Annotated in this window: 37 protein-coding genes (1 of these 37 running past the window's edge); 21 read left to right on the forward strand and 16 right to left on the reverse strand. The window is 35.2% G+C overall.

Annotation, left to right across the window (positions count from 1 at the left end; all coding sequences use genetic code 11):
• The 9 genes from BLT04_RS09300 to BLT04_RS09340 all read right to left on the reverse strand — a co-directional run.
• A protein-coding gene (locus BLT04_RS09300) for a beta-ketoacyl-[acyl-carrier-protein] synthase family protein (RefSeq protein WP_089755494.1) crosses the window boundary here: on the reverse strand, positions 1-834 show its 5' portion. It extends 366 nt beyond the left edge of the window; the window shows 834 of its 1,200 coding nt (coding positions 1-834); its start codon is at positions 832-834; the stop codon falls past the left edge of the window.
• An 83-nt stretch (positions 835-917) separates the two neighbouring features.
• A complete protein-coding gene (locus BLT04_RS09305) occupies positions 918-1,175 on the reverse strand; it encodes a phosphopantetheine-binding protein (protein WP_089755495.1) in 258 nt (85 codons plus the stop codon).
• 95 nt (positions 1,176-1,270) lie between these two features.
• Positions 1,271-1,810 (reverse strand): 3-oxoacyl-ACP synthase, encoded by a 540-nt coding sequence (locus BLT04_RS09310; RefSeq protein ID WP_089755572.1) that lies wholly within the window; start codon positions 1,808-1,810, stop codon positions 1,271-1,273.
• Between the two features lie 10 nt (positions 1,811-1,820).
• The gene (locus tag BLT04_RS09315) at positions 1,821-2,990 is read right to left on the reverse strand and encodes a beta-ketoacyl synthase N-terminal-like domain-containing protein (RefSeq protein ID WP_089755496.1); all 1,170 of its coding nucleotides are present in this window, start codon (positions 2,988-2,990) and stop codon (positions 1,821-1,823) included.
• Positions 2,987-3,412: an acyl-CoA thioesterase gene (locus BLT04_RS09320; protein WP_089755497.1), complete on the reverse strand. Its 426-nt coding sequence runs from the start codon at positions 3,410-3,412 to the stop codon at positions 2,987-2,989. Before BLT04_RS09320 ends, BLT04_RS09315 begins: the two co-directional genes overlap by 4 nt.
• Complete coding sequence (locus tag BLT04_RS09325; protein WP_089755498.1) at positions 3,402-4,673, reverse strand: ABC transporter permease; 1,272 nt, start codon at positions 4,671-4,673, stop codon at positions 3,402-3,404. Before BLT04_RS09325 ends, BLT04_RS09320 begins: the two co-directional genes overlap by 11 nt.
• On the reverse strand, positions 4,660-5,415 hold the full coding sequence (locus tag BLT04_RS09330) for an ABC transporter ATP-binding protein (protein ID WP_089755499.1): 756 nt from the start codon (positions 5,413-5,415) through the stop codon (positions 4,660-4,662). Before BLT04_RS09330 ends, BLT04_RS09325 begins: the two co-directional genes overlap by 14 nt.
• Position 5,416: 1 nt before the next feature.
• Entirely contained in the window at positions 5,417-6,412 is a 996-nt protein-coding gene (locus BLT04_RS09335) for a BtrH-related acyltransferase DarH (RefSeq protein ID WP_089755500.1), read from the reverse strand.
• Positions 6,412-6,816 (reverse strand): flexirubin biosynthesis protein DarG, encoded by a 405-nt coding sequence (locus tag BLT04_RS09340; protein WP_089755501.1) that lies wholly within the window; start codon positions 6,814-6,816, stop codon positions 6,412-6,414. The genes BLT04_RS09335 and BLT04_RS09340 overlap by 1 nt, the downstream gene beginning before the upstream one ends.
• A gap of 256 nt (positions 6,817-7,072) precedes the next feature.
• Here BLT04_RS09340 and BLT04_RS09345 point away from each other — a divergent pair, with 256 nt between their 5' ends.
• A complete protein-coding gene (locus BLT04_RS09345; protein ID WP_089755502.1) occupies positions 7,073-9,985 on the forward strand; it encodes a M16 family metallopeptidase in 2,913 nt (970 codons plus the stop codon).
• A 228-nt stretch (positions 9,986-10,213) separates the two neighbouring features.
• On the opposite strand, the gene BLT04_RS09350 is transcribed toward BLT04_RS09345, so the two are convergent.
• The 5 genes from BLT04_RS09350 to BLT04_RS09370 are packed head-to-tail and all read right to left on the reverse strand — an operon-like array spanning position 10,214 to position 16,845.
• Positions 10,214-10,657 (reverse strand): hotdog family protein, encoded by a 444-nt coding sequence (locus BLT04_RS09350; RefSeq protein WP_089755503.1) that lies wholly within the window; start codon positions 10,655-10,657, stop codon positions 10,214-10,216.
• A 5-nt stretch (positions 10,658-10,662) separates the two neighbouring features.
• The gene (locus BLT04_RS09355) at positions 10,663-11,094 is read right to left on the reverse strand and encodes a hotdog family protein (RefSeq protein ID WP_089755504.1); all 432 of its coding nucleotides are present in this window, start codon (positions 11,092-11,094) and stop codon (positions 10,663-10,665) included.
• Positions 11,094-12,233, reverse strand: coding sequence for a dialkylresorcinol biosynthesis protein DarB (locus BLT04_RS09360; protein ID WP_089755505.1), 1,140 nt, complete (start codon positions 12,231-12,233; stop codon positions 11,094-11,096). Before BLT04_RS09360 ends, BLT04_RS09355 begins: the two co-directional genes overlap by 1 nt.
• Position 12,234: 1 nt before the next feature.
• Positions 12,235-13,149 carry a hypothetical protein gene (locus BLT04_RS09365; protein ID WP_089755506.1) on the reverse strand — a complete coding sequence of 305 codons (915 nt, stop codon included), beginning with the start codon at positions 13,147-13,149 and terminating at the stop codon, positions 12,235-12,237.
• A gap of 39 nt (positions 13,150-13,188) precedes the next feature.
• A complete protein-coding gene (locus BLT04_RS09370; protein ID WP_089755507.1) occupies positions 13,189-16,845 on the reverse strand; it encodes an MMPL family transporter in 3,657 nt (1,218 codons plus the stop codon).
• Between the two features lie 188 nt (positions 16,846-17,033).
• Between BLT04_RS09370 and BLT04_RS09375 the strand changes: the two genes are divergently transcribed.
• The 6 genes from BLT04_RS09375 to topA all read left to right on the forward strand — a co-directional run bounded on the left by BLT04_RS09375 (position 17,034) and on the right by topA (position 32,163).
• Complete coding sequence (locus BLT04_RS09375; RefSeq protein ID WP_089755508.1) at positions 17,034-18,041, forward strand: hypothetical protein; 1,008 nt, start codon at positions 17,034-17,036, stop codon at positions 18,039-18,041.
• A complete protein-coding gene (locus BLT04_RS09380) occupies positions 18,038-19,177 on the forward strand; it encodes an EpsG family protein (protein WP_089755509.1) in 1,140 nt (379 codons plus the stop codon). The genes BLT04_RS09375 and BLT04_RS09380 overlap by 4 nt, the downstream gene beginning before the upstream one ends.
• Positions 19,178-19,405: 228 nt before the next feature.
• Positions 19,406-24,142: a T9SS type A sorting domain-containing protein gene (locus BLT04_RS09385; RefSeq protein ID WP_089755510.1), complete on the forward strand. Its 4,737-nt coding sequence runs from the start codon at positions 19,406-19,408 to the stop codon at positions 24,140-24,142.
• Between the two features lie 139 nt (positions 24,143-24,281).
• Positions 24,282-25,433: a hypothetical protein gene (locus BLT04_RS09390; protein WP_089755511.1), complete on the forward strand. Its 1,152-nt coding sequence runs from the start codon at positions 24,282-24,284 to the stop codon at positions 25,431-25,433.
• A gap of 338 nt (positions 25,434-25,771) precedes the next feature.
• Positions 25,772-29,278 (forward strand): T9SS type A sorting domain-containing protein, encoded by a 3,507-nt coding sequence (locus BLT04_RS09395; protein ID WP_089755512.1) that lies wholly within the window; start codon positions 25,772-25,774, stop codon positions 29,276-29,278.
• Positions 29,279-29,577: 299 nt separating this feature from the next.
• Complete coding sequence (gene topA / locus BLT04_RS09400) at positions 29,578-32,163, forward strand: type I DNA topoisomerase (protein ID WP_089755513.1); 2,586 nt, start codon at positions 29,578-29,580, stop codon at positions 32,161-32,163.
• A 99-nt stretch (positions 32,164-32,262) separates the two neighbouring features.
• Here topA and BLT04_RS09405 read toward each other — a convergent pair whose 3' ends face one another.
• Together BLT04_RS09405 and BLT04_RS09410 are read right to left on the reverse strand one after the other, a co-directional pair.
• Positions 32,263-33,024 carry a hypothetical protein gene (locus tag BLT04_RS09405; RefSeq protein WP_139166231.1) on the reverse strand — a complete coding sequence of 254 codons (762 nt, stop codon included), beginning with the start codon at positions 33,022-33,024 and terminating at the stop codon, positions 32,263-32,265.
• 113 nt (positions 33,025-33,137) lie between these two features.
• Complete coding sequence (locus BLT04_RS09410; RefSeq protein ID WP_228421925.1) at positions 33,138-33,965, reverse strand: alpha/beta hydrolase family protein; 828 nt, start codon at positions 33,963-33,965, stop codon at positions 33,138-33,140.
• A 299-nt stretch (positions 33,966-34,264) separates the two neighbouring features.
• On the opposite strand from BLT04_RS09410, the gene BLT04_RS09415 reads away from it, so the two are divergent.
• The 14 genes from BLT04_RS09415 (at position 34,265) to BLT04_RS09480 (ending at position 49,891) form a co-directional block, all read left to right on the forward strand.
• Positions 34,265-35,359 carry a glycoside hydrolase family protein gene (locus BLT04_RS09415; protein WP_089755515.1) on the forward strand — a complete coding sequence of 365 codons (1,095 nt, stop codon included), beginning with the start codon at positions 34,265-34,267 and terminating at the stop codon, positions 35,357-35,359.
• A 170-nt stretch (positions 35,360-35,529) separates the two neighbouring features.
• Positions 35,530-36,600: a formimidoylglutamase gene (locus tag BLT04_RS09420; RefSeq protein ID WP_089755516.1), complete on the forward strand. Its 1,071-nt coding sequence runs from the start codon at positions 35,530-35,532 to the stop codon at positions 36,598-36,600.
• A 5-nt stretch (positions 36,601-36,605) separates the two neighbouring features.
• Positions 36,606-37,607 (forward strand): glycosyltransferase family 2 protein, encoded by a 1,002-nt coding sequence (locus tag BLT04_RS09425; protein ID WP_089755517.1) that lies wholly within the window; start codon positions 36,606-36,608, stop codon positions 37,605-37,607.
• An 81-nt stretch (positions 37,608-37,688) separates the two neighbouring features.
• Positions 37,689-38,816: a glycosyltransferase family 4 protein gene (locus BLT04_RS09430; RefSeq protein ID WP_089755518.1), complete on the forward strand. Its 1,128-nt coding sequence runs from the start codon at positions 37,689-37,691 to the stop codon at positions 38,814-38,816.
• A gap of 31 nt (positions 38,817-38,847) precedes the next feature.
• Positions 38,848-39,723: a polysaccharide biosynthesis/export family protein gene (locus tag BLT04_RS09435; protein WP_394331114.1), complete on the forward strand. Its 876-nt coding sequence runs from the start codon at positions 38,848-38,850 to the stop codon at positions 39,721-39,723.
• Positions 39,724-39,725: 2 nt separating this feature from the next.
• On the forward strand, positions 39,726-42,224 hold the full coding sequence (locus tag BLT04_RS09440; RefSeq protein ID WP_089755520.1) for an exopolysaccharide transport family protein: 2,499 nt from the start codon (positions 39,726-39,728) through the stop codon (positions 42,222-42,224).
• Between the two features lie 213 nt (positions 42,225-42,437).
• On the forward strand, positions 42,438-43,331 hold the full coding sequence (porG, locus tag BLT04_RS09445) for a type IX secretion system protein PorG (protein WP_089755521.1): 894 nt from the start codon (positions 42,438-42,440) through the stop codon (positions 43,329-43,331).
• A 1-nt stretch (position 43,332) separates the two neighbouring features.
• Positions 43,333-44,082, forward strand: coding sequence for an isoprenyl transferase (locus BLT04_RS09450; RefSeq protein WP_089755522.1), 750 nt, complete (start codon positions 43,333-43,335; stop codon positions 44,080-44,082).
• Between the two features lie 27 nt (positions 44,083-44,109).
• A complete protein-coding gene (bamA, locus tag BLT04_RS09455; RefSeq protein ID WP_089755523.1) occupies positions 44,110-46,650 on the forward strand; it encodes an outer membrane protein assembly factor BamA in 2,541 nt (846 codons plus the stop codon).
• 8 nt (positions 46,651-46,658) lie between these two features.
• The gene (locus BLT04_RS09460; protein ID WP_089755524.1) at positions 46,659-47,207 is read left to right on the forward strand and encodes an OmpH/Skp family outer membrane protein; all 549 of its coding nucleotides are present in this window, start codon (positions 46,659-46,661) and stop codon (positions 47,205-47,207) included.
• 66 nt (positions 47,208-47,273) lie between these two features.
• On the forward strand, positions 47,274-47,777 hold the full coding sequence (locus BLT04_RS09465; protein WP_089755525.1) for an OmpH/Skp family outer membrane protein: 504 nt from the start codon (positions 47,274-47,276) through the stop codon (positions 47,775-47,777).
• Positions 47,778-47,846: 69 nt separating this feature from the next.
• Positions 47,847-48,332 (forward strand): acyl-CoA thioesterase, encoded by a 486-nt coding sequence (locus BLT04_RS09470; protein WP_089755526.1) that lies wholly within the window; start codon positions 47,847-47,849, stop codon positions 48,330-48,332.
• Entirely contained in the window at positions 48,332-49,192 is an 861-nt protein-coding gene (rfbD, locus tag BLT04_RS09475; protein WP_089755527.1) for a dTDP-4-dehydrorhamnose reductase, read from the forward strand. The genes BLT04_RS09470 and rfbD overlap by 1 nt, the downstream gene beginning before the upstream one ends.
• Before the next feature lie 12 nt (positions 49,193-49,204).
• On the forward strand, positions 49,205-49,891 hold the full coding sequence (locus BLT04_RS09480; protein ID WP_089755528.1) for a hypothetical protein: 687 nt from the start codon (positions 49,205-49,207) through the stop codon (positions 49,889-49,891).
• The last annotated feature ends 865 nt before the right edge of the window (positions 49,892-50,756 follow it).

Here is a 50,756-nt window from a genome sequence, read left to right on the forward strand (position 1 = left end):
TTTTAAAGCTTTTTCCATAGCTAAATAAGCACCTTGTCCATTTTCCGAAGAAGCGGTTTGATGGTGCGCATCGTTGGCATTTCCGTAACCGGAAAGGTAGCCTAAGACTTTTTTATTTTCCTTTTTTACGATTTCGTCAGATTCCAAGACCAAAAAAGCGGCTGCTTCACCCAGATTCAGGCCTTTTCTGTCGTTATCGAAAGGGGTATTGTAAGAATCCGTAAGAATCATCAAGGTATTAAATCCATTCAAAGTAAATTTTGAAAGAGAATCTGTTCCGCCAACAATGACACGGTCTAAAACGCCGTTTTTAATCAATTTTGCGCCCATCATAATCGCATTTGCAGCAGACGAACAAGCCGTGCTGATGGTCGAAACCATGCCTTTCAGACCTAAATAATCTGCAATCGCCAATGATGAATTTCCCGCATCATGAGAGTCGATATATTTTTGCTTTTCAGGGAAATCTTCGTAGGTGTAGAAATATTTTTCGGTAATATCCATCCCGCCCACGCTTGTTGAGGAGATTAAACCGGTTTTATATCCGTTAATATCAGAAATTCCGGCGCTTTCTACCGCTTCTTTTGCAGCAACCATACCTAATAAAGCCGTTCTTGTTACATTATTATCTTCATTAAGCTGAAGTTTTTGTGCAAGCTCTTCATTAGATAATTTTATCTCGCCGGTTTTGATATTTCCGGCATGGCGTGTTTCAAACAATTGAATGTCTGAAATTCCGTGTTTCCCGGATTTTAACGAAATAAAATTTTCCTCCACATTGTTTCCAATGGAGGAAATGATGCCCATTCCTGTTATGGCAATTTTTTGACTCATCCTTTTTATAATGTAACAACGTATCAATTTAACAGTGTAACAATCTTGGTAAAATTGTTAAATTGATACATTGTTAGATTGATTTATTTCGTTCTGTTTTCTTCAATGAATTTTGCCATTGTATCGATCGATTGGAAAATTTCCTTTCCTTTTTTAGGATCAGCTAATTTTATTCCATATTCTTTGTCAAGAAGAACGATCAACTCTAAAGCGTCGATAGAATCCAACCCAAGACCTCCTCCAAATAAAGGATCAGTATCTTTGATTTCTTCTATTGCAACATCTTCAAGATTAAGGACTTCAATAATTTTGTGCTTTAATTCTTCTCTTAAGTTTTCCATAAAAATTATTTTAATGTACCAATGTAGCAGTGTACAATTTACTAATGTGATGACTGCAAATTATTGTTACATTGTTATATTATTAAATTGTTATATTAGTTAGTCAGCAAATATACAAAAGCTTTATAACTTTCCTGATAGAGTTCTACCCAGCCGCACAACACTTTATCAGCCTTGCCGGATTGCAATATCTGTTCTGAGTAATCGTTTAAAAATTTTTCATCAAATTCGTCCAAAACAAAAAAAGCATTCTCTGTCTGCATTTTATGTTTAATGCTGATTTCACCCACACAAATATTAGGCAAAGTGTACACAAAAACAGCAGGACTCGGAAAATAATTTTCCTGAGAGTTAATGCTCTCCTGATATTTAAAATCAGTGTCTAAACTTGATGATTTGTTGGCAAAAACCAATGCAGTTCTGCTTTGGTCATTATCTTTTAAAATCATTTCAGAAGCGAGAAAAGCCAGTTTGCTTAAGTTATCCATTTTATGAAATTTCGGATAATTTAGTGCTAAGCTTTTATAAGCTTCTTTCGCAAAATCTGAAAAATTTTCGGTTTGGGTTTCAAAAATAATTTCGTTATTGAGAATGATTTTTGATTGTTCTATGATGCAAATGTCTGTCTTCTTCATCGTTTTCATTTTAACATTTTTCCAAAACAATTGCTGCATTACACCCGCCAAAACCTGACGCCGTTTTCAAAATATATTTGATTTCAGCAGATTCGTTTTCTTTTATAATATTCAAAGGCTGGGAAGTTCCCGTTTCTTCAAAGTTCTTCGATGGAATTAAGATGTTATTCAAGGCACTTTCCATAGAAATAATACTTTCCAATAAACCTGACGCGCCTAAACAGTGTCCGTAATAGCCTTTCATACTATTCAAAGGAACATTTTGCAATTCCATTCTGTTGAAAGCGATGGCTTCCATTTCGTCGTTGTATATTGTCGCCGTTCCGTGTGCAGAAATAAAATCAATCTGTTCCGCTGAAACTTGCGCTTCTGTCATTGCATTACTGATGCTTAAAAATAATCCATCACCGGTTCTTGATGGCCCGGAAATATGATTGGCATCGTTGATGGCCGAGTCACCTAAGACTTTAAAACTAAATCTTTCGTTTGAGAGTGCTTCTTCACTTCGTTCCTCGCAATGACCTGTAATAAAAACTGCTGCCGTTGCTTCACCAATATTGATTCCGTTGCGGTTTTTGTCGTAAGGTTTGCAAGGTTCAGTTCCGATGGCCTGGAAAGAATTAAATCCTGAAATTACAAATTCTGAAATCTCATCTCCGGCAACGACAAAAGCATCTTTGTATTTTCCTGCCTGAATCATATTTTTTGCAATCGCAATCGCCATTACTCCGGAAACGCAGGCGTTGGAAACAACAATAGGTTTTGTTTTAAATCCGAAAAAATCCGCAATTTTCTGCGCCAGATTGGAAAGAAAAACGCTTTCCGGTAAAGCCGTCTGGTTTTTTAATGAACTGATATTTCCTTTTGTTGTTGATAAAATAAAAGCGGTTTCTCCTGAAATTTGATGTTTTTCAACTAAAGGTTTTAAACTGAGCAAAAACATTTTTTCAAGCCTTGTGAAATTCGTATTGTCATTCTGAGCGGAGTCGATGAATCTGTTGAATTCTTCTTCCAGTTTTTCTGAATTAATCATAGAAACGTAAAAAGGCTCCTGATTTTCTATGATTTTATGTAAAGCTACGCCGGATTTTCCTTCCAAAAGGGCATTCCAATTGGAGGAAACATCAAAACCTAAAGGCGTGACGCAGTTGTAATCTGTAATGTAAACCGGCTTTCTCATAATCCCATTTTATCTTTCCAAGCCTGAAAAAACTCGGGATTGTATAAACATAAATTATTCTCAGAATCCAGAAAAACCTGAATGGTTTCTCCGCTGCACACCAATTTATTTTCCTGATTGAAAATTTCGTATTTATAGATCAGTTTTGCAGAAGTTGAATTAACAAAAGTTGTTACGATATTGAAGGTTTCACCATATTTTAAAGGAAGAAAATGTTCGCAGGTGCTTTTCACGATCGGTGTTACAAATCCTGATTTTTGAATGTCGAGATAAGTTAAGCCGTGCTGCCTTCCAAAAGCTTCTCTTCCGTCCTCGAAATAGGTAATGTAATGCCCGTGCCAGACGATTCCCAAAGGGTCTGTCTCATTGAATCTTACACGTACTTCTTCCGTACAACTTAATATGTTTTCCTTAGACTGCATTCTGTTTTCTTTCGTAAAAAATGGAAATGGTTACCATTGCAATATAAAATAAAAATAATAAAACCAACTCTTTGGCTATTCCTGAAATTCCGCTGTTTCTTAAAATAATGTCGTAATAGGCATTTAACCCCCAGTTCATGGGAGAGAACTTGGCAATACTCTGCATAAATTCAGGCATTAAAAATACCGGAACCCAGATTCCTCCGACGGCAGCTAAAACCACAACCGAAGTCGCTCCAAACGGCGCCGACTGTTCCTGGGTATCAGCTAAAGTCCCTAATAGAACACCAAAACCGATCGCTGCCAATCCTGCAAAAATCGTCACAATAATTAAATGAAACATTTTTCCAGTAACATCAAATTGCGGTAAATCCATGTAAGGGAAAAGGTAAATTCCTACCGCAACCATCAGTAAAAACTGAATGATACAAATGATAAGATAAGTGAATGTTTTCCCTAAAATATGAATGTAATAAGGAGTTGGACTCACTCTTACCCTCACGCTTGTTCCCTGACTTTTTTCTTTAACTAAATTAATAGATAAAGGCACAACAATAAAGAAAATCGCAAACAGTGCCCAAGCCGGAACATTGTGCTGAACCGAGTTTGGCATTATGTCTACTTTTCCTTTTTTTGGAGTTATTTCTTTAAAACTGATTAAATTTTTATTTTCTTCAAGATTTTCGGTGGTTCCCAACTGATCCTGGAACGCTTTGTAAATCTTTTTATTTTCGATCTCAAAAACCATTTTATTGACAGAATTCATCACATTATTTTTGAAGCCAATATTGGTGGCAGGATCAAAATACAGATGAATATCTTTGGCCTTTACTTGAGTATTCTTTTTTGCCGAAGCAGAATCTGCCTCAATTCCAAATGAACTGACAATGGCCTGAACTTTAGCATCAATATTTGAATTTAAATCTTTCGTTAAATTTTCAGGAATGACAATTGCCATCTGATAATCTCCGGAAAAAACCGCATCCTGAGCCGATTTTTCAGTATAATTGGTCAACAGCTGGAATGTTTTGCTGTTTTCCAGTTCATGTTTTATATTTTTTGAAACTTCAGATTTATCGTTATCAATAAAAATAATCGGGATTTTTGAACCTTCCAGATTTTTAAACGTAGAATCCTGAATTAATGTAATCGTGATAATTAATAATAAAGGCATCACAAAAATAATGACAATTCCTCCGATATCTCTTTTCAGCAAAAGGATTTCCTTAACGAAACTTCTCCACAATTTATACAACAACATCTCTTAATTCTTTTCCGGTTAATGAAATAAAAACATCTTCTAAATTCTCGGCACTTGAAACTCTGTTCACCAATTCTTCGGGCGTTCCGACCGCATGAATTTTTCCATGATCGATGATGGCAATTTTTGTACAGAATTCTTCTGCTTCAGAAAGGTGGTGCGAAGTATAAATGATGCAGGTTCCTTTTTTATTTAAATCTAAAAGATAATCAATAATTGCTTTTTTAGACTGAACATCAACACCGACTGTCGGTTCGTCCAAAAACAGAACTTTCGGGTTGTGAAGTGTTCCTGCAATAAGATTGCAACGACGTTTCATCCCCCCTGAGAACTGCTCAACTTTTTTATCAGCGAATTTTGACAAACCCATAAGCTCTAAAGATTCGTCAATGGTATTGCGTAATTTTTTATGGCTTAAACCGTACAAACTTCCGAAAAACATTAAGTTTTCTTTAGCTGTTAAGGTTGGGTACAATGCATATTCTTGCGGAACGATCCCGATGATTTGTCTTAATTTGAAACCGTCTTTTTGAGGAGATAAACCATTAATTTTAAAAGTTCCTGAAGTAGGTTTTATCAACCCCGAAAGCATAGAAATCAAAGTCGTTTTTCCTGCTCCGTTGGGTCCTAGGATTCCATAAATCTCATTTTTATCGATATTTAATGAGATATCATTTACAGAAAACTCTTCTGCATGCTTGTACTTTTTATAGAGGTTTTTTATTTCGATGATATTCTCCACGTTAGATCGCTTTTCTCAGTTTTTTATAAAAAGCTTCTTCCAGATCGGCAATATGAAGCATTGATTTTGAAAGCTCGTTATAAATATTACTTTTTGAATTTCTGTTTTTGTAAACTCTTGCAATATCTACGGCGAAATCTCTCCAAAGGTCACCGATGGCAGTGATTTCTTTTGAAAGTTCTTTTAATTCGTCATTTTTAAGAATTACAGCAGCTTCTTGCAAAAAAGCACCGTAAATAAACCTGAACCCGCCACCGCCGGTTCCGATTTCTTCCTGCATCCTGATCAATTGCCCAAGATAATGATTGGTTACTTTTGTGCCTTTTTTCTCGGCCCATTTCGGGATATTTCTTGCTACCCATCTCATGGCTCTTACGCCAATAATAGGAACAGGAGCGAGCATATTTTTACAAGTATCTTTAATGCCTTTTTTGATGGCTTCTTCCAGATTTACATGTTCCGGAATGTAGGTAGGGTAGTACATATGCCCTTTTGGAGGCAGTGCGCCTTTGGCATATCTTACTTTTTCCAATTCTTCTTCGGAAAGGGAGGTAGTGTAATCCATTACGGGATCACTGATCAAGAATTTTCCGTTTTCTTTTCCGTAGACCACCAAATTATGGGCATTGAAATGGAATTTATATTCTTCAGGGAAATAAGTAAGGTTAAAAACCCCAACCTGAAGTCCTGTAGGAATGTTTTTTTCTAAATTTCTCTCTAACGCCAGTTGAGCTTCTTTTGGGTTAGAAAATTTTTCTCTTTTAATTTTAATTCCCAGTCTTTTTGCCGCTTTGCTGAAAATAGCTCCGGGCATTGGTCTGTAACTAAAACCGGGTGCAAAATTTACTTTTAAGAAAGGTAAGTACACGAAAAACAATCCGGAACCTATTCCGAAGATCATGGGTTCGCTGAGTTTTAATCCTTTGTTAAGCAATAAATTAGAGGCAACACCGTTTTCGCAATGTGCTGTTTGGTGATGTTCAAAATTGAGTTCCATTATTTTCCGTTGAAATTTTTTAATTCATCCACTGAAATCCCGAATGCGTCGGCGTATTTTTTCAGTACAGAATCGCTTAGTGTCTTAAAAATTTTTGGTTTTGCGTGTCTTTTCACTCGCCACTGCCACATTCCGACATAGGCTGCAAGAACCTGTACATCCATTTTATTCAGTTCCATGAAATAAATAATAGGGCTTACTGTATTATTGGCAACGTTTTGTTTTGCTTCTTCTATTCTTTCATTAATTAAAGCTAAAGACTCTTCCAAAGCAGCTTTTTTAGCTTCCCAACCGATGCTGTTGGCGGTTGTGTAGTTGTTGTTTTCATCGGTCACGTACAAAACCTCGGTCATATTTGCCGATTTCAGGTTGCTTTCGTCTTGAGGAAGGTCTTGCTTTTTCATCTAAATATTTTTTAAGTTTTAGATCTCAGATGAAAAAAATTCACCTGTTTTATGATTAACGGTATCGATCGGCTAAAATAGTGAAAATAGATTATATGTAAATCATATTATCTTTAGGGATAAAAATGTGCTTTAATTCACTGATAATAAATAAAGACTTTATAAAATATCTCATATTTGTAAAATAGATGATCTGTAACAACTCTATGAGATATTCAGACTAATCTATTTGAAATTTGATTAAATAAATAATACTATGAAGAAATTTTTTATTTCTGTTTCGCTTTTTTGTATGTTGAGTGCAATGGCGCAGAAATTTGAAACACAAAAACTGACGGATAATCAGGGATATACCTATGAAACGGTGAAAAATGATCTGTCGGGTGTGAGAGTTTATACGTTAAAGAACGGATTGAAAGTTTATCTGGCAAAAAATGAGGATGCCCCAAGAATTCAAACGTATATTCCGGTAAGAACGGGATCAAACAATGATCCGAGTGATAATACGGGATTAGCTCATTACTTGGAGCACATGGTTTTCAAGGGAACTTCACATTTGGGAACTCAGGATTGGGCAAAAGAAAAAGTTTTGCTTCAGCAGATTTCTGATCTTTATGAGCAGCATAAAGCAGAAAAAGATCCTGAAAAGAAAAAAGCACTGTACAAAAAAATCGATGAGGTTTCTCAGGAAGCATCGAAATATGCGATCGCTAATGAATATGATAAAGCAATTTCATCTTTGGGAGCAACAGGAACCAACGCCCACACGTGGTTGGATGAAACGGTTTATAAAAACAATATTCCCGCAAATGAGCTTGAAAAATGGCTTAAAGTAGAAAAAGAACGTTTTTCTGAATTGGTTTTAAGGCTTTTCCATACAGAATTGGAAGCGGTTTATGAGGAATACAACAGAGCTCAGGATAACGACGGTCGTTTGGTAAATTATGCTTTAATGGAAGCACTTTTCCCGAAACATCCAAACGGACAGCAAACTACAATTGGAACTTCAGAACATTTGAAAAGCCCTTCAATGGTAGCGATTCATAAATATTTTGACACGTATTATGTTCCTAATAATATGGCGGTTGTTTTAGTTGGAGATCTGGATTATGATAAAACGATAAAATTAGTTGATCAGTATTTCGGTTCTTTCAAATACAAAGAATTGCCAATGAAAAAAATGGTAACGGAAGCTCCAATGACTTCAATTGTTACCAGAACAGTAAAAAGTCCGTCAACACCGAGAATGACAATGGCCTGGAGAACCGATTCTTACGGAACTCAGGAAGCAAGATTGGCTGATGTTGTGGCTGAAATTTTAAGTAACAGAGGTGATGCAGGCTTGATCGATCTTAATATTAATCAAAAACAAAAAACTTTAGGCGCAGGAGCTTACGAATCACCATTTAAAATGTACGGTTCTTTTGCGTTGACGGTAACTCCGAAAGACGGACAAAGTTTTGATGAGGCTAAAAAATTATTGCTCGATCAATTAAATTTGGTTAAAAAAGGTCAATTCCCTGACTGGATGCTGAAAGCGATCGTGAACGATAAGAAAGTTCAGAGAATGAAGACCTGGGAAACGGCAGATGGCTTAGCGACCAATCTTTACGATTCTTATATCAATGGCAGAACCTGGCAGCAGGAATTGGATGAAATTAATGAATATGAAAAAATCTCAAAATCTGATGTTGTAAAATTTGCGAATGAATTTTTCAAGGATAATTATGTAGTTGTTTACAAAGAAAAAGGAGTGAATGATAAGCTGGTTCGTGTACAAAATCCGGGAATTACGCCGATTAAACTGAACAGAGAGGCTCAATCACCTTTCTTAAAAGAAGTTTTAGCGATAAAACCGACAGAAATCAAGCCTGAATTTATCGATTATAAAACAGCGATTCAAACGTCTCAGATTAAAGACAAAAAAATAAGCTTTGTTAAAAATAAATACAACGAAATTGCTCAGGTTAACTATATTTTCCCTTTCGGAACAGATAATGACAAAGAATTGTCCCTTGCAATTACAACTTTAGAATATTTAGGAACAGATAAATATACGCCTGAACAGTTGAAAGAGGAATTCTACAAGCTTGGAATTTCAAACTCTTTCAGAACTTCAAATGACCAGACAGTGATCACGTTGAGCGGACTGGAAAGTAATATGCAAAAAGGTGTTGAGCTGATGAATCATTGGCTGACCAACGTAAAAGCAGACAAAGCAATCTACGATCAAACCGTAAAAACGATCTTAGAATCAAGAGAAGTTGCGAAAAAAGATAAGACAAGAATCATGGCTGCATTGAGCAATTATGCGAAATACGGGAAAGATTCTAGAATGACGGATATTGTTTCCAAGGAGCGTATGCAAAGCATCAATGTTGATGATTTAATGAAAAAAATTAAGACGATCAATCAATATCCTTACGAAGTTTTCTTATACGGAGAAGATCAGAAAGGATTGGAAAAAGCAGTTAAGCCTTACATCGCCAACACGACCTTACAGCCTGCAAAAGCAAAAATATATGCTGAGCCTGCAACAGAAGGAAAGGTATATTTCACCAATTACGACATGGTACAAATGGAAATGTCTAAAATTGCAAAGGGTGACAACGTAAACCTTGGAAACTTCGGAAAAGCCAATGTTTTCAACGAATATTTCGGGCGAGGATTGTCTTCTATCGTTTTCCAGGAGATAAGAGAAAGTAAGTCTCTGGCGTATTCTGCCTATGTTTCTTACGCGACAGCTAACGAAAAAGATCACCCGAATTATGTAACGAATTATATCGGAACTCAGGCAAATAAATTACCTTTGGCTGTAACGGCAATGAATGATTTAATGGCTCAATTGCCACAAATCCCGGCTCAGTTTGAAAATTCTAAAGGTTCTGCACTGAAGCAGATTGCATCCAACAGAATCAACAGAACGAGCATTTTCTTTAATCAGTTAGCACTGAAAAAATTAGGCGTTGATTATGATATCAGAAAAGATATTTATGCTGAAATCCAGGGATTGAGCTTACCTCAGCTGACAAGCTTTTATGACACTGAGATCAAACCATTGAAATACAATACAGCCATCATCGGGAAAAAAGAAAACCTGAATATGGAATCTATTAATAAAATGGGAGAATTTAAAGAGGTGACTCTTGAAGAGATCTTCGGGTATTAATTTTTAAATTAAAATGATATTGAAAGTGAGGTAGAAATGCCTCACTTTTTGTTTTTTGTTTTGACCACAGATTTACACGAATTTGCACAAATGATTGAGAATAATAAAAATGTAAAAAATATTTAAAACATAAACATCTGTGCAAATTCGTGTAAATCTGTGGTTAACATAAAAGGAAACAAAAAGCTGCACAAAACGTACAGCTTTTATATATGTAAAGTAAATTTTCTAAGATTTCACTTCCTGAATAAACAAATTGATTTCCGCTCTGATCAGCAATTCGTCATTATTAAAAGTCTCACAAAAGATATTGCAGATGTTTTCATATTGAGAAATCAACGATGCTTTTGAAATAATCTTATCACCAACTTTTGGAAGTGCAAAAATTTCAATTTTCTTGATATTGGTAATAAAACCGATTACTTTTGTGTCAGCTTCAGGGTTTTCGAAGAAACTTTGCCCTAGAATTGAGGAACAGGTTTGTGCCAAATTTTCAATTAACCCTGCTTCAACAAATTCATTATGATGAACAAAAATATTGTCTTCCAGAATTTCAAAGGAAGTCACAACTTTTTCTTTGGTCAGTTCCAAAATATAATCGGCCATCAGCATTGGCTCGCGATGCGGCAGAAAATTGTGTATGTTGATGATATTATCTTCCTTGATTTCCATTACAATTATTTTACAACAGTTTTCATTTGGGATTTTGCGATAACGGTTTCATTGATCTTAGTGATAATTTCAACCAACGTTACGCCCATCATTTCATTCAGAATCGTAGCTTCCGTTGTGAGCTGATCTCCTACTTTAGGCAAAGCCTCGGCTTCAAAAGATTTGATCGCGCCAATATATCCTGTCGGAGCTTCTTTTCCTAACAAATAAAATTGATACCCCGTGTGTAAAGCCACACTTTGCGCCTGATGCTCGATCAATCCTGAAGCCTGAAAAATCCCGTTCTGAACAAAAATATTATCCTCTTTTATTTCAAATCCTGAAATTAAATGATTTTCAGAATAGGCTGCAATGCTGTTGACCATTACAAAAGGGAATCGTTGCGGAATTAAGCTTTCCACAAAATTTTGATCGGATGTCGGCAATTTGTTTTCCATTAGTAAACGGTTAACAAAGCACAAGAATAGGCAAATCTTCCACTTTCAGGAACACAAAGAAGCACTTTTTCTCCTTTTTTCAATCTTCCCGAATTCATTAATTGCTCTAAAGCGATGAAAATAGAACCTGCGCCGATATTTCCCACTTCAGAAAGGTTATAGAACCATTTTTCCCAAGGGAAATCCAATCCTACATTCGCAAATTCGTTTTTTAAACCTTCTTTAAAATAACCTGAAGAAATATGTGCCAAAACATGGTCAACAGTGTCAGGATCAAGATTATGCTTGTCGAATGAAGATCTCAAACTTTCGGCACCTTTCACTAAAATATATTTATCTAAAATTTTAGTGTCTTGTTTTAATGCAAAAATTGATTGCTTCAGCCATTCGTCAGATGGATAATCTGCCCATGATTTTAAGCTTCCGTCTTCCTGCTTTTCACAACCGGAATACATACAGGCTTCGATCTCGTGTGCGTAAGAATAAAAATCAATGAATTCTATTTTTAAAGAAACTTCATTTTCTCTTGGTTGGTTTTCCAGTAAAAAAGCTCCGGCACCATCAGAAAGCATCCATCTCAGGAATTCTCTTTTGAAAGCAATAATGGGTCTTTCTTCTAATAAAACTAAATTTTCTGCTTCATGGTTGAATTTATCGGCCGTCATCCAGGCAGACATTCTTTCAGAGCCTAAGCAGACTGCATTTTTATGAACTCCTGCTTTTACAGAAAGAAAACCGTAGTTCAGCGCGTTCATCCCGGAATTGCAAAGCCCCGTTGCGGTGTTAATGGCTAAAGGTTTTCCAATGTTAAGCTCACCGTGGATCATGGAAGCATGGGAAGGCTGTATCTGATCGGGAGAAGAGGTTCCTACGGAAAGAAGCTCCATATCTTCTTTTCTGAATTTGTCATCAAAAAGTCCTTCTACAGCGTTGGCTGCGATCTGAGCATTGGTATGGGTGGGATTTCCTTCTTTGTCTAAAGCGTAATACCTTGTCGTAATTTTGTTATTCCTTAAAATAAGAGCTTTTGCCTTAGAGGGAGCGTCATTTATATAACCAAGATACGTTTCCATTTCATCATTTGAAACCGGCTCATTGGGTAGGTATGTTGATGCTTTTGTTATAAATACGTCGTACATTCTATTTTAAATTAATTCCTTGTAAATATTCTCTTTGTTTTTTTCTTTTTAACCAAAAAATTGGTGTTGTCAGCAGGTGCAAAACTAAAACTATCGGCGAAATAATCCAGATAGCGGCCATCAAATATACCTTAAAGAATTTTATCAGCAATGGGCGCTTTTCTTTTTTCTTCATGATAAGGCCAGACCAAATGGTGAAAATTTTATTCCCGACCTTCTCTACTCTTACCAGGAAAGGACGGATCTCGACGGCTCCGTTTTGTACCAGATCAGGTTGTAAATTTGAGAGATCATTGGCTGAAAAATGCTTTTCAATGATCTGGCCATATTTTACAGAGCCTGTAATTTCTTCATCAGAAACTCCTGCGGCAGGAAGTAATCCTGATTTCTCTTTTTGACCTGTTGTCATCCAGCGAAGGATCGTCAAAACACTTGTATAATTGTCGTGTCTGTCTACCAGCGCAATATTTCCTACCAGTTTTGCTTTCAGGTCTTTTAAATATACTTTTAATTTTTCCTGAGAAAGCATCCACATATTTCTTGTTCCTGAAACGGTCACGACAGGTGTTTCTTTTAAAATACCTTCAGCATAGCTGCTCTTCAGGAACGAGATAACCGGAATAGAAGGCGTTAAATACCAAACCTGATATCCAAAAATGATAAGGTCAAACTTTTTATTCAAAACTTCTGCCGGCGGCGGAAGGATCTCACTCGGAATCTGCAGATAAGACTCCGGGAAAGTATTAAAAAACACGTCATTAGACCAGGGAAAAGCAAAATCTTCCTTTAGCTTAATGTTGTAATACGTAACGTCATATTCTTCGTTTTTATTTTCAAACGGCTTAGCGACATTTTTTACGATATCTTCTAATTGCCCGGTTTGGGTATAATATATAACGAGTATATTTTTTTTCATTAAAAATTTTTATCGGTTACAAAAATATGCTTTTCATATTTATTTTACAGACTTATATACTTTTATCGATTCTGAGCTGTATTCCAGCTTATAATCGCTGTTTTCAAACGGAATATTTTTCACATTTACAAAAACGATTGTCTCCGGAAGTTCTGTAATATCTTTTAGATTACATTTTTCGTCAGAAATTAAAAGTACGTCTGCTTTTTTATTCATTTCAGAAATTTCATTGATATAATTAATCTTTCTTCTTCTGACAATATAATTTTGTCGGGCAACATCTCTTTTCTCTTTATCATTAATAAAACTGAATATTTTTCTTCCTGCCTGATACAAGGTCAATAATACATCTTTTTGGCCAAAATCATCTGCAATATGCAAAATAATTCCGTCTTTCGGAAGGTGCTTATTCAATTCAAAATAAACGGATTTGTTGGTTTTAAAATCATCCTTTATTTCCTGTACGACTTCGGTTTCTTTATATAAAAAGCTTAAAAATAATTTGTTTTTAAAATAATTTTCATCTTCAATTTCGTTTCTCAGTATGGCAAACTGCTCCCGGAAATAAGAATTGATCTTTTTAGTTCTTTCAGAATAGTTTGTGCCAAAATTAGTATCATCTTTACCGATTCTGTCGCCGACTTTTACGGTGATGCTTCCATTATAAATAGCAAAATCACCTTTTGGCAGCACTTCAGAATTCCCGTGAATATACACCGGAACAATATCCAGTCCAAATTGTTCTGCGATATAAAAAGCACCTTTATGAAATCTTTTAATATCATTGGTATAAGAACGTTCTGCTTCAGGGAAAACCATTAATGAATAGCCCTGATCTATTTTCTCTTTCAGCTTATCCATCCCGTTTTCGATGCCCTGGGAAACAGGAAAGAAGCCTAAAGCCCGCACTAATTTTCCAAAAACCGGAGAGTCATAGACCCAGTCATTCACCAGATAAATAATCTTATGGGTGGCCATGGCCAGCGCCAAAGTATCTAAAAACGAACTGTGGTTGGCAATAATTACAGAAGGTTTGCTGAAATCTTCATTAGGATTTCTAATAACCGTTTTTTTGACAAATAAAGTAGTATGCAAAACGGATTTTAAGAATAAGGCAACACATTTTTTGACGGTATTCAATGTTTTTCCTTTTGCTTTTCTCACAAAAAAATGTCCGAAGAAAGAAAATATCAATCCGCCAAGTCCATAATATAAAAATGAGAGAACAGAACGTACAAATAATCTGAAAGTAATCGGTGAAAGCCCTTTTTTTGCCCTGTTGGTAATTAATAATCTAAACCAGAAAGGATACAGTGTTGAGGTAATAATAATCACAGAAAACATACCGATTAATGCAACTAAAGCCAAAGAATGCAAGGCCGGATGTTTTGCAAAGATCAAAGATCCAATGGATAAAATGGTTGTAAAAACTGCCAGAATAATTGAAGTTCTATATGTCGGAAGCTCGTTTTTCCCTGTTGTATGCTCTTTTTGCATAGCTTTTGTCAGGAAAATACTGAAATCATCTCCAACTCCGAAAACCAAGGTACAGACAACGGTGCTGAAAATATTTAATTCTAATCCTAAAAAGTATAAGATTCCCGCCGTTACCACTCCCGTTAAAACAATCGGGAACATCGTAAGAACCGTTAATTCAAAGTTTCTGAAGAAGACAATAATTGTAAGAACGATGGCGAGAAGAGAATAATTAATTAAAGTATTAAAATCTCTTTTCAATAAACCTAAAAAGTTTTCATTCATCTGCTGACGGTCGATCGCCAAGGCATCATGCTTCTTTTCTACGTCTTTGATGAAAGCATCTCTTTTCCTCTCATCAATTTTCACAACATTAGAAACCGTGTAGAAATCGTTTTCATGGCTTAAAAATTCAGAAATCTGCAAAGCTTTTACCTTTTCGTAGTCTTTTAAGGTTAAAGTTGAATAATTTTTATTTAAATTTTCATTGAACTGATCAAATGCAGAACTGTTGAAGCCGTATTGAGTTCCATTATTAATTAATTCAGAAATAGTTTGATTCTTTTTAGCTGAATCCCAGAATTTTTCCCAGGCTTCGATTCTTTTTTGTTGATCTTTTTCAGATAAAACAACGTTTCCGAGAGAATTAAAGCTTAAAATTTTTCCATCTTTCTTTTCTTTTTCTAAGAAAGTGCTTAATTGAGAATTCCTTGTCAACGCTTCCTCTTCAGAATTTCCGTAAGAAATCGTGTAAATTGATTTTGAAGTGATGTCCGACAGTTTTTCGAGCTTGGCTTCACTTATTTTTAAATCTTTCGGAATATAATTTAAATCGCCGATATCTTCATTAAAGCCAACATGCCGGAAACCGAATAAACACGCAATAATAATGATCGAACAGCCAATAATCAAAGGCTTATTTTTTTCATACGGATAAGCCCCGATTCTGTCAATGAAATTGGTATTCAGAGTGTGCTCTTTTTGTTTGGGTTTATAAAGCTGAGGTACGATGATCAACGCTGTAACCGATGATAAAATAACGGTGATCGCGGCAAAAAGTCCCAAATCTTTCAACGCTTCAGAACGTACAAAAACCAGGCACAAAAAAGAAACCGCAGTGGTCGCGCTGCTTAATATAATCGGTTGTGTAATTTCTTTATAAAGCTCTTCAATATTGTTATTGTGCTTGTAATGCGTGAGAATATGCAGGGCATAATCGATCGTAATTCCTATCAAAATAGCTCCGACACTCAGTGAAATTGCCGAAATTTTATCTTTAATAAAATACAAAATCATCAATGCCAGTAAAACCGAAAAAACCGTCGGAAGAAAAACTATAATTGGTGTGAAGAAATTCCTGAAATAATAAATCAATAAAATCAAAAGCACCGTCATCGAGATCATGACCGTATTTTGAATGTCTTTTTTGATCTGCTGGGCATTTGCAACGGCAATTACGGGTGAGCCAAAATAGCTTAATTCGGTTTTTCCTTTGAATTGTCTGTTGATGTTTTCTTTAATTGTATTTAATTGATTAACAAAGGCTTCGTTGTTTTTGGTGTCGTTGCTTTTATTTTTCGGCTCAATAAAAAGAAGGAGATTTTTACCGTCTTTTGTGACGATGTAATTGTCTTCAAGCTTAAAATCTTTACTGATATTTAAAGCATTCAGCTTTTTTAAGCCTAAAAAAGTGATTCCCAGCGGATCTTTTTTGATGAATTCTTTTGTCACCAAACTTGTCGGTGAGACCAGAGAAACATAATTGCTCTCAACCTGTTTTGCAATGCTGTCTTTCCGGAGCTTTCTTTCAATTTCCCTGTAATCATTTTCATTTAAGAATAAAGGAAGGTTTTGATTTACAAAATCAAAGGTTTCTGAGATTTCATTATCGTTGATTTTTCCCTGGACAGAGCCGATATATTTTTGTAAAGGCTCGATTTTCTGTAAAAAAGTATCGGCCGTTTCTGAAAGCTGAAAATCATCTTCTTTTGATTTGTTTTCAATAATGACAATGATTTTGTCTGAAAAGTTGAGTTGTTTAAGAACTTTTGCGGTAAGATCCGACTTTTCATTTTTAGGAATTATTTGATTAATATCTTCCTCAAAATTAATTTTGGAAGCAAAAAATCCACATAAAACGGCAATTCCTAATGTAAAAAATACAGAAAGAATCTTGTTTTTGGAAATCAAATAATATAAAAAGATGAAAAAGCGATGCATTGCATTAAAAAATCAAGTTTGCAAATTTAATTTTTTAAGTATTAGTGTAAAAGTTTTAAGTCATAAGTTTTCATTGAAAATCAATAAAATATTATAGGTAAAATGAAAAAAACTTATACTTTTGCAAAAGTTCCCAGCTAAAAATATATTTTAAAACAAAATTATTCTAAATAAAAAGCTGTTTTGATATGTTGAAAATATTTGATGAAAAAATAAACGGATTTTTATTTGTAATAATTTTCCCTTTCCTATTGTTCTTTATGGCCTATTACGGATTCGAAAGTTCGTATGTGGTTGGTATAAAATCAATGGAAAAAGCTCCTGATTTTATGTTTACGTCTGTATATGCTTATCGGGTGATCCCAAATTATCTGAGTGTGCATGTTACCGAAGCTGTTACACATATTGTAAATAGTTATTTTCCTTTTACCAAAAGTTTTCTTTTAAAGCAAGGAACGCTTTTTTATCACAGTACTTTTCTTATTAACTGCACCTTTTTTCTGGGTACGTCGGTTGTTTTAAATTCAATTTTGAAGCTAAATCCTGTAGAATTATTTGTCAACAAAACGATTAGAAGCCTCCTTCATCTGCTGGCTGTCTTTTTTGTGGTGATTATGCAGTATGTTCCTACAAATTGTGATTCTATTGCCTTGTTTTTTTATATTTTGGGTGTATATTTTACATTAAAATATTTGCAGAGCAAAAAATCTACGGATATTATTTATTTAAGTATTGTTATATTTATTTCAACATTTGTCAGGGAAACAGCATGCCTGAATATCGCTTTCTTTGCAGCCGTTTTTATCAATTTTGATGAATTGAAAAAAAGGAATTTTGCTTTTATTAAGGAAGTTGCTTTACTGATTATTGCATTTATTCTACCTTATATTGGGTTGAGGTTAGCGATTAATCAAAAATCTTCTTTTTTTGAAGGAGTTTATTTAATTAAGAATTTTACGAGTCCTTATAACCTTGCTGGATTGTTGTTTGGAGTGCTAAGTATTTTTTTTAGTTATAAATTATGTAATAACGAAGGAAGAGTAATGATTAAGAAATATTTATTTTTTTCATTACCTTATCTTTTAATGATTAGCTTAGTGGGGCTCTTTTGGGAAACCAGATTATTTATGCCTTTGATTCTTACGGGAATTGTAATCGCATCATATCAATTTAAAAATATTCCAGCCAGATTATGAGTTTATTACATCCGTATTTTATAATCGCGATTATATATATGCTGGTTTTCAGCTATCAGGAGGTTTTTCATGGTAAGGTTGAAAAGAAATGGCTTTGGGTTTTAGGAGTATATTTAATGATTGTTGCCGGGCTTCGTGATAATGTAGGTCCCGATTTTGGCAGTTATCGTGCGATGTACACATATTCTGACACGAAAGATTATTTGTCGATCTTCTTGAAGGCACTTACTCTGGATGGGCCACAGCCAATGGAGATTGAATGGCTGTATGTTTTTATTAATAAAATACTTTTAAATATTTTCAATGCACCTTTTTATATATTAACCTTTGTAATTGCTATTCTTGCGATTTATTGTAAAGTAGAATATACGGAAGAAAATACTTTTTATCCTTTTACTTTTATGCTTTTCATCTTTATTCCCGGGTTTTTTATTGGAGAAAGTGGGCAGATCAGACAAAATCTTGGGTCATTTATTGCGTATTTCGGGATAAGATTTATTAAGGAAAGGAAACTTTGGGCTTATCTCCTTTGTATATATTTAGCAGGAGGTATTCATAATGTTTGTTATATATTTTTACCGATGTATTGGTTGGTAAGAATTCCTTTAAATAAAGCGGTGATGCTTATTATGATTCTCGGCTCGGTTATTTTGTCTCCGTTTGAAGTTTATCGATCCTTTGGAAGTCTGATGAATAGTATAGCTGCAGACAATACGCTTACCATTGGATTTAACGGATATGTGGAAGAATCGGTAGAGAGAATCAATGGTGCGATTGGTATTCCGGAAGTGATGATGGCAATTCTGACTTTTTTCCTTTTTACATTTGATACCAAAATGAAAGAGAGATTCCCATATTATGAGTATCACAGGGCTTATGTAGTGATAGGTATTTGTTTTTATTTTATTTTCAGAACAAATCCTATTTTTTCTTCCCGACTGGCAGGTGCATTTATTGGGTTTGCCTACATAATAATACCAAATGCAATGTATGTGGTAAAGCCTGCGACAAAAACAGCAATATATTCTTTTATTATAGCGTTGACGATTTTTAATTTTGTTGTATTCTCAAGTTTTAAAAATATTATTGGAGGTAGATTTACCTTTGATCTTTATAAGAATCATATTCTTCCATAGAAAAATAAAAGTCTCTCATTTTATGAGAGACTAACACAATTAATTATAAAAACACATACAAATATGAAAAATCTCCCTTATCGAGACATGCTTCCTGCATCGTCTATTTCTTTTACTTATAAACTATCTATCCTCGGTTTATTAACAAATCTTTATTTATAAAAATTTTGGTTTATCGTTTTATTGGTTTATATAATTCTAATTAAAAACATTTTAAATTAAACACATATGAGAAAAAAATCTATTTCAAGGATTTTTGTGGCAATACTCTGTATTGCGTCAGCTTATGCTCATGCCAATATTCTGGCATCTCCCGAATATGGGAATAAGGCATTAAGCAAAAAGGTAAAGGGGTTTCTTCCCCCATATACTTACAATCTAGATCCGAATATTGTTATTCAACAAAAGATGAACGAGAAGGGATTGGTTGTAATGCAGGGTAAGCTTACAAAACCTTTCACTACTGATCACGTAAAGCTATCAATCAAATATCAGGATGCTCAAGGAAATTGGGTGACCGGTTGGTGTAAGACATTATATTCTTATAACCAATATAATGAAAATTTAAAAGCTACCTTTGAACTTCCTGCATCTGCAGTAAGCTCTTACAATGTAAAAATTGAGCTAAGCTCTGATACTAATCTTACCAATTTTAACAGCGTTGTTTGGGGAAAGGCTGTCAGCCATTACAGGCTTGGAGATTATGCTGCGACTAATTGTGATTTAGATGAGAACGAATACACCATTCTTCTTACTCCTAAAAAAGATGGAACCTTAGTTACTGACGCTAATGGTAAGGTTACGGGAGTAAAAGATAGAGTAACATCAATGTACGGGTGGAACAAAATTGGAAATGTCTTAATGGATAACAAAAAGGATAATGTTGTCTTTTCTCCGGTAAATCCAAGTACTCTTAATGTAGATCCCAATGGGGCAAAATCTGTTAAGATGACAAATTCAGGAGCTCCTGCAGATATTTTAGGATCAACTCCTGAGCTTATTTATAATGTTGCTTCAGGGCATCCGAGCCCATATTTGTACACTTATAATGATCCTGTATATATGTTCGCGGGAAAATTTTCTATTAGCGGACTAATGATGAAATTCAGTCAATGGCCGGATGATGCAAATGGACCGGGCTATCATGATTTTAGAAATCCCAATCAGCTTCAAAGCAGATACTTTAACGTGTATAATTCTATACAGAAAAAGCTTTCAGAATTTATTACCGATCAGGAGCCTGTTGTATTTGTTTCGAGCCAGGCAACCGGATTACGAGTGTATAAAAGCAATGGTGCATTTATTACGCTGACGGCTAGCAGTAATTATGGAGCGGCATTCTTTGGGTATGGAAATGATCAAGGTGGAGCAAGAAGAGGTCCAGGGTCAGAGAATTTAATTATTTCGAACACCCCTGAAATGACATTGTATGGAATGGGGGCGCTTAGAAACGATGCAACAACAACATCTCAATCCATAAGATCGCTGACGGATATTGAATCTGAAATTGCAAAATTTATCAATTATACAGGTGTTTTTACTGCTGCATTAGGTACAGGAGAGTGTTCTCAGGGATGTTTTGTAGTAAATCCAGGAGCACAACCAGATAATAAGGTTTTAGACTGGACAAAAGCACCAAACAGTTATATTTTTGATCCTAATCAGGCTAATGACGGACTCTATATTCCTATAAAAAAAGCATATACTATGTGGCAGAAAGACAGGTTCATTGGAGGACCTGCAGGTATTCCTGCCGGGCAAGTTACGGCAGATGTTTTGTGGGAAGATGACCATGGATTAATAAAATCAGGCACAAACTATAGCCTGGAAATTATTGGTTCCGGTGAAGACGCAAAAATTAAAGTACCTGTAAACAAAGCGAAAAAAGGGAATGCCGTAATTGCATTTAAAGTTGGCGGAGAGGTTTACTGGTCCTGGCATGTTTGGGTAACTGACAATCCTGAAAATGGATCTAAATACAAAAGCTTTAGTGGTCTTAAGAGGGAAAGAAAAGACGGGACTGTAGAATTAATTCCTGATTCTGATTGGGGATTGATGGACAGAAATCTTGGAGCATTAAGTGGTTCTATGACTTCAGGTGATTGGAACAAAAATGGTGGATTGCTGTATCAATGGGGAAGAAAAGATCCAATTCCTAATCTAACGTATAGAGGAAATGATAATTATGAAGTTTCCGGCAGTATTGGAAGGATAAGACATAGGATTTCTAAAAACATGTTGAATGCTACAAAAATAGATGACCTTACGAAATATGTAAAACTTTCGAACGCGACAGTAACTAATAATATTCGTCTTTCTGTAAATAATCCATTAAGTTTAATCTATATAAATAAAGACGATAATTCTGGTCCTGCTTTTTATTCAAACAATGTAAATTGGCCTGTAAGTTGGTTTGGGCAAAGTTCAGAACTACCTCCTGCGCGATTAAGTGAATTAAACCTTTGGTCAGATAATTCCAGAGGGTTTATCACGGATGGAAATATTAATGATGACTCTAATGCAGCACCATATAGAGATAAATCATCGTATGATCCGTGCCCAAATGGGTGGAGGGTGCCCTCCATGTTAGCTGCTAATCTTGATCTGGATAATATGAGATTAGATTTCAGTCCGTTTGGAGTTAAAACCAGTATGAAAAAAAATCAATTAGATTTCCTTCCTAATTCCCCTAATTCAATTACAGGAACCTATCTGCATATAATTAAACCTAACGATAATAATACACTAAGCCCTTTAAAAGGTTTTAAAGTATATTCTAACATCGGTATTGATATGTCAAATGTTGGAGGTAATAATATGGGAATTTATCCAGGTACTGGTGCTATTCTTAGAGGTTATGAAGAAGGTCAGTTTACCGATCAGCATCATGTTGAATTATGGACGGCAACTATGCTTAAAGACAATGCTTCTGCATCAGTCAGTGCATCGTCTCTTTTTATGGTTGCAGATAAGGACCAGCCGGATATTCCTGATTCAAATTTATCGGGTATTAATGGTAGATTTTATTATAACCCTTCTTCGGTTGCAACAGCTTCGGATGCTATTGGGTGTAGGTGTTCAAAAGATCCATTATATAAAATAAATGATTATGACTTTCCTGCAGAATTCTTTACTAATGGAGATTATATGGAAGGATTAAATAATCCAAATACATATACAATAGTTAAATCTGCTACAGAATCTATTGTTGAAATTCCTGTAAGTAAAGCATTCTCCGTACAAAGCCAATTATTGAATAATAAAGATATTTTAAATCCATCAAATTTCAGTGATTTAAAAACTAATGTGCTTTGGTCAACCAATACTAATCTAGTAAAGCAGATTTATGTTAATCAACCTAACCCAAGTTCAGTGGGTGCAATTAGTAATTCTAAAATTATTGTAAAGATTAACCCTAATCAAAGTGGCAATACTGTAGTTACTTTACATAATGGTAGTATTACAAATCCAATCTATTGGAGCTGGCATATTTGGGTGACCAATTCTCAAATTACTTCAAAAAGGTATATTACAGATCAAGGAAATTGTAGTGCTCCTAATTATGTAAACTATGCTAAAAATAGCGGTGTTCTAGATACAGAATTTATGGATAGAGACCTAGGTGCAGTAGAAGCTTTTCCGACAATCACGGGTAACACCTTAAATGCGGAAGAGCAATCTGGTGCTCAGGAGCAAATAATTCTGTCAGGTGGTCTGCATTATCAATGGGGTAGAAAAGACCCTATTCCGACATATAATCCTGCAGGAGGTGATGGAAGTTATGTGTCAAACGGTGTAACATATGTGTTTAAATATAAGACAAATGCCGTAAAATATTGGACCGGAACTGTTGCTGCAAACGGTTCTATAACGTACGCACCTTTAATTGAAGCAACTTATAATGCTAATTATATAAAGCCATATAATACATATGGAAATTCTGCAAACGCCAATGTTTTAGCTAGTGATAAACCTTCAGAAAAGATTGCAAAAGTATTGTCATATTCAGTGAAAAACCCTTTGGCATTCTTAGTTCCTAGTACATTGGCTCCGTACGATCCTGCGCCAAATGGGACAGGAAGATATTCTAATGGTTCAGACTGGTTGGCTACGGAACCAAACCTAGCAGCTGATCGTTGGGGGAGAGGAGGAAATAAATCTCCATTTGATCCGTGTCCGGAGGGATGGAGGATAGCTGATCTTACTCTTGCGGATAATTCTGCTAATTTTGGTATTTCACCGTGGTTTAAAAAAGGAATAAACACATCGGATACGAAACCTACATATACTGATTATACAGGAACAAGAGTTCGTATTGGGAAGAATTACGATGCAGGAGTTATGTTCCAAAATAGTGTATATAGTATAGGGAATTATTCGGTATTTGCAGGTACCAGAGGAATTAGAAGTGTTGAAGCAAATGAAACACCTAATTATCAATCTGTTTATGGGAAAAATAATTTGATTTCTGTTCATTGGACCGCTGCTTTAAATTCAAATTATAGAGGACGACCGATTGGGTTCTTTTTTCAAGTGCTTAATAATGCGCCCGCGTCAAATTATTTCTCAGCATTTAATGACAATAATGACCCTTACTTCGGAGCTAGCTGTCGTTGTGTAAAAATGAAGGCAGACGGCGCAAATGAAGCCGGACCAATACCAAGAATGCAGGTAACAACTACTTCAACGGCAAAAGCTACAAATGTCTTAGCAAAAGCAGTAATCGAAGAAAAAGTGGCCCAAAACAAACTTGAGCTCTTCCCAAATCCTGTAAAGAGTATTTTGTATATCAAAGGAAATGATAAGGTTAAAGATTATTATTACCAGGTATATAATATGTCCGGGCAATTGGTGAAATCCGGTAAATTTGAAAACGAACAAACCGATCTTTCATCTTTAACAACAGGTGCTTATTTGGTAAGAATAAATAACTCCGAAGCAGTTGTAAAGATTATTAAAGAATAGATTAGATATATTTAATAAATCCCTAAAGGGAAATAAAACAGAATTTAGTTTAAAATCATTATTTTTGAACCATTAAAAATGATGATCACAAGCCAGAAGCTGTTTTGTTTCCCTTTTATTTTTAATCATTAAACACACTATGAGACTAGAAAAATTTGTACAATATTTTAATATCAAGGTTTTCATCTATTTTCTTATTGCGGTTACGGCTGTTTATACCCTCGTATTTACTTACATTTATAACTTCAAAGATGACGGCTATATTTTGGCGGATTGGTTGATTAATTATCAGGATGGCGGCTTCAAAAGAAGAGGTTTGTCAGGAAGCTTCTTTTTTATTTTACAGGATTTTACAGGGTTAAGGCTTAATTATATTGTTTATTTTTTTCAGTTTTTAATTATTTCCGGGTTTTTCTTGCTGTACACCAGGCTGATTCGGTATAAAATTACAGATTTACTGTATCTGTCCCTTTTGCTTTCATCAATAGGGTTTGTAGGTCTCTTAAATACAGTTACTTATGTAGGGAAGAAAGAATTTATTATATTTCTTTTATTTACATGGTTCATATATCTTTTAGACAATGATAAATTATCAAAAAATAAGGAATATATCTTCTGTATTCTGCTTTTTATAACAGCTTTACTTCATGAGGTGGTATTGTTTTATGTTCCCTATTTTGCAATTGCATTATATTTGAAAACAGGAAAAATTGAAATTAAAAGATACATTAAATATTTTCTGGCAGTCATTATTCCATCGATTCTAATTTTAAAATTCGGTAAAAATGTCAACGAAGGAATGTCCTTACAGATTCTTGCGCAAAGGGGCGTTCATCCTACATACGGAATTTTTTACTGGAATATCAATGAGAGAGATTATATTAAACAACATAGCCATGAATATCTTCTTTATTTTATAAGTTTAGCCTTCAGTGTTTTTCACATAGCCTATTATATGAAATGTCTGAAAGGTCAAAAAATAATATTATCCATCTTATTAATTGCAGCATTTTTGTTCTCTTTTCCATTGTTTTATCTGGCAATAGATTGGGGAAGGTGGATGTATATTCATATGATGTTAATTATTGTGCTTTTTGCTCTGTTATTAAAAAAAGGCAGTACGGGATATGCTTTTGAGGCTATTGTAATTAATAAAAAGTTTTATATCACTCTGTTTATTATTGTTTTTTCATTGATTTATAGAGTAGAAATGTCTGGAAAAGGATTTACTTTCGAAGGTATTATTTATAGAGTTTTTGTGGCTCCTCTCGAATTATTGCATAAAATGTAAGACAGTTAACTGCTTCAATACATATTCATATTTTTTTCTAAAGAAATATATCAAAAGACGGTGTTTTACATCGTCTTTTTTGTTGTTATTCATTTTTTTAATGATTTTGTTATTAATATTCATTTAAATTGATTCAAATAATAAAATATTTCTTCATTAATGGTTATTTTTGCTAATCGCAAGTTGGGAAATGTATTTTTGATATTTATAACGGCATAATCTTATTTTTTATTTAACATTATATATTTATGTTATCGTTATTTATAAAATAAATCAACATTTTCTATCACAGGCTTAAAAGTTGTACTTAAAGCGATGGTAACACAAATCTAAAAAAAATGGAAACGTCAGTAAAAAATTTAATGGCATTTTTTTGCCTGGTCTCGATGGGTATTTATTCTAAAAATTTAGAAATAAAAGAAAATTTTAAGTATGAAATAACAGCAAAATCATGCTTAAATATTAAAAAATCACATAACTTCAATAAAAACAACATTATTTATGGTGATAAAAACTCTACAAAATCCGATACAATTAAAGAAAACGGAAATAAAAGAATCATTCCCGGCGTCCCCGACTGGTCAAAAGCCCCAAACAGCTATATTTTTGATCCGGGCCAGACCGCTGAAGGCTTATATATTCCCGTAAAGAAAGCGTATGCGATGTGGGAAAGCGATAAATATATCGGCGGAACAGTCATTCCCACAGGAAAGCTCAGCGCCGTGGTCTTATGGGAAGATACACCCGGGCTGATAAAATCAGGAGCTAATTATGCACTGGAAATCCAGGATACCGGCCAAAATGCCAAAATAAAAGTCCCGATCAATAAATCCAAAGAAGGAAATGCTGTAATAGCATTCAGAGTTGGCGGGGAAATCTACTGGTCATGGCATATTTGGGTAACAGATGATCCTACAAACGGCCCTGCATACAGAAGTTTTGACAATCTTAAAAGAGAAAGGTCCGACGGCGTTGTTGAGACAATTCCAGGTACAGACTGGCGTTGGATGGACAGGAATTTGGGCGCCGTCAGCGCAACAATTACAGGCACAGAATGGAACCGCAATGGCGGCCTTCTTTATCAATGGGGAAGAAAAGACCCGATTCCCCCTTTAGTTCACAGAGGCAATGATTTTTATGAAGTCTCGGGAGCCGTGGGAAGAGTCAGACACAGAGGTGCCAAAAACTTTACAAATGCGATTAGTATTGATAATCTCAGAACATTTGTTTTGCTTTCCAATGCCACTGTTTCTAATAATATTAAGCTGTCTGTACGCAATCCTTTAAGCATGATGTATGTAAATAAGGATGATAATTCAGGAATTGCAACGTATAACAACAATGCTAATTTAATGGTCAATTGGTTCGGAAAAATGCCCGGAATGCCTGATAATCAATTGACGGAGCTTAATTTATGGTCAGATAATTCTCAGGGCAAAATTGATGTAAATTATAATGCCGACAGCAGCGCAAGACCCTACAGGGATAAATCTTCTTTTGATCCATGCCCGAACGGATGGCGGGTGCCCTCTGTTTTAGTGGCAAATTTGGCTTCCCAAAGCTATATCGATGATATCAGAATTGATTTTTCTCCTTTTGGAGTTAAAACAAATTTGGCTAAAAATGTTTTTGAAGCTAATAATTATCATAAAATTAAGCCAACAGACTCAGGAGTTCCTTCTTTTATGACAGGGTTTAAAGTATATCCGAATTTTGGATTTGATATGTCAAACGTTGGCGGCCAGAATATGGGAATGTTTCCCGGAACAGGAGGGATTTCCTATAATGCTCATGCAGGGCAGTTTACAGATCAGCATCAGGTTGCTCTGTGGACGGCAACCATGGCGAGACAATTTGATGCTACGCCTGCCGTTGGAGCAAGAACTTTGTTTATGATCCCAGATAAAATACAGCCTGATATTCCTGATCCCAATCTTCCGAATGTGAAAGGACGATACTGGTATTTTCCTTTAGGCACCGGCCTGACTTCAGATATGAATGGCTGCAGGTGTGTAAAAGACCCTTTATATGTTGTCGATCAATATGATTTTCCGACAGAGTATTTAATGGCAACAGAAGAATACAGAGAAGGGATCAATAATCCAAATACTTATCAGGTGGTAAAAAATCCGGCGTTATTTACTGTTGAGATTCCTGTCAGCAAGGCGTTTTCGGTTCAAAGTCAGCTTTTAAATAATAAAGAAATCTTAAATCCGGTAAATTTCAATAATCTTCAGGCAAATATTCTCTGGACGACTAATGTCAATCTTGTGAATAAAGTTTCAATACAAAACCCCTCTCCAAGCTCATTAGCAGGAATTTCAGCTTCTAAAATTTTAGTTGAGATAAAACCTAATCAAAGCGGTAATGCCGTAATAACTTTACATAACGGAAGTGTCGCAAATCCTGTATACTGGAGCTGGCATATTTGGGTGACAGATACTCCGGTAGGAACATATAAATACACAACTGAGCTTCCTGAAACATCGGCAGCCAATTATGTAAACTACGTAAATAAGGCAGATATTGTTTTTCAGACAGAGTTTATGGACAGGAATTTAGGAGCTACAGACGCTTTTCCGATTGTTGTAAATAATCTTACCCCAACGGCGGCAGAATTAGCTAAAATTAAAGCTTCTACAGGGCTGCATTATCAGTGGGGAAGAAAAGATCCGCTTCCGATTTTCCAATATGCGGATGACAGGGCTTCTTATCCCGTTTATCTTGGGAATGTCACCGCAAGCGGAACAGCAACCTACACCACACTTCCTATAGGAACTTATAATGATTTGGCAGGAAATTATATTATTCCTTATAATACATACTCCAATGCCGCCAATGCCAATGTGCTGACAACGGATAAGGTTCCGGATAAAATTGCAAAAGTATTGTCCTATTCAGTAAGAAACCCTTTGGTGTATATGATTCCGAGTACGTTTGCGCCGTATAACAGTACAAATGCAATTTACACCAACGGGACAGACTGGCTGGCCAATGAACCTAATTTAGCCTATGACAGATGGGGCAGAGGCGGTAAAAAATCGCCATTTGATCCTTGCCCGGAAGGCTGGAGAATCCCTGATGTGACAAATACTACCTATATTACCAATCAGGATTTCGGATTGACCCCGTGGTATAAAAAAGATAAAAATGTAGCGACGGCTTATAGCGTCAGCACAGATTATGATGGAGTAAGAGTAAGAAGAAGCGCAACCTACAGCTATACCATAGGATACATGTTTAATTATCCTTCTTATTATGTAGGGAATTATCCCAATTCGGGATCCCGTGGCTTCAGAAGCGTAACCGCAAATCAAACTGCCACCGGAACCTTTAATTTTATTAATTATCAGTATCCGGGAATCTGGACGGCCGCCTTGAATTCCAATTACATAGGAAGACCTGTTAATTTAATTTTCGATGCTGCTGCAACGGCCAACCGAATGATTGCTTTTCATGATAATAATGATCCGTATTTTGGAATGAGCTGCCGTTGCGTGAAAATAAAAACCGATGCCAACGGAAATGAAGAAGGTCCCGTACCAAGGCTTCAGGTTACTTCTTTGTCAACCACAAAAGCATCAGAAGTTTTTAGTAAAAATGAAATAATAGAAAAAGTCAGAAAAAACAAGATCACACTGTATCCAAATCCCGTGAAGGAGAAGCTTTACATTGATGCAGCTGAAAACGGGAAATATTTCTATCAGATCTATAGTTTGTCCGGCGATCTCGCGCAATCCGGCGAATTTATTAATGATGAAACAGATGTTTCTTCATTGCCTTCAGGGACTTATCTGATAAGAATCAATAATTCTGAAATGGTTGTAAAAATTATCAAAGAATAATATTTTTAAAATATTTAATATAAAAGGGAATAGAAATGTAATGTTTTTATTCCCTTTTTTTGAGTAAAAACAATAAGAAAGGAATTCTTACTATCTATGATTACAGGTAAAAATATCTATATTATTGAGTTTAAATATGAATATTCTTATCATTTTAATGTTAAAAAGCTTTATTCATAAGGTTTTATAAGTGCAAATTGTCTTTAGAAAATCTAAGTTAAAAGTCTCTGATTATTAAATTAAAATCGGATTACAAAACCTATATAATAAAAAAGCTTTACTTTTGCAAAAATTTTAGAATGTCGAAAAATCTAGTAATCGTTGAGTCACCGGCAAAAGCAAAAACTATTCAGAAGTATTTAGGAAAGGATTTTGATGTGAAATCAAGTTTCGGGCATATCCGGGATTTGCCTAAAAAAGGAATGGGGATTGACCTTGCTACATTCAGCCCTGATTACGAAGTTTCTGCCGACAAAAAGAAACTGGTAACAGAATTAAAAGCCGCTGTAAAAAAAGCCGAAATGGTATGGCTCGCTTCCGATGAAGACCGCGAAGGGGAAGCTATCGCATGGCATCTGGCGGATGAATTAAAATTAAAGCCGGAAAACAGAAAAAGAATCGTTTTCCATGAGATTACTAAAAATGCCATTCTAAAAGCTATTGACAACCCTAGAGATATCGACCAGAATCTGGTAAATGCTCAGCAGGCGAGAAGATTGCTGGACAGGATCGTTGGTTTTGAAATGTCTCCGGTTCTCTGGAAAAAAATAAAACCGGGCCTGTCAGCAGGAAGGGTACAATCCGTTGCCGTAAGATTAATTGTTGAAAGAGAAAAAGAAATCCGTGAGTTTACTCCGAAAGCAAGCTTCAAATTAGATGGGATTTTCTTAAATAATGCTGAGCAGGAAATCGCTGCCAAGCTTAAAAAAGACTTCGATAAGGAAGAAGATGCCGAAAAATTCCTGGAAAAGGCAAGAACTACAGAATTCAAAGTCCTAAATGTTGAAACAAAGCCGGGAACACGTACCGCATCCGCACCTTTTACAACTTCTACATTACAGCAGGAAGCTTCATCAAGATTAGGATATAATGTAACAAACACGATGCGTCTTGCACAAAGATTATACGAAGAAGGATACATTACCTACATGAGAACAGACTCGGTAAACCTTTCTCAGGAAGCGATCGAAGGCGCAAAAAAACAGATCACATCAGAATACGGAGCAGAATATTCTTCTCCTAGAAATTATACAACAAAATCAGCGTCTGCACAGGAAGCTCACGAAGCGATCCGTCCGACAGATTTTGGAGTAAAAAGTATCGGTGATGCTCAATTGAACAGATTATACCAATTAATTTACAGAAGAACACTGGCTTCTCAGATGGCGAATGCTAAAATCGAGAAAACAGTGATCGAAATCGGTAATGCAGGTCTTAATCCGCATTTTGAAGCGCAGGGAGAAGTGATCATTTTCGATGGTTTCTTAAAGGCCTACGGAATCGTTAAGACAGAAGATGAAGATGAGGAAAACAACGAGAAATTACTTCCAAAAGTAAAAGTAGGAGAAATTTTAACCTATAAAACAATCACTGCAACAGAAAAATTCACAAGACCAAGTGCAAGATATACGGAAGCAGGATTGGTAAGAAAGCTTGAAGAATTGGGAATCGGCCGTCCATCGACTTACGCGCCGACTATTCAGACCATTCAGAACCGTGAATATGTTGATAAAAGAGAAATTGAGCCGCAGACAAGAGAAGTGGTGAAAATCTCTTTGGCAAAAGATAAAATTAAAAAAGTAGTCCTTGACGAAAAATTCGGAGGGGATAAAAATAAGTTTCTTCCTACCGATATTGGTGAGGTTGTGAATGATTTCCTGACCGATAATTTTAAAGAAATTTTAGATTACGGTTTTACGGCAAGAGTTGAAGAAAGCTTTGACGAAATTGCAAATGGCGACCAGAAATGGAAAGAAATGATGACAGATTTCTACTCAAAATTCCATCCGAGAATTGCAGATGTAGAAGAAAATGCAGACCGTGCCAATGGCGACAGATTATTAGGGGTTGATCCGAAAACAGGTAAAAACGTTCATGCAAGAATCGGAAGATTCGGCGCAATGATCCAGATCGGAGAAACGGAAGATGAGGAAAAACCAACTTTTGCGTCCTTAATGACAGGGCAAAATATCGCAACAATTACTTTGGAAGAAGCTTTGGAACTTTTCAAGCTGCCTTTTGATTTAAATGAATTTGAAGGTCAGACGGTTTCTGTGGGAGTGGGAAGATTCGGGCCTTATGTGAAATGGGGCGAGACTTACATCAGCATTCCAAAAGGTGAAGATCCGCTTTCTGTAGACCAAAAACGGGCAGAAGAAATTATTCATGAAAAGAAAAAAGCCGACGCGCCTATTGCGACTTACAAAGGCGAGCCTGTGACAAAAGGAACGGGAAGATTCGGACCTTTCATCAAATACAAAAGCATTTTCGTGAATGTTCCTAAGAAATATGACTTTGATAATCTTTCTCAAAGTGATATCAACGAATTGATTGATGCTAAATTAGAAAAAGAAGCCAACAGATACATTCAGCAGTGGGAAAAAGAAAAAATTTCTATTGAAAACGGCAGATGGGGCCCTTTCGTTAAATTCGGAAAAGCAATGTTCAAAATTCCGAAGAAAAACGATGACACAAAATATGAAGGTGAGGAATTGAAAGATGTTTCTTTAGATGAGGTTAAAAAATGGATCACCGATCAGGATCCTAAAGCTTTTGCCGAGAAAAAGAAACCGGCGGCGAAGAAAGCTACAACAAAAACTGCAGCTGCGAAAAAAACGACAACAGTGAAGAAAGCGGTTACGAAAAAACCTGCAGCAAAAAAATAATTATTTTTTAAACTTAAATATAAACCCCTTTTGATGATTTCAAAAGGGTTTTTTTTAATGCTGCTTTAATTTACGTTCTCAAAATTATTGTCATTAGAATTATTTCATGGTCACTGATTTCCATTCCTGTACTAATTCTCCGTTTGTTCGTTTATCTGATATTTCTAAAAACTGAAATTTGTTTTTGGAAATTTTCCTATGTAGTTTATGAAAATCTTTAAAAGCTATATATTTCCCATTATTATAATAATATAAAAAATCGGCTATTAATTTCCATTGACCGCTTTTTAACGTCCAGATCTTAAAAGCTTTAAAATTACTTACACAAGACGAATTATACTCGGCAATTTCATTTCCTCCATCTTCATCAATATCTCCAATGCTAAATACACTCTCAGTATGACAACAATTTGATTCAGTTTGTATTCTCGGAATTTTGTTATCGGTAAAATAATAAGATTGTCCTTCTTCACACCATCCTAAACCAGGTAAAATAAAAACATAATCTTTCTTTCCATCGCCATTCAAGTCTCCCAAATCCTTATACTTTTTAGTTGATTTTCTATCGTCATCGAGCGAATATTCATAAAATTCTTCTTTTTTGAGCAAGTTTGGAGAGCATCCTTTCTTCGAATTCTCTAACTCGTATCTTGAAATGTCTAATTTAAATTTTCCATCAAGAATGGAATCGTTTATGAATTGAATGTCATTAGAAAGTATTGATTTTTTAGATTTTGTAATTTTTAGTGTATCGATTTGCTGTTTACTGGAGGGTTCGTTATGAGATGTCGGTTTGGAAACTACTTCTTTTTTACAAGCCAACATGCAAAAGAATACAATTAAAAAAATGCGGTTTCTCATTTAGGTTGTTTTTATTCTGGCTGAGATAGCACAGATTTACAGTCCGTTTTTAATTTATTATTATTAAAAATAATCGGAGCCGTTCAAATCCACTTTTAGCAATTCTTTATCAGTTAATTTTTGTGGCTTTTTGACATTTTTATATTTTTCATCCATGTGATGGCCTCTTTCATAGGCTCTTCATCTTTTGAGAACGCCGTATTATGCCCTAATGCTGGAAATAATTTATATTCATAATGTTTGCCTTTGGATTTTAATGTATTCAGATGTTCAATTGACAGATTCACGGGCACCTGAATGTCCTTACCTCCAAAAATCCATAGCCCCGGAATTGATAATTTGGAAAGAACATCTATTGGATCTGTGTCTATAAATTCGTATTTATCGGGATCAGTCATGGTGTGTTTACGTGCATCTGCTTCTGTATGCGTATCCCAAAAATTTGAATTTCCGTTGGTGTAAAACTGAAACCTAAGTTGTTCTTTCACCGTTATCAATGCCCCGCTAAATATAGTCATAAATTTAACTTTCTTGTTTTTTTCTGCAGCCAGCGGAATGATCCATCCGGCTTGGCTTCCACCAATTAAACCTATTGCTATTTGATTGTTTGATAAATAGGTAGACAATATATTCACGGCAGCACTCGCATCCAGAGATAAAAGATTAAGATTTGAAGCGTCTACATTATTAGTTCCTACCTCAGGTCCGGCATATACACCGGCAGATTCTCCGACACCACGTTTGTCATAAGTTAAAACAGCAATGCCATTTTTAGCTAACATTGTGGCAAATTCTGTCATCCTTTTTTCCTGTCCGGATCCATGAACAATTACAACAGCCGCAGAAATATGATCTGGCTTAAAAATGGTTCCGGCAAGCGAGTCTCCTTCACTTAAAAACTTTATATTCTTAGTTGTAAAGCCTGGAGGAATTGCTGACACATGATTAATACTACAAAAAAGAAATAATACCAAAAGAAAACTCTTGTAAAATTGTTTTGTATTTATGATATTTTTTAAAATCATTAATTTATTTATAGTTTTCATTTAGTTTTATTCGTTTTTATAAGTGTAATAAATCCTGATGGTCGTGACATACAGCTTTTTTATAGTGAAGCTTAATCATCAAATGTAATCATTTTGCCGATTCACTCAAAAAAGATTTTAATCATTAAATTAACCCCAAACTACAGGATACTTCATTACGGTGATTCTTCTAAATTAGCTGAAAATCATATGATATGAGCGCATCAAAAAACTTCACACGCAAAGATTTTTTAAAAACGTCAGCCTTGGGAATCGCGGCTGTAGTTGTGGGGTCATCATTTACAAGCTTATTATCTTCAGACGACCAACCTTATTTTAATTTAAAACCAATCGGGAGACAATTTTCGTTGGAAGGATATTATATCTGGTGCAGTTGTCCGATTTGGGGCGAAGACGGAAAAGTTCACCTTTTTTACTCAAGATGGAAAAAAGAAAAAGGAATGGGCGGCTGGCTCAACGGTTCCGAAATTTGCCGTGCAGAAGCGAATTCTCCTTTTGAAGAATTCCAGCACAAACAGGTTATTCTGAGTCCGAGAGGTGGCGAATTTTGGGATGCAACCACTTGCCATAATCCTTTGATCAAAAAAGTAGACGATCAATATTATTTATTTTTTATGGGAAATTCCAATGGGAAAACAAATACCAAAAGAATCGGATTAGCTACTTCAAAAAACCTTGATGGCGAATGGAAAAGACCGGATCAGCCGTTGCTTCTTCCCGGAAAAGAAGGTTCTTGGGACGACCATTGTACAACAAATCCTGCTTTTGTAAAAGGAAACGACGGAAAATACTGGCTGTTTTATAAATCCTGGAACACGCATGAGTATGAAACTCAAAAAGGACCGATTCGGGGAAACCGAAAATACGGATTGGCAAAGGCAGACTCACCAATGGGACCTTACGAAAAAGTGTCTGAAAATCCTGTAATTGATTTTTCATCACTGCCCAACAATGTTCAGCTGGAAGATGCTTTTGTCTGGAAACAACACGGGAAATACCACATGATAGCACGCGATATGGGATTTTTTAATCATGAATACGGATTGCATTTAACCACAAAAAACGGGCTTCACTGGACAAAACCGGAAATTGCTTATCTTAATATGAAGCATTACATTACAGAACCAACCCCACCAAAAAACTTAAATCGGTTTGGAAGATTAGAACGCCCAATGCTTTTGTTGGACAAAGACGGAAAAACACCCCGATTTTTATTTGGAGCAACACAAGGCGGAGCATTTGAAACGTCAACAACTTTCGTGTTTGAGATTTTAAGTCCTAAGATTTAAGCTGAAAAAATAATAGCTTTCGGAGCCTTGTCAAAGTTTTAAACTTTGACAAGGTTGATAAATAAGATGCCGTTAACAATTTGTTGACGGTTTTTTATTGATAAAAAGCGGGACATGATTTCAATTTGATGAGGTTTTTTGTATGTTTGTCAAAATAATGAAGATTATAAATGAATTTTGAAGATTTTATCATTTCACCAAGAAATTTCAAGACCGAAAGCTGGCAGGTCGGAAGCCGGATCACAAAGGAAATAAAGGAAGACAGCATTGTTCTTCTTTTTGTTTCGGATTATAGAGGTGCAAATGGCGATGCGGAAGTACAGGATTTTACGGGTGTAAGAAAAGAATTTTACAAACTTTCCCAACTTGATTTTGAAATTCCGATTGTGGATCTGGGCGATTTGGTATCAGGAAAATCTGTTCAGGATTCTCACTATATTTTACAGGAAGTCTTGTCGGTTTGCCATTACAAAAGGGCGATTCCGGTGATTATCGGAGGATCTAACGACTTTGCTTTTTCATTATTTTCTGCCTTAAATTTTCATACAAAAAATATTAATTATACCCAGATCAGCAATATTATCTCTCTTAAACAGGGTGAAATGATCAACGAGCATACTTTTTTAAGTAAAATGTTTGCTGCTAAAAACTTTTCAATTAAAAATTATCATCATTTAGGATATCAGAAGCATTTAAATGAAGTTGATTCCGTGAGATTGATTAAAGAAGTTGAGTTTGACATCATACGTTTGGCTGAAATGATGAATTCTACCGAAAAAACAGAGCCTTTTTTCAGAAGAGCAGATTTAGTAACGGTAAATTGTGACGCAATCGAAAGTTTCAGCGAGCCATTTTCCATCAATCCACAAGTGAACGGCCTGAATAAAAGAGAAATCTGCGCCTACATGAAAGAAATCGGCTTAAGCGAGAATTTAAAATCTGTAGGAATTTTTAATTATAATATTTATTCTGAAAATCAATTAAATCACCAGCTTTTAGCACAGATGATCTGGTATCTGATCGAAGGTATCCATATTCAGAAGTCTCATCCTAAAGAACGGCATTACGAAATATTTTATGTTTTGATCGACGACCGGCAATACGCTTTCAAGCGGGATACTTTCAGCAATCTCTGGTATTTCGGGGAAGATGAAAATATAGAAAACTGCATTCCGTGCTCAAGAAAAGATTTTGATGAAGCAAAAAAAGGCTGGCTGAATGCTAGACTGACAAAAATTTAACTACGATGAAAAACGTTCCCTCAAAAGTTTCCATCATCGTTCCTGTTTATAATGTTGAGAATTATCTGGCGAAATGCCTCGATTCTCTTCTCAAACAAACCCATCAGAATATTGAAATTTTGGTGGTAAATGATGGAAGCAAAGATAATTCTGGGCAGATAATTCAAGATTATGCTCAAAAATACCCTGAAAAAATCAAACCTTTTAGTAAGCAAAACGGAGGTTTAAGTGATGCCCGGAATTTTGGAATTGACCGCGCCACCGGGGATTATATCGGCTTTGTAGACAGCGATGACTATGTTACGGAAACCATGTTTGAAGAAATGGCGGGTCTTGCGGAAAAGCATCAGTCTAAAATGGTGATCTGCAATATTCAAAAGGTCGATCAATACGGGAATGTAACTCAAAAGCTGACCCAGATCCCAAATATGCCCGAAAAAATTGATCTTGAAAAAAACTTTTCGATTTTTTCTGACTTAAGTTATTTTGCATGTAATAAATTATTCAAAAAAGAGCTTTTCGATCAGAAAAGATTTAAAAAAGACGCTCATTTTGAGGATATCCAGTTAATTCCCCAGCTTTTACTGGAATGTGAAGTGATTGCACAGACCCAAAATTTCCATTATCAATATCTAGAACGTACAGATTCCATTACCAAAACTCATACAGAAAAAGGGCTTGATATTTTGAAAGCCGTGAAAGATGTCGAGCAGGTTTTTGGAAAATCTAAATACGCTGATAAGATAAAAGAGCTGAAAAATTTTCAGATTTTTGAAGGAGTTTACTCTTTTTTGGCTTATTTGGCATTTGTGAAAGATAAAAGCATTTTTTACGAAATGTCTGGCAAATTAGAGCTTTTCATGAAAGAAAGAGATATAAAAATTAAAGATATATTAAAGTATAGTCGTTTTGATAAAAATTATCTGTTATCTTTGCCACTGAAAAAAAAGATATTTTATCTGTTATTTTTTGCCGGACAAAAGAAATTGATAAGAAAATTAATATAAACACAAATGGCAGTAGTATTGTTTCGGTACAAAGCCTGGGATGGTTTTAATGAAACACATATTACTTGATTAGAAAAAAAAATGAAGAATTTTGAATTGTTCTTAAGCGAAAGTGGGATTCCTATTTTTTATGTGAAAATAGGGATGGGTTTTATGTTTTCTTTTTTAATTACCTTCTTTTCGATTCCCACTATCATTAAAATTTCCCGAAGAAAAAACCTGATGGATGAGCCTGGCATAAGAAGTTCCCATCTCAGAAAAATACCGAATTTAGGAGGTATTGCTATTTTTTATTCCATCGGGATCTGCGCCTCTATTTTTGCGTACGAGCTTTTTGATCTTTATAAATTTTTATTTGCATCGCTGATTATCCTATTATACATCGGTATTATGGATGATATTGTGGTGATGAGAGCGTATAAAAAGCTGGTTGCCCAAATTATTGTTTCTGCGCTTATCGTAATAGGATCAGACATACGGATAAGAAATTTATTTGGCATATTCGGGATCTATGAGCTTGGATATCTGGTAAGTATTTTATTTAGTATAATTACATTTATCATTTTAATCAATGCTTTTAATTTAATTGACGGGATTGATGGCCTGGCGGGTGGCTATTCTGTGATTTGCAGCGCTCTTTTCGGTATAAGCTATTATCGCTTAGGGGAATACAATTATCCTTTGGTGGTTTTATCAATGATTATAATCGGTTCTGTTCTGGCATTTTTGTATTACAATCTTTCGAATTTCAGGACTAGTAAAATATTTATGGGAGACACGGGCTCCATGCTGCTTGGCTTTTTGCTGGCGTTTACATGTATTTGTTTTATTGATATTTTTATTGATAAGGCATTGCCTAATGTGCCGAGATATCATCTTCAGTCAGCTCCGGTTGTGGCGGTTGCGATTTTGATTCTTCCGATCGTTGATACGCTGAATGTAATTGTTATTCGGCTTGCTCATAAAAAATCTCCTTTCGACGCCGATAAAAACCATATCCACCACAAATTATTAAAGCTTAATCTTACGCACAGAAGATCCAGTTTTTATATAATTTTATATTACCTTTTTATTGTAACGGTAGCTTATTATTTTAGACATATAAATGTAAATCTGTTATTAATTCTTGTTTTGGCCTTAGGTTTTCTGGGAGCCTATATTCCTGATATTATATATGTTTTAAAGAATAATAAGAAGACAACCAATTAAAACCCTATTTTTGTAAACAACTTGAAATATGATGAGAAACTACAAGTATTTATTTTTTCTATTGCCCCTTTTTATCACGTCTTGTATTACAACAAAGGATGTACGATATATGCAGCCTAACGAAAGCCTTGTGATAAATGAAGAAGGGCTGGTTCCCTACAACATTCCCGTATACAGAATTACTAAAAACGATATTTTAAATCTAAATATTGTCACTACTCCTAAAGGAGATGCTGCGCAATTTTATTCATCCTTAAATACTTCCGGATCTACGGTAGCGCCTGGTACAAGCGCAGCAACTTCTGCTGGTGCAACTTCCGGCTCTGTGGGAGGTTCAAGCGGCGGTGGATCAGGAGGAAATACTCTTTTCTATTTTAATGGGCTGAAAGTTGATTCCAACGGAGATATCAATGTCTTTGGTATCGGTTATGTGAAAGCTGAAGGAAAAACAATTGATGAAGTAAGTAAAGAGATTCAGGATAAGGTAAACGAAAACTTTCAGGACGGAAAATCCCAGGTAAGATTAAATACCAACGGGATTACTTATTATATTTTAGGCGATGTGGAAACCACAAACATCACAGGTGAGAAGGTTGCCCATAAAAATACGCTGACAATTACAGAAGCTTTAGCAATTAATGGAGGGTTAAACAGAACGATTGACAGAAAAAACATTGTGATTCACAGAAAATTACCTGAAGGAATCAAAATAGCAAAAATAGACCTTACCCGTGAAGATGTGATGAATTCTCCCTACTATTACGTGCAAAACGGTGATGAAATTTATCTGAACACAAGGGCGAAAAGCTTAAACGGTTTCGGAAAAGACCCGATACAGACTTTAACCAGCGGAGTTTCAATCATTACGACAGCGTTATCAATTTATCTACTTCTTAAAAACCTTTAATTATGATTCCCGGAAAAGACGCTACTGTTGAGAAAAAAGATGATCAAAAAGAAAAATACGGATCATTTTCATTATTTGATATTGAACATTTTTTAAGAAGAGTACTGAAAAACTGGTACTGGTTTGTTTTCATGCTTTTTATAGGCTACGGAATATCATGGGTGTATACCAAGTATTATGCGCAGAATATCTATGCTTCTGACCTTTCATTAAGTGTTTCTAATAATACGGCAAGTTATTTTACTCCTACAAATCAGTCTTTTAACTTTATTTGGGGACAAGGCGGAAATCAAGACGGAGTTTATCTGAAAAAACTGCTTTTCTCAAGATCTCACAACGAATATTTAGTGAAAGAATTAGACCTTTTTGTAAATTATTCTACAAAAGGGGTCATAAAATCAACTTTTTTAGATAAAGATGATTCGCCCGTATTTTTACAGATTGATAAGCAGCACAATCAACAGCTGAATTATCCGATTACTTTAGTTCCTAAAGCACACAATACATATGAAGTTGTTTTGCCGGACGAGGGGCATTCTACCAACTTATATAATTATATTTCAGAAGGTTTCCATAATGTAAATGCTTATGAAAGGCCAGCCAATAAAATCATTAAAATAGGCGAGTGGTACACTTCACCGAATTTAAGATTCAAATTAGTCGCAAATCCTGCTGAAACAAAAATTAAGCTTCCCAATATTATTGTAAGCCTTACCTCAGTAAATCAGGCAGTTAATGATATTATATCATCCATCGGGGTTGATTTTGATAAAGAAATCAGTACCATTATGATTATTACCAAAAAAGGATATAATCTAAACAGTACGGTTAACTTTTTAAATACAACAGTGAGTCAGCTTCAAAAAAAGAGACTTGAAGATAAAATGACAATTGATAAAAATACAGAAGCTTATTTAGGCAAAAATCTTGGTACAATCAGAAAAAAATTAGATTCAAGCGCAAATATCTTGAACTATATGAAAACCAATGAAAAGCTGTATGATATCAAAGACAGAGACGAGAAATCATTAACAAGAATAAAAGATTTAGAGGCTAAAAAAGCTGATCTTGAAAGCAAGGTAAGCTCTTTAAATACTATCAGACAATCACTGGAAACTCAGAATTTTGATAAAATGATCAGTACGGATGCTGCTGGTTTTCAGGATGGTATGTTTAGCGCTTCTGTTTCGGAATTAAAGGCTTTATATCTTAAAAGGAGAGAAATGGCCACCATTTATACTCCTAATTCCGAACCGATGAAAGAAATAAGCAGGCTTATTAATGAAGCTAAATTAAGCTCCACTGGTTCTTTAAAAAATTATTATAATAATTTTTATAACGAAATTAACAGGATTAATAAAGAAGTCGGTGATGCCAACAAAGATCTCGCAGGATATCCGGAAAAAGAAAGAAAGTACCTGGATGCCGAAAGAGGCTATAATATGATCGAGGCTACCTATAACAGCTTATTGGGTAGACAAAATGAAACCCAGATGAGAATGGCCACCAATCAGTCTGATATCAGCGTGATTGACCCTGCAAAAAATGTTGGGCAGGCTCCTATTGGCCCTAATGTAAGGGCTGCAAAATTCGGGATCATCGGCGGATTATTGGTTTTACCTTTATTATTTATTTTTATTGGTGAGATATTAGACAATAAAATCAGAAATATTAAAGAGTTATTGGGTGCAACAAGAATCCCTTTACTCGGTGTTATTGGCAACAACAATAATGAAAATATGCTTACCGTGCTTGAGCAGCCTAAATCTTCGGTTTCTGAAGCATTCAGAGGAATCAGGGCTAATGTAAGATTCTTATCGAGCGAAAGCGAAAACAGCAAAGTAATTCTGGTCACTTCCTCTATTGGAGGGGAAGGAAAAACCTATGTTTCTATTAATCTGGCTTCTGTTCTAGGATTAAGCGATAAAAAAACTGTTTTATTAGGAATGGATTTAAGAAAGCCTAAGATTTTTGGTGATTTTAATATCGATAATAAATATGGTATCTCAAATTATCTTACTGGAGAGGTAGACGTTGATCAGATTATCAACCATACGAAAATTCCGAATCTTGATGTAATTACATCAGGGCCGATCCCGCCAAACCCGTCAGAACTTTTAATGAGTGAGAGAAATGTGAAATTTATCCAGGAGCTTAAAAAAATCTATGATTTTATTATTATCGATTCACCTCCTGTAGGTCTTGTTGCCGATTCTTATGAGCTGATGAAATACTCGGATGCCAATATTTATGTTGTCAGACATGAATATACGGAGAAATATATGCTTAAAATGATCACTGAAAAGTATCATAACGGCGAAATCGGCCACCTGGGCTTGGTGTATAATGACTACAATACAAAGCAAGGGTATGGATACGGATATGGCTATGGATACGGTTATGGATACGGGTACGGCTATTTTGATGAGGATAAAAATTATAAAGAACCTTTGTTAATAAGAATAAGAAATAAAGTTCAGTCAATATTTAACAAAAAGTAATATATTTAAACCCTCATTTAATGGGGGTTTGTTCTGTATCAGGCATTTTGAATGTATTAAAAAAAGAATATTTTCGCCACTTTGCCGTTTACTTTATAACAAATTATGTTTTTTTGTTTATTTTTAACTAAACATTAAGATTATCATTAATATAAAAATGTTTTATATTTGCAAAAATTAATTTTTAAAATAACCATAAATCCATATTCTTTTATGAATAAAAAATTATTGTTTAGCTTCCTTGCCGCCCTAGGAACTGTGGTAAGTGTTAAAGCACAAAGAAACGAATTGGGAGTTCGTCTAGGTATGAGTAACCTAGTGGGTGATATAGGAAGAACGAACTATATTTTACAAAAGCCATTGGATTTAGATAAAGCGTCGGATTGGGGGGTTCCTTTTTATGGAGGTTTATTGTATAGATTTAATTTTAACCCTCATCAGACTGTAAGGTTAGACCTTGGATATAATCAGGTCCAGTTTAGCGATAAAGCGGCGAAAGAAGAGTACAGACAAAACAGAAACTCTTTCGGGAAAAACAATATATATGAAGCAAGCTTAATGTTTGAATATAATTTCTTCCCAGTAAACAATGAGCAGAAAGGTATGCTGAGCCCGTATATTTTCGCGGGAGTAGGGGCTTTGATGTATGATGCTCCGAAAGCTACCATGGTCAATGACTTTAGAAGAGATGCTGATGGGGTGGCTCAGGCTCCGGTCAATGAGTTGGACTTTACAAGCACGCCATCTTATTCTACAGGTACAAAAACAACTATGCATATTCCGTTCGGGGTAGGTTTAAAATATAAGTTCAACTACAGTTGGGCAATTTATGCAGAGGCAATGTTCAGATATACGCTGACAGATCAGTTAGATTACAGCAAAATTCTTGACAAAGACGTGGTTTCTACATACAATGGAGATATTTTAAGCCCGTCAACCGGAGGTTCTCTATTACAGACGGGAAATTATTATATCGTTGCTGAAGAGAGAAGGAAAAAATTTATAGGTGATAGAAATATTGGAGATCAGAATTCAAGAGATTGGTTAAACACCGTAAGCTTAGGTGTTACTTACTCTTTCGGAAGACCTCCATGTTATTGTGAGTAATATGTCGTTGATTAAAGATAAAATAAATTCTGAGAATTTACCAAAACATGTTGCCATCATTATGGATGGGAACGGCAGATGGGCAAAATCTCGTGGTGAGGAAAGAACTTTTGGGCACAAAAATGCCATTGATGCAGTAAGAAATGCTATTAACGCTTGTAATGAGGTTAATATCCCATATTTAACGCTCTATACATTTTCTTCCGAAAATTGGAACCGTCCTGCAGAAGAAGTAAATACTTTGATGAATTTACTCGTGGAAACACTTTTGCTCGAAGCAGAAGAAATTTTCAGCAAAGGATTGAGAATGCATGTCATTGGTAATTTGGATAAATTGCCCTCACTCGTGAAAGATCAGCTGCTTCGTGTAGTAGAGCTGACAAAAGAAAACACAAAAGGTAATTTAGTATTGGCAATAAGCTATGGCTCACAATATGAGATACTGAATGCCGTAAAAAATATAAGTGAAGATGTCAAAGAAGGCAAGATAGAGGTAGAAAATATTGATGAAAAACTATTTGAAAGCTACCTTTATACCAAAGATTTTCCTCCTGTAGACTTATTGATAAGAACCAGCGGTGAAATAAGAATAAGTAATTTCCTCCTTTGGCAGATCGCCTATGCAGAACTGCAGTTTTTAAATGTTCTATGGCCAGACTTTACCAAAGATATTTTCTTCCAGTGCATTGTAGATTATCAAAGCAAAGAAAGAAGATACGGTATGACTGGTGAGCAAATAAAAATTCAGTAAAATTAAGAAAAGAAAGACTACGATAAAATGAAGTTTAGACTATTACCCATCATTATGTTTGTTGCTTCTGCACATTTTTATGGACAGGTAACACCACAGGATAGCACAAAAGTGAGCACAAATCCTGTGTATGCAGAGAACCAAGCAGGTACTTACACGCTTAAAGACATTGTTGTTGATGGGGTTAAGAAATATACACCGGCTCAGATCTTACGATTTACAGGTTTATCTAAAGGCGAAAGCGTAGATATTCCCGGTCAGAAAGTTAGTAATGCCATCAAAAAACTTTGGGACACTCAATCTTTTTCGGAAGTAGAGGTGTATGTTCAGAGCATTGAAGGAGAAACTGTAGTTCTTAAATTCTATTTACAGGATTTGAAGGAACTTGGAGAGGTAAAATTTACCGGCAAAGGAATCGGTAAATCTAAAAATGAGAAAATGGCTAAAGACAACAATCTGAAGCCGGGAACAAAGATCACTCAGAACTTAGTTTCAAGCCTTAAAACCAATATTCCTAAAGATTTTATTAAAAAAGGATTTGCTGATGCCAAAATATCCATCCAGGATAAAGTAAATGCAGGAGATCCCAATTTAGTAGACTGGACGATCAATGTTGAAAAGGGCAAAAGAGTAAAAATCGACCACATCGAGTTTGAAGGAAACGAAAATGTAACCGATAAAAAACTTAGAAACAAAGCCTTTAAAGAAACAAAACAAAAAAGATTCGGTATCGGAGGTATTTTAAAATCTTCTAAATTCATTGAAGATAAATACCAGGAAGATAAGCAAAGTCTTGTTAATTATTATAACTCCCTGGGATACAGAGATGCAGCAATCGTTTCTGATTCTGTCTGGAGAAACAAAAAAAATAATTACGAAATCAACGTAAAGCTTAAAGAAGGTAAGCAATATTACATCGGTGATATTACATTTACCGGAAATACAGTATATCCCACAGATTATTTACAAAGACTTCTTGGATACAAGAAGGGAGATATTTACGATGCGGTAGGTTTCAACAAAAAAGTTGGTGAAGACGGAGGTAAGGAAGACGATTCTGATATCAAATCAGTATATATGAATAACGGTTACCTTTTCTCTAACGTTACGCCGGTTGAAAAATCTGTAGATGGAGATAAGATCAATCTTGAAATCCGTATCAACGAAGGTGAAAAAGCAACCTGGAACAGAGTAACCTGGTCAGGAAATACAACTACCCATGACCACGTTATCTTAAGGGCTTTAAGAACCAAACCGGGAAATCTTTTCGCGAAAAGTGATATTAAAAGAACCTATTTCGATCTTGCCGGTATGTCATTCTTTGACCCACAGCAGATCGGCCAGGATATTCAGCCAAACCAACAGGACAATACAGTAGATATTGCATGGAAATTAGTTGAAAAAGGATCTTCACAGGTTCAGTTACAGGCCGGTTACGGCGGTAACAGCTTTATCGGAACTTTAGGATTAACGTTCAACAACTTCTCGTTAAAGAATTTCCTTAGATTTAAAGACTTCAGACCCGTGCCTCAAGGTGATGGACAAACCTTATCAATTCAGGCGCAGGCGGGGCAGTATTTCCAGAATTATGGAGTTTCATTTACAGAGCCTTGGTTATTCGGAACAAGACCTACAGCACTTTCTGTAAGTTTGAATACTTCAAGGGTTAAATATTCTGATGCTACCGGAAATGACCAGAAATTAAATATTTTCTCGGCTTCAGTAGGGTTAAACAGATTATTAAAATGGCCGGATGATTATTTCTCATTATATACAGGTCTTCAGTATCAGAAATATGATTTCAGCAATTATCCGTTCGAATTTGGGGATACAACCGAATATTACGGAACTGCAAATAACTTTAGTTTAAATATAGGTCTGAGCAGAAACTCTGCGGGGATAGATCCGATCTTCCCGACGGTAGGTTCAAATATTGAGCTTTCGGCAAAGCTTACTCCACCTTATTCATTGTTCAGCAATAAAGATTATTCTACCATGTCTCCAACGGATAAGTATAAGTGGATGGAATTCTATAAAATCAAGTTTAAAGCTGATGTTTATAACGAAATCGCTGGTAAATTGGTTTTAAGATCATCTGCCGAAATGGGATTCATGGACGGATATAACAAAGAACTGGGAGCACCGCCTTTCGAAAGATTTTATGTAGGAGGTACCGGTTTATTTGGTGGTAGATATGACGGTAGAGAATTAATTCCGTTAAGAGGATACGAAAATGCTTCTACATACGGAGGTACTACAGACGATATTACTCAAAAAGGAGGAGGTACGATTTATAACAGATTTACGTTAGAATTAAGATATCCGATTTCATTAAACCAGACGGCTAAAATTTATGCATTAACTTTTGCTGAAGGGGGTAACGTTTGGAATTCATGGAGCAGCTATAATCCTTTCCAGTTAAAAAGATCAGTTGGTGTGGGGGTTAGAGTCTACATGGGTGCATTTGGTTTGATCGGGTTCGACTTTGCTTACGGATTTGACAAGCCGATAGGAAGCGCAGATCCTTCTGGCTGGAAGACACACTTCTTAATGAACCAATCATTATAATCATAAATATGAAAAACCTTAAAATACTTTTCACATTTGTATTATTCTTGCTTTTCAGTTTTAGCAGCGCCCAAAAAATCGGTGTTGTTGATACTGAATATATACTGGATAAAATGCCTCAATATAAAGAAGCAGAAGCAAGATTAAATTCACAGATCGATACCTGGCAATCAGAGCTTCAGAATTTACAGTCTGAATACGAGAAAAAAAGATCAGCGTTCGAAAGTGAAAAAGTGCTTTTAATTGGCGATCAATTAAAGCTCAGAGAAAAAGAAGTGCTTGATTTGGAAAAAAATATTAAAACCACAACAAGCTTACGCTTCGGAAGTACAGGCGAGATCACAAAATTAAGATCAAACCTTATCGTTCCTTTTCAGGATCAGATCTGGGGCGCAATTAAGACGATGGCTGAAAAAAATGGGTTGGGTATGGTTCTTGATAAAACAAGTAACAATGTGCTTTTCCTCCAAAAAAGATTTGATTACTCAGATAAGGTATTAGATATTTTATTAAAAGGGTCAACCACTTCAGACAAAAAAGAAAAAAGCAAGAAGTAAAAAAAATTATTAACTTTTGCTTAAATTTAGAATCTAAAAACAAATTAAATTATTTATTTACCAATTATGAAAAAATTAAGTGTATTATTTGCAGCGGCGATGATGGTTGTATCTGTAGGTATGGCAAAGGCTCAAAAAATTGCTACTTTAGATGTAATAGGTGTTCTTAACGCAATGCCTGAAAAGAAAAAAGCAGATGCTGACCTTAAAACTTTCTTAGATACTAAGCAAGGTGAAATCAAGAAAAAAGCTGATGCAGGACAAGCTAAATTAAAGCAATATTCAGAAGAAGCGCCTAAGAAAACGGCTGAAGAAAACAAAGCTAGAGAAGCTGAATTGGCAAAAATGCAGGAAGAAATTCAGCAGATGAACGACAAAGCTCAAAAAGATTTCGTGGCCAAACAAGATGCTGCTTACGAGCCGATCGAGAAAAAATTAAATGATGCCGTATCTAAAGTGGCAAAAGCTAGCGGATACGATTATATTATGGATGCAAACTCTTCTGCTTTTGTTTTCAAAGCAGGTCCGGATGCTACTGCAGCTGTGAAAAAAGAATTAGGAATTCAATAATTTTGTAAATTAACAAACATTTATAAAACTTGCCACCTCTTTTAGGGGTGGTTTTTTTATTTTTGCCAAATGGAAAAAGAAGTATCAACCACCGTAAAAGTCAGGTTTAGCGATTGTGATCCGATCGGGCATTTAAATAATGTCAAATATCTGGATTATATGTTCAATGCCAGGGAAGATCATGTAGAAACATTTTATGGCTTCACTTACGAAGAATATACAAAAAAAACCGGCTGCACCTGGATTGCTATTCAGAACGAAATAGCCTATTTAAAGGAAGTAAGATATAATACGCAGGTTGTTATCAGCAGTAAAACCATTGAAATTCTGGACAGAACAGCCAAGGTTGAGATTTTAATGAAAAGTTTAGACGAAAAAACAATTCATGCCGTTCTTTGGGTTACGGTGATTTATTTTAATGTTAAAACCAGAAAATCAGAAGTTCATCCTGAAGACGTTAAAGAGATCTTTCATAAATTTTATGTAGATTTAGAACAGAAAGATTTCCAGTCTAGAGTTAAATTTTTAAGATCACAAAACGCGAAAAATTCATAATGAAAAAAATAATAGTAATAGGAAGCAACGGTCAGCTTGGAAATTGTATAAGAAAAATTGCTCCCGATTTTGAATTGGATTATGAGTTTATCTTTACAGATTCTCAAACGTTAGATATTACCGATGAAGATCAGGTTAATAAATTCTTTACGGACAACAAACCCGATTTTTGCATCAATGCTTCGGCGTACACGGCGGTGGATCTTGCAGAAAAAGAAAAAGAAAAAGCGTTTGCCGTAAATGCAGATGGTGTCGCGTATTTGGCGCAGGCTTGTAAAAATAATAAAGCAATTTTTATCCACATTTCTACAGATTATGTTTTTGATGGCGAAACTAATTTGTGCTACTCGGAAGATGATTTCACAAACCCAATCGGAGTTTACGGTGAATCAAAATTAAAAGGAGAAGAACTGGCTTTAGAAGCAAACAAGAAGACAATTATTTTAAGAACTTCCTGGTTATATTCAGAATTTAACAAGAATTTTGTTAAAACCATGTTGAACCTTTTCTCTCAAAAAGAAGAATTGGGAATCGTTGCCGATCAATTCGGGCAGCCTACCAATGCAAATGATCTGGCAGAAGCAATCATGAATATTATTGAAGCTCCACAAAAAACTTACGGGATCTTCCATTTTTCAAACTATCCGGAAACAACATGGTTTGAATTTGCAGAAAAGATCGCCGAGCTTTCAAAATCTTCAGTTAAACTAAATGCTTTGACAACCGAACAATATCCGACTCCGGCAAAAAGACCAAAGAGAAGTACAATGTGTTTAGATAAAATTGAAGAAGTCTATAAAATCGAACCCAAACATTGGGAAAACAGTCTGGAAGAATGCATCGAAATTCTTTCAAAATAATACATATATATAATGAAGAACTTAGGAATTGTCATTTTAGCTTTATGTGTTCAGCTTTTCAATGCACAAAATGTGTACATGACCAAAGTTGAAAAAACACATGAGAACACAGATAAATTTTTATATAAAATAAATGAAGAGGCAAAAGATGCAGAATATCTGGGCGAAATAGAAGTTCAGGGTTTCTCAAAAGACGATGCCGAAATTTTTTCTTTAATTTATAAAAAAGCAAAAGAAATTGGAGCAAACACGTTTACCTTAAAACCTTTTGAAAATATAGACGGAAGTCCACAACCGTTCAACGCATCAAATTATAAACTCGGTTTATACTATCTTCCCAAAGAAAAGTTGTTGAATCAAACAGGCAGGATTTATTTATTCGCTTCCTCGGACAAAAATCAAAAAATAGACATTAATAAAAAGAACTATGAATTGGCGCCGCGTTCCTATACTGTCATAAATGTTATTCCGGGAGATGTTTATACGATCTCAACTAAAAAACTTTTGGGCTCTACCATAAAATTGCAGCCAAAATCCGGAGATGGCAATCAGTATTTCCAGATCTCAGCCACAAAAATCAAATCCGATGATTCAGGAGTCGGAGGATTAAATTTAAAAAGTGGCGACATTATCGGTTTAGAAAAATCCTACGCAGAATTTTTAAGCGTAATATATAATAAAGAAAAGCAGAGCAATTAAGCTCTGTTTTTTATTAGAAACCATTTTCAGTTTGTCGATTTGTTATTATATGTAGTTTTAAAAAGCTCTTTTCCTTCTTCCTCTCAACTCTTCACAGTCCACACTCTTCAACACTAAAACCTCCAACTCTTTTTTCTTAGGAGCTTTTTCCCGCTCTCCACTATATCTTTTTTGTACGGCCTCCGCTACGCTCCGGCCGCACAAAAAAGGATGCCGTTTCGATCGGGGCTAGGGTATTTGTCTTTTTTCAATCTGTCACAGCTAATTCAACGCATTATTTGCAAAGCCTTGGGAGGTTTCAAACCTTGACGAGGCTCTCAATCAATCCAATTGCCATTCACTTTGTCATCCTGAAAGGATCTCAACAACAAAAATAAATTATAAAGTATTAGAAATAAAACTCCGCAGGTTCCAATAAGAAACAACAAAACGTCTGCTGCAATAATTCCCCTCCAAAGTAGAGTTTCAAAAATTCAAGGAATTTTTGACGGTGGTTTACACTTTACACTTTATATACAAGAACCTTCTCCATACCATGTCCACATTTTCTTTTGCCGTTCTTTAATTGATAGTAAGCTTTTGCTTCAAGGCAAAAGGACATTTAAACAATACAACTCCATTTAAAATCATTTAAAACACGGGTATAATATACATCTGCTCATTGTGGATAAGTGTTAATCATTATTTAACAGTAAATATATCAGTAGTTTAAAATAAAAGTTTCCCACAATTGATTATTTTAAGTTAAATGTATTTGGAAGATAAGGGATAAAGGGTGTACTTTTGCCGCACTGAAAACGTAAAGAGTTCGGTAGCGCAGGAGAGCTTTTAGATAAGCGTTATTATTAGAAACTACTATAAAGAG

Source organism: Chryseobacterium soldanellicola (assembly GCF_900100115.1).
GTDB classification, from domain to species: Bacteria; Bacteroidota; Bacteroidia; order Flavobacteriales; family Weeksellaceae; genus Chryseobacterium; species Chryseobacterium soldanellicola.

Excerpts from the sequence above, each read along its gene's own strand:
- BLT04_RS09305 (WP_089755495.1), bottom strand. The coding sequence starts at position 1,175 with ATGGAAAACTTAAGAGAAGAATTAAAGCACAAAATTATTGAAGTCCTT.
- BLT04_RS09310 (WP_089755572.1), bottom strand. The coding sequence starts at position 1,810 with ATGAAGAAGACAGACATTTGCATCATAGAACAATCAAAAATCATTCTC.
- BLT04_RS09315 (WP_089755496.1), bottom strand. The coding sequence starts at position 2,990 with ATGAGAAAGCCGGTTTACATTACAGATTACAACTGCGTCACGCCTTTA.
- BLT04_RS09320 (WP_089755497.1), bottom strand. The coding sequence starts at position 3,412 with ATGCAGTCTAAGGAAAACATATTAAGTTGTACGGAAGAAGTACGTGTA.
- BLT04_RS09325 (WP_089755498.1), bottom strand. The coding sequence starts at position 4,673 with ATGTTGTTGTATAAATTGTGGAGAAGTTTCGTTAAGGAAATCCTTTTG.
- BLT04_RS09335 (WP_089755500.1), bottom strand. The coding sequence starts at position 6,412 with ATGGAACTCAATTTTGAACATCACCAAACAGCACATTGCGAAAACGGT.
- BLT04_RS09340 (WP_089755501.1), bottom strand. The coding sequence starts at position 6,816 with ATGAAAAAGCAAGACCTTCCTCAAGACGAAAGCAACCTGAAATCGGCA.
- BLT04_RS09345 (WP_089755502.1), top strand. The coding sequence starts at position 7,073 with ATGAAGAAATTTTTTATTTCTGTTTCGCTTTTTTGTATGTTGAGTGCA.
- BLT04_RS09350 (WP_089755503.1), bottom strand. The coding sequence starts at position 10,657 with ATGGAAATCAAGGAAGATAATATCATCAACATACACAATTTTCTGCCG.
- BLT04_RS09355 (WP_089755504.1), bottom strand. The coding sequence starts at position 11,094 with ATGGAAAACAAATTGCCGACATCCGATCAAAATTTTGTGGAAAGCTTA.
- BLT04_RS09360 (WP_089755505.1), bottom strand. The coding sequence starts at position 12,233 with ATGTACGACGTATTTATAACAAAAGCATCAACATACCTACCCAATGAG.
- BLT04_RS09365 (WP_089755506.1), bottom strand. The coding sequence starts at position 13,149 with ATGAAAAAAAATATACTCGTTATATATTATACCCAAACCGGGCAATTA.
- BLT04_RS09370 (WP_089755507.1), bottom strand. The coding sequence starts at position 16,845 with ATGCATCGCTTTTTCATCTTTTTATATTATTTGATTTCCAAAAACAAG.
- BLT04_RS09375 (WP_089755508.1), top strand. The coding sequence starts at position 17,034 with ATGTTGAAAATATTTGATGAAAAAATAAACGGATTTTTATTTGTAATA.
- BLT04_RS09380 (WP_089755509.1), top strand. The coding sequence starts at position 18,038 with ATGAGTTTATTACATCCGTATTTTATAATCGCGATTATATATATGCTG.
- BLT04_RS09385 (WP_089755510.1), top strand. The coding sequence starts at position 19,406 with ATGAGAAAAAAATCTATTTCAAGGATTTTTGTGGCAATACTCTGTATT.
- BLT04_RS09390 (WP_089755511.1), top strand. The coding sequence starts at position 24,282 with ATGAGACTAGAAAAATTTGTACAATATTTTAATATCAAGGTTTTCATC.
- BLT04_RS09395 (WP_089755512.1), top strand. The coding sequence starts at position 25,772 with ATGGAAACGTCAGTAAAAAATTTAATGGCATTTTTTTGCCTGGTCTCG.
- topA (WP_089755513.1), top strand. The coding sequence starts at position 29,578 with ATGTCGAAAAATCTAGTAATCGTTGAGTCACCGGCAAAAGCAAAAACT.
- BLT04_RS09405 (WP_139166231.1), bottom strand. The coding sequence starts at position 33,024 with ATGAGAAACCGCATTTTTTTAATTGTATTCTTTTGCATGTTGGCTTGT.
- BLT04_RS09415 (WP_089755515.1), top strand. The coding sequence starts at position 34,265 with ATGAGCGCATCAAAAAACTTCACACGCAAAGATTTTTTAAAAACGTCA.
- BLT04_RS09420 (WP_089755516.1), top strand. The coding sequence starts at position 35,530 with ATGAATTTTGAAGATTTTATCATTTCACCAAGAAATTTCAAGACCGAA.
- BLT04_RS09425 (WP_089755517.1), top strand. The coding sequence starts at position 36,606 with ATGAAAAACGTTCCCTCAAAAGTTTCCATCATCGTTCCTGTTTATAAT.
- BLT04_RS09430 (WP_089755518.1), top strand. The coding sequence starts at position 37,689 with ATGAAGAATTTTGAATTGTTCTTAAGCGAAAGTGGGATTCCTATTTTT.
- BLT04_RS09435 (WP_394331114.1), top strand. The coding sequence starts at position 38,848 with ATGAGAAACTACAAGTATTTATTTTTTCTATTGCCCCTTTTTATCACG.
- BLT04_RS09440 (WP_089755520.1), top strand. The coding sequence starts at position 39,726 with ATGATTCCCGGAAAAGACGCTACTGTTGAGAAAAAAGATGATCAAAAA.
- porG (WP_089755521.1), top strand. The coding sequence starts at position 42,438 with ATGAATAAAAAATTATTGTTTAGCTTCCTTGCCGCCCTAGGAACTGTG.
- BLT04_RS09450 (WP_089755522.1), top strand. The coding sequence starts at position 43,333 with ATGTCGTTGATTAAAGATAAAATAAATTCTGAGAATTTACCAAAACAT.
- bamA (WP_089755523.1), top strand. The coding sequence starts at position 44,110 with ATGAAGTTTAGACTATTACCCATCATTATGTTTGTTGCTTCTGCACAT.
- BLT04_RS09460 (WP_089755524.1), top strand. The coding sequence starts at position 46,659 with ATGAAAAACCTTAAAATACTTTTCACATTTGTATTATTCTTGCTTTTC.
- BLT04_RS09465 (WP_089755525.1), top strand. The coding sequence starts at position 47,274 with ATGAAAAAATTAAGTGTATTATTTGCAGCGGCGATGATGGTTGTATCT.
- BLT04_RS09470 (WP_089755526.1), top strand. The coding sequence starts at position 47,847 with ATGGAAAAAGAAGTATCAACCACCGTAAAAGTCAGGTTTAGCGATTGT.
- rfbD (WP_089755527.1), top strand. The coding sequence starts at position 48,332 with ATGAAAAAAATAATAGTAATAGGAAGCAACGGTCAGCTTGGAAATTGT.
- BLT04_RS09480 (WP_089755528.1), top strand. The coding sequence starts at position 49,205 with ATGAAGAACTTAGGAATTGTCATTTTAGCTTTATGTGTTCAGCTTTTC.